We start from the raw sequence: 57,278 nt of genomic DNA, 5'->3' as shown, positions 1-57,278 counted from the left end.
CGGAGACCTGCGTCGGGCGGCTGCGCTACATCGGCGTGATGCTCTACGACGCCGACGCGGTGCTCGAAGCGGCCCAGGTCACCGATCCGCAGGACCTCTACACCTCGCAGCTGGGCGTGTTCCTCAACCCGCACGACCCGCGCGTGATCGCCGAAGCCGAGAAGGCCGGGATCTCCCCGGAATGGATTCAGGCCGCCCAGGATTCGCCGGTCTACAAGCTGATCGTGGACTACCAGCTGGCGCTGCCGCTGCATCCGGAATACCGCACCATGCCGATGGTCTGGTACGTGCCGCCGCTGTCGCCGGTGGTGGACGTGCTCAGCGAGACCGGCCACGACGGCGAGGACGCGGGCAACCTGTTCGGCGCCATCGACGCGCTGCGCATCCCGATCGAGTACCTGGCCGAGCTGTTCACCGCCGGTGAGATCGGCCCGGTGCGCTCGTCGCTGCAACGGCTGGCCGGGATGCGGGCGTTCATGCGGTCGGTCAACCTCGGCGAGGAACCCGAGGCCGGTATCGCGCCGTCGATCGGACTCGAGCCCGAGGAGATCGAGGCCATGTACCGGCTGCTCGCCATCGCCAAGTACGAGCACCGGTACGTGATCCCGATGGGCGCGACATCCAAGGCGCACGAACTGGATTCGCTGGCCACCGGGTGCAGTCTCGACACCGACGGCGGACCGGGCATGACCGCGTTCGACCAGGTCGTCGAGAAGTTCTCGCTCTCCGACACCAATCAGGCCGCGCCGGAGGAGAAGTCGGGCCGGATCAACCTGCTCAACTGGGACGGGCGCAGCACCAGTGGACTCGTGCCGACCACGAACGGCAACGGGGGTACCGGCAACGGCGCCGGTAACGGCAACGGCAGCAACGGCGCTGCCGTCGCCGACTCGCCCGTGAGCGGTGTCGCGCCATGAGTCTGCTCTCCATCCGCAAACGGCCCGAACCGGTGACGGCGATGCCCGAGCACGACCGCAGGGTCGTGTGGCGGCTGGCCGCGCTGCTGCTGGACTACCCGGGCGAGCAGACCTTCGCGATGCTCGACCAATTGTCCGGCGCCGCAGCGCAATTGCCCTACGAGGTGCAGGCGCACTTCGCCGCGCTGCTGGCCTATCTGCGCGACACTCCGGCGATCGAGGTGGCACAGAGCTACGTCGAGACCTTCGACATGCGCCGCCGCGCCAGCCTGCACCTGACGTTCTACGCCTTCGGCGACACCCGCAAACGCGGCATGGCACTGCTGCGGTTCAAGCACGCCTACCGGCAGGCCGGGGTGGAACTCGGCGACGAGGAACTGCCCGACCACCTACCGGTGCTGCTGGAATTCGCCGCCACCATCGACCCGATCGGCGGCGAACGCCTGCTCGGCGAGCACGTACCGGTCATGGAGCTGCTGCGACTGTCGCTGGGCGACAACAACTCTCCCTACAGCGGCGTCCTCGCCGCGGTGCTCACCACCTTGCCGCCGGTGACCACCGCCGACCGCAGGCGCATCGCCGAACTCGCCGCCCAGGGTCCGCCCGAGGAAGAGGTCGGCCTAGAACCCTTCGCCATGGACCCCGCCCTCTTCGAAGCAACAGAAGGCCGCCGATGAACGCAACCATCCCCCTGCCCGAAGGCCTGTGGCTGATCCTGCCCTATATCGCGGCGACGTCCTTTGTGCTGGGCCATGTCTGGCGCTACCGCTTCGACCAGTTCGGCTGGACCACCCGGTCCTCGCAGATCTATGAGTCCAAGCTGCTGCAACTGGGCAGCCCGCTGTTCCACTTCGGCATGCTCGGGGTGTTCGGCGGGCACGTGATGGGTCTGCTGATTCCCGAATCCTGGACCTCGGCGATCGGCATCTCCGAGCACGCTTACCACATCGTCGCGGTCGGCGCGGGGTCGATCGCGGGCCTGATGGTCGTGCTCGGCGTGGCCATCCTGTGCTACCGCCGCATCGCCATTCCCGCCGTGCGCAAGAACACCAGCCGCAACGACGTCATGATGTACACGCTGCTGACCTTGGCCCTGGTCACCGGGCTGCTCAACACCTGGGGTTCCAACCTGCTGTGGGGCACCTACAACTACCGCACCACGGTCTCCCCCTGGTTCCGCAGCCTGTTCTCGATCAATCCCGAACCGGGTCTGATGGTCGGCGTCCCCTGGACCTTCCAACTCCACGGCCTCGTCGTTCTCGCGCTGATCGCGGCGTGGCCCTACACCCGGCTGGTCCACATGTTCAGCGCCCCCATCGGCTACCTCACCCGCCCCTACATCGTCTACCGCCGCAAGGAAGTGGACACCAAGGACAAGACCCGCTTCGCGAAGGCTTGGGACGCCCCGGTCACACCCGACCGCTGGTAGTTCACAGAGCCCGTGTCACCGGCCCGCCCGCTCTCCACGCAGGCGGGCCGTTTGCCGTTTCGGCCCACTCAGCGGGAGATCCCCCATTGCCCGCAGGACTGTAACGTGTTTCACTTTTGCACATGAGCGATGTCCTCGCACCCGCCACTCTCGGTCCGCTCACCCTGCGTAACCGGGTGATCAAGGCCGCCACCTTCGAGGGGCGGACACCCGACGCACTCGTCACCGACGACCTGGTGGAGTTCCACCGGGAGGTCGCCGAAGGCGGGGTGGGGATGACGACGGTCGCCTACTGCGCGGTCGCGCCGGGCGGGCGAACCGACCGGCATCAGATCTGGATGCGCGACGAGGCGGTACCCGGCCTGCGCAGGCTCACCGATGCGGTGCACGCCGAGGGCGCGGCGGTGAGCGCGCAACTGGGGCACGCCGGACCGGTCGCGAACGCCAAATCGAATCAGGCGCCCGCGCTGGCGCCGAGCCGGATGTTCAATCCGCTCGGGATGCGGTTCACGAAGGTGCCGGACGCGCTCGGGATCGCCGAGGTCGTCGCGGCGCACGCGCGGGCGGCGCGATTCGCGCGCGAGTCCGGGTTCGACGCCGTCGAGGTGCATCTCGGACACAACTATCTGGCGAGCTCGTTCCTGAGTCCGATGCTCAATCGGCGCAAGGACGATTACGGTGGGTCGCTGGTCAACCGGGCGCGGGTGGCCAGGGAACTGGTCAAGGCCGTGCGTGACGCCGTCGGCGACACGATGGCCGTGACGGCCAAGCTCACCATGGAAGACGGTGTGCGCGGCGGGTTCTCGATCGAGGAGTCGCTACAGGTGGCGACCTGGTTGCAGGACGACGGCGCGATCGACGCCCTCGAACTCACCGCGGGCAGCTCCCTGCTCAATCCGATGGCGATCTTCCGCGGTGACGCGCCGCGCAAGAACTTCGCGAAGACGCTGCCGGTGCCGACCCGGTGGGGATTCCAGCTCGTCGGTAAAGGCTTCCTGCGCGAATACCCGTACCGCCCGGCCTATCTCGCCGACAAGGCGCGCCGGTTCCGCGAGGAGCTGACGCTGCCGATCATCCTGCTCGGCGGCATCACCGACCGCCCGACCGCACAGCAGGCCATCGACGACGGTTTCGATTTCGTCGCCATGGGCCGCGCTTTGCTGCGCGAACCGGACCTGATCCGCCGCTGGCACACCGATGCGACGACCCGTTCCCTGTGCACGCACTGCAACGAATGCGTGCCGACCATCTACTCGCGCACGGAATGCGTGCTCCGCACCTAGCCCACGACGCGAGCTAGGCGAGGGCTTTGCGCACCGCGTCGAACCAGGCCTGGGTGCCGACGAGGCCCTTCTCGTTGTCCTTGCGGCCACCGACGAAGCCGAACAGGTCGGCGGCGTAGCGGCTCAGGACGGTGCTCTCGTTCTCTTCGAGTTCGGCGAGAACGTCGGCGTCGCCCAGCACATAGGCGACCACAGCCACCTGACCGGCGGGCCATTCGGCGCGGTGGTCGGCCCAGCCGTCGCCGCGCACGGCGCGTGCTTTGGCGAGCAGGTCCTCGCGGAGGGCGTCGCGGTCGGCGTCGGTGGGATGACGCGGTTTACCCCAGGCGATCCGTTTCGCGTCCGACATATCGAGTCCTCTCGCTGATGTGAGGTAGGCCGGCGGCGACGACCGGGTTCGGGTCGACCGCCGCCCGGTCATCAGGTGAGGGTCGCAGATCGGGGCTGGGTCGTCGCGCACCGGGTCAGGGTGCGCGACGACCCAGCGGCGAATACCCGGACGCGCGGCGAGCGCCGGGCGGCGGTCCTACTCCGCGCGCAGGAAGGCTCCCACTCGTTCGGTACCGAGTACGGGATCCGCTTCGCCCTCGCCGAAGACGTAGCGGCCGTTGACGAAGACCGCGGTGACGGTGTCGTCGTTGCGGTTGACCATGCGCGACAGGTTGCCGAAGATCGCGAGGGGACTCTCCGCGTAGGCGTCCAGGGTTTCGTCCAGGTGGGCGGGGTCGATCACGACCGCGTCGGCGCGATCACCCACGCGCAGGTGGCCGGTGTCCAGGCCGTACCAGTCGGCCAGTTCGCCGGTGAGGCGGTGCACCGCGTGCTCGACCGTCATGAACGGCTTGCCGCTGGTCGCGGCGTCGTTGACGCGACGGAGCAGGCGCAGACCGAAGTTGTAGAAGGCCATATTGCGCAGGTGCGCGCCCGCATCGGAGAAACCGAGCTGGACCGACGGGTCGGCGGCCAGGACGTCGGCCACCTCGGGTCGGTGGTTGGAGATGGTGGTGCGCCAGCGCAGCTTGTCGCCGTGCTCGACGACGAGGTCGAGGAACGCGTCGACCGGGTGCAGACCCCCACGGTCGACACCGACCTCACCGAAGGTCTTGCCGATGACGGTCTCGTCGGGGCATTCGACGATGTCGGCGTCGAAGAAGTCGCGGTGCCACGCGCGCGGGCCGTACTTGTTGTCGTAGTCCTTGCGGAAGGTGCGGCGGTACTCCTCGTCCTGCATGAGGTGACGCTGCTCGTCGATGTGGTCGGACAGGTGCAGAGCCGCCGCGCCGGAACCGAACTCCTCGAACACCGGCAGCGAGATGCCGTCGGAGTACACCTCGAACGGCACCGGCAGATGCTGCCAGCGGAAATTGCCGTCGAGCCCGTTGATGATCTTGCCGACGGCCGGGAACATCTTGGACGCGCCCGGCACCGCCTTCACATCGGCCGCCGACAGCAGGCTCACCTTGAGCGCGTTGCGCCACAGACCGATGCTCGACACCGCCATCGACACCAGGCTCTTGGGGTTGGTGATGTCGGGTCCGCCCTGCAACGCGCGACCGCGCTTGCGCAGGATCGTGTTGAGCCGGTGGCGTTCCTTGCTCTTGGCGTAGGTGGACGGCAGCGTCCGCGAACGGCAGGTCTCGCCGTCGAGCTTGTCGAAAAGCAGCTGCTGCGAGGACATTCCGACGAAGCCGACGTCGAGCGCGTCGGTGAGCATGCGCTCGATCTCGGCCAGCTCCGCCTCGGACGGTTTCACGTCCTTGCGGGTGGAGCGGTCCAGCCCCATCACCGCGGCCCGGATATCGGAGTGGCCGATGAAGCCGGCCAGGTTGGGCCCGAGCGGCAACTGTTCGAGCGCGTCGACGTATTCGCCTGCGGTACTCCAGGTCTGGACGTCGTTCATCGCGCCGACCACGTACTGGCGCGGGATGGCCTCGACCCTGCCGAACAGGTCGCCCGCGGTCTCGCCGTCGACGTGCACGGTCGAGAGCGAACACGAACCGAGCAGCACGGTGGTGACGCCGTGCCGCACCGACTCCGACAGCGACGGGTCGAGCAGGACTTCGACGTCGTAGTGGGTGTGGATGTCGATGATGCCGGGGATCACCCATTTGCCGGTCGCGTCGACGACGCGGGAACAGCCGGTCTCGTCGAGCGGGGTCTCCGAGATCTCGGCGATCTTGCCGTCGGTGATGCCGAGGTGACGAACCGCGGACGGGGCGCCGGTGCCGTCGAACCAACGGGCACCCTTGATGATGCTGTCGAACATGGTGTGACCCCTCTTAGATCGCGAGCTCGCGCCTGGTGACTTTACCGGTCGCGTTGCGCGGCAGCGCGTCCGAAGTGATCCGCCACCGGGCGGGCACCTTGAAATAGGCGAGGCGATCGGCGACGAAGGCGCTCAGTTCCGCCGGGTCCACCGCCCCTGGTTCGGCGACGACGATCGCCGCCACTTCCTGGCCGAGATCGGGGTGGGCGACGCCGAAGACCGCGCAGTCGCTGACGGCCGGATGTTCGACGAGCACGTTCTCGATCTCGGTGGGATACACGTTCTCGCCGCCGCGCAGGATCAGGTCGGTGCGCCTGCCCGACACGGTGAGTCTGCCGTTGTCCATCGTGCCGAAATCACCGGAGCGCAACCAGCGTTGGTCGTCGATCGAGGCCGCTGTCGCCGCGTCGTCGTTCCAGTAGCCGAGCATGACGTAGGGACTGCGGATGCAGATCTCGCCCTCCTCACCCTCGCCGAGCGCGTTGCCCTCGGCGTCGCGGATCTCCACTGCCACCCCGATGATCGGCCTGCCGACCGAGGCGTCGTCCGCGGCCAGGTCCAGCGGGGTGGCGACCGTCGCCGCGGTGCCGCTCTCGGTGAGGCCGTAGCTGGTGGTCAGCGAGAACTGCAGGGCCGGGATCTTCTCGCGCAGGCTGGCGAGCAGCGCGGGCGAGGACGGCGCGGAGTTCAGCGAGAGCGCGCTCAGCGAGGACAGATCGTGCTGGGCCACATCGTGTTCCAGCAGGCGCGACGCCATGGTCGGCACCGCGGCCCAGTTGGTGACCTTCTCGCGCTCGACCAGGCTCAGGACGCGGCCGACCTCGAACGCCCCGTGAGGGAACACCGCCGCCGCACCGGTCAGCAGGCGCGGGATGACGAGGTTGTGCAGGCTGGCGATGTGGAACAGCGGCGCGGTGACCAGGTAGCGGCGATCGCTGGGAGCATCCCCGGGCTCCTGGCCCATGAACGCGGCCATCATGGCGTCGGTGAAACGGTGGTAGTCACTGATCGCCACCATGTTTCGCTGCGAATGAACAACACCCTTGGGCCTGCCGCTGGTCCCGCTGGTGTAGAGGATCACGGCCGGATCGTCTTCGTCGACCGGTGTGCTGGGGATCTCGCCGCCGCCGAACTCGGCGATCAGGGCGGGCAGATCCTCGTCCATGGTCAGGACGGGCAGGTCGGTGCCGGTCTCGGCCAGCAGCGCAGCCCTTTTCGCGTCGGCGACGACGACGGTCGGAGTGGTGTGGCCGAGCCCGTAGGCGATCTCCGGCGGCGCCCACCAGGCGTTGTAGCCGACCGGGATCGCGCCGAGACACTGCGCGGCCCAGAACGCGATCACCCAGTCCGGGCCGTTGGCGGCCAGGATGCCCACGCGATCGCCCTTGCCGACGCCGTACCTGGCGGCCAGGGCGGTGGCCAGCGCGCCCGCGGCCGCGGCGTGCTCGGTGAAGGAGATCCGGCGGTCCTCGGTGACGAGGTAGTCGCGCTCGCCCCACTTGCGCGAGTGCTCCAAGAGTTCGCGCAGGTTGGCACGGCGATGGGCGAGGACCGGAATCGGCACGCCGAGAACGGGTTCGACGGTCATCTCGAACGGCGCGCCCGGCGCGGTCAGGCCCGCAGCCACCTTGGCCACGAATTCCTGTGGGTCTACAGCGTTGGTCATGTTCTTCTCCATCAAGGAATGAGGACGGCGCGGCCGCGGATCGCGCCGGAGTCGAGTCGGTCGAAGGCGGTGCGGGCATCGGCCAGGTCGAACCGCTCGACCTGGGCGCGGAGCTTGCCCGCGGCGGCCAAGGCCACAGAATCTATGAGGTCGGACCTGGTGCCGCCGTAGGACTTTCGTACCGTGGCACCCCAGGGCAGACCGGGTCCGCCCGCCGGGCCCGAGTCGATGCCGGTGGCGCCGCCGCCGAGACCCACCAGCCGGACAGCACCGTTGGGGGCTACGGATTCGACGGCGACCTTGACGGTGGGGTCGGCGCCGACGAAGTCGAACACCGCCTCCGCACCGCGTCCGCCGGTGAGCTCCAAGATCGTGGCCGCGGTGTTCTCGTCGGCCTTGAGCACGATGTCGGCGCCGCATTCGGTGGCCAGGGCGAGCTTGTCGGCGTCCACGTCGACGGCGATCACGGTGGTTTCGGTGAGTGCCTTCAACAACTGCACCGCCACGTGACCCAGTCCGCCGATCCCGATGGCGACCGCGGTGGCGCCGGGCCACAGCTGGTCCATGGCGCCGCGAATGGCGTGCATCGGCGTCAGGGCCGCGTCAGCGAGCGGCGCGGCGTGGGCGAAGTCGAGTTCGTCGGCGATCGGCACGAACGAGCGCACCGGGATGCGGACGTACTCGGCCATGCCACCGTCGGGGCCGAGGCCGGGGCACGGCGGCATCGCGGTGCGACCGGCGGCCAGGCAGACATTCTCGTTGCCGCGCAGGCACTCCCGGCATTCACCGCACGACCAGCACAGGTACACGATCCCGCGTTCGCCGACGCTGCGACCTTCCACCCCCGAGCCGACCGCCTCGATGGTGCCCGCGATCTCGTGGCCCAACGTCAAGGGTTTCTCGCTCATCGGGAACGGCAGGCTCAGCACGAACGAATCCGAATGGCAGATCCCGGCCGCTCCGACCCGCAGCAGCAGATCGCCGGGGCCGAGTTCGGGTACGGGCACCGTCCGTAGTTCGAGAGTGCCCGGCGCCGTCAACTGCATCGCGCGCATGGTCATCGGGCGTCTCCTACCGCGTCGAAGGTGGCCTTCAGATAGCTGTCGCACCGATCGGAACCGATCAGTCCGGTCGCCATGCGATTCATGGTGTAGGCGAAGGTGATTCGGCGATCCAGGTCGTTGACGACCATCGAGCCGCCGTACCCGGCCCACCAGCAGACCCGCCCGTCGGGGATGTGCGGGAACGTCTCCGGTCGTGGCAGCCCGTAGCCGATGCCGAAACGCAGCGGAGCCAGCAGCGCCAGGTCGATGCCGTCGGCCTGCTCGCGGAAGATCAGCTCGATCGTCGCGGGCGAGAGGAACTGCCTGCCGCTCAGCTCGCCGCCGTTGGCGATCAGCGACTGGATGCGGGCCACCGAGCGCGCGTTGCCGTGCCCGTTGGTGCCGCCGATCTCGGCCTCTCGCCAGGCCGGCGTGGCGGTTTCGGAAACCTCGAGCCAGGGACTGGTGAGCGTCTTGATCAGCACGCTGTCCTGATCGAGGATCGACAGGTCGAAGTCCGGCAACTCCGGCGGGACCAGGGTGGCGATCCGGTCGGCGTGCTCGGGACCGGTGCCGATGTGGAAATCGGCGCCCAAGGGCCCGGCCAGCTCGTCGGCGAAGAACGTGCCCAGTGAACGACGGGTGATGCGGCGCACGAGTTCGCCGACGAGATGGCCGTAGTTGATGGCGTGATAGCCCGAGGCGGTGCCCGGCTCCCACCAGGGCGCCTGCGTCGCCAGCCGGGCGGCGGCGGCATCGGTGTCGTAGATGTCGGACAGTTCGATCGGCTTGTCCCAGCCCGAGACGCCGGAGGTGTGCGAGAGCAGGTGGCGAACTTCGATGTCGGCCTTGCCGTTCGCCGCGAATTCGGGCCAGTAGTGGGCCACCCGCTGGTCGACATCGAGTTCACCACGGTCGACCAGCAGCAGGGCACACAGCGCCGTCATCGTCTTGGTGACCGAGAAGACGTTCACCAGGGTGTCGGCCGCCCACGCGGTGGTCTGCTCCGGGTCGGCGTAGCCACCCCACAGGTCGAGCACCGGATCACCGTCGACGGTGACGCACAGGGCGGCGCCCAGTTCGGCGCCGGAGGCGAGGTGTTCGTCGAAGGCCGCACGCACACCGGCGAATTCGTCACGGCAGAAGCCCGAAGAAGTGCTCATCGCGCCACCTCGGCGGTCACCCGAGCGGGCACCGGCAACGTATTGCCCGCGGCGGCGGCACGTTTCGCGCCGCGCTCGAGCTCCTTGGTCATCGAGCGCACGTACGGCTCGAATTCGGTCTGGATGGTGTGGCGGGGCGAATCGTAATAGCGTCCGGTGCGTTTGGCCTCCTGCGCGCCGAGCACCTCGTCGATCTGCTCGCGCGGGGGAAGGTGATAGCGGCCGGTCAGGTAAGCCGCCACCAGCTTGCTCTGTTGCTCGGCGAAGTTCACCAGCGTCGGCATCGGCTGGGCCAGACCGAGATAGAACAGGTTGTCCACGCCGGGCTTCATCATCATCTGGTACAGCGGGAACCGATTGGCCGCATCGGGCACCAACTCGGCGTCGGCGAAGAACGGAAAACTGATGTGGTAGCCGGTGGCACACACGATCACGTCGGCCTGCTCGCTGGTGCCGTCGGCGAAATACACGGTGTCGCCGTCCAATCGGGTGATCGCGGGCTTGCACTCCACGTCACCGCAGCCGGCCCGGTGCAGGAATTCCTCACTCGCCGACGGATGCGCCTCGAACGGCTCGTGATCCGGCGTCGGCAGTCCATAGGTCGACATCTCGCCGCGGTTCTTGCGCACGAAGCGCTGTTTGAGCTTGAGCGCGATCCTGTCGGGAATCCACGCGGGCATCGACGCACGGTCGCCCACTTGCCCGTTGACGTACTTGGGCAGCACCCACACGCCGCGACGGGCGGAGACGAACAGCTTCGAGGCGATGAATCGCTGGGACAGTTCCGAGGCGATATCGAGCCCGGAGTTGCCCATGCCCACCACGACGATCCGCTTGCCGCGCATGTCGATCGGGTCGAACGGGTCGTTGTAGGCGTGGCTGTGCATGAGCACGCCGTCGAATTCGCCGGGGTAGTCCGGGAATCGGGGGTTCCAGTGGTGGCCGTTGCACACGATCAGCGCGTCGTAGATTTCGGTGTCGCCCGCCGCTGTCGTGACCCGCCACAGGCCCGCGTCGTCACGCTCGGCCGAGGTGACCAGGCTGTTGAACCGAATACTGTCGCGCAGGCCGAAGTGGTCGACGTAGTCCTTGAAGTACTGCAGCAGCTGCGAGTGATGCGGGAAGTGTGGCCAATCCGCCGGGGCCGGGAAGTCCTCGAACTGCAGGCGGTACTTCGAGGTATCGATGTGCAGGCTCTGATAGCACGCCGACATGCCGTTGGGATTCTTGAAGTACCAGTTGCCACCGACCTCGTCGGACGCCTCGTAGCAGTCGAACGGAATTCCGTTCTCGGCAAGCCGTTTGGCGGCGGTGATACCCGAAGGTCCGGCGCCGATGACGCAGACCTTGGGTAATTCGCGTGTATCCATGCACAACTCCTCCAGCGGCCTCGGTCATCGATGACCATGCCGTGACGTGGACCACAGGATAACGTCTCACTAGACATCATGTCCAGTGAATGGGCTGATCGTCTAAGATGACCTCATGACGACCGAACCCGCCCGCCGTGGCTCGCTCCGCGAGGAACAGAAGCGCCTGACGAAGGCCCGGATCGTCGAGACCGCACGCACCCTGTTCGAGACGCAGGGCTACTCCGATGTCCGCGTCGACGACATCGCCGCCGCCGTCGGCTGCAGCCGGGCGACCTTCTACCTGCACTTCACGAGCAAAGGCGAGGTGCTGCGCGCCATCGCCCAGGAAGGCACCCTCGCCAGCGTCCGGGATTTCTACGCCGACCTGGACCGGGTACTCACCATCGGCTCCCGAGAGTCGTTCGCGGACTGGATGACTCGCGCGATCGACTGGTTCTTCACGAACAAGGACATGCTCCCGGCCTGGGACGAAGCCACCGCGCTCGAACCGGAATTCCGCGCGGTGGCGCGCGAGGGCATCATGACCCTGGCCGACACCATGCCCGCCTATCTCGCCCGCTGGCCCGAGCACCGCCGCGACGAGGCCCGGCTGCGGATCGAACTGCTCGTCGCCCAGCTCGAGCGGTTCTTCACCCGCTGGGCGATGCAGGGCACCATCGACGTCTCGGCCACGCAGGCCGCGGCGGTGCTCACCGATGTCTGGTTTCCGGCCCTCCAGGCGCCGGACTGAGATCAGAGCAGGCCGAGCACGCGAGCCTGGGCGATCGCTTCGGCGCGCGCGTTCACCGCGAGCTTCTGGTAGATGCCGCGCAGGTGCGTTTTGACGGTGTTCACCGAGACGCCGAGGTCGGTGGCGATATTGCCCGCGGTCATGCCAGAGGGAAGTTGGCGCAGCACCACCAGTTCGGTGTCGGTGAGCTGCGGTGCGCCCGCGGTGGCGCCGCGGTGGGCACGGATCCGGTCCACGAGCGCCGCGTACTGGCCGAAGCGCGCGCCGATCCGGGCGAGCAGTTCGGCCGCCTCCGGCACGTCGAGGAACGGGCGCGTCAGTTGTTCGGCCGCCGCCTGCGCGAGAGCCTGTTCGCAGGCATCGTCGACCTTGCGGGGACGATCGAGGCGGTCGGCGGCGACCGCGACCAGCAGCCATGCCGCGACCAGCGAGCGCGAGGAACAGCGCGGGGTGGCGAGCAGGGGTTCCAGCACCGTCAGCACGACGGCCGGGCGATGGGCGTAGAGCGCCAGTCCCGCTTCGGCGACAGCCATCTCGGGAGTCCGGCCGAGCACGCGCGTCGCGTGGTCGACCAACTGCTGCGCGTCGGCCCTGGCCTGCACGCGCAGCAGCAGCCACAGCACGTCGGTGACCAGTTCACCGGTGCCGTACAGCGTCGGCGATTCGTCGAGCAGGCGGTGCAGTTGCTTGGCGAGTGCGACCCCGGCGGCCGACCGATCCGCGGCGTCGGCGAACATCAGCACCCCGGTCATGATCGCCACCTGACGCACCGGCGCGGGCACCACGGTCTCGTCGGCCGCGACCCAGGGCAGACCCGGCAGCGGCCGCTCGAAATCCGCGCCCTGCTGGTATGCGCCGTAGGCCGCGAGCACCCTGGCCGGAGCGGCATCGGCCGAGCCTGCCAGTTCGTAGCGTTCGGCGCAGTCGATCGCCTGGACCGCCAGCGCGCGTAATTCACCGAGCCGGCCCGCCATCCCGGCCGCCCCGGCCGTCGCGGTTCTGGCACGGACCGCGACGCGACCCAGTCCGGCCTGCTCGGAGTGCACGATCGCGTGGCGCACAGACGCCGCGCCGCTGTCGATCTCGCCCCCGTAGATCTCGGCGATGCCGCAGTGCAGCGCGGCATAGCAGTCGAGGTCGGGCTGACCGGTCACCGGCGGCAGCGGCCAGCGCATCGAGGACGAATCACCCACCAGGACAGCCACTCCCGCGCTCACAGCGCGGTCGAGAGCGGCCACCCACTCGGCGGGCACCACCGGCGCGGCCGATTCGGGGCCCACATGGGCGGCTTCGAGATAGACCTCCGCGGCGGCGATATCGCCCGACTCCACCGCGACGGCCGCGCGCAGCAGGCGAACGAAAGTGTCGTGTTCGGGGAGGTTTTCAAGGGCGGCGAGCAGGGCGTGACCCGTGCCGTCCAAGACCATGCGCAACCCCCAGTCGCGCAGGAAGGGCACCAACCCGGGGGTGCCGGGCTCGGCCAGGACATGCCCGAGCGCGGGCCCCGGCATCGCGGCCGCGGTGAACCAGGCCGCCACCCGGCGATGACAGTCGGGCAGGCGCTCCGGCCTGGTGTACGCGGCCTCGGCGAGCAGGTAGGCGCGCAGGAGCGGATGGTAGGTGTGCCAGAGTTCGCCCGCGTGGGCGACGGTGTGCAGCGGGAAGTTCGCGCGCAGCAGTTCGTCGAGGATGCGGGCGGCGTCGTCACCGACCAGATCCTCGGCCATCGGCAGGCAGAATTGCTCGGGAACCGCGGTGGCGAGCAGGAATTCGAGCGTGGGCGCGGGCAGGGCGGCGAGCAGTTCGGCGACCAGGAAGTCGGCGACGGCGTGTGAGGGGCGGGCCAGCGCGGCGAGGGCGGTGTCGCGGTCGGTGCCGCCGGCCGACAGGCAGATCGCCGCGATGCGGACCAGCGCGGCCCAGCCACGGGTCAGGTTCTGGACCACGGCGAGTTCGGCGTCGTCGAGCCGGCACCCGTGCTGGGCGAGCAGTTGAGCGACCCGATCCGGGGACAACGCGAGTTCGGGCACTCCGATCCGGGTGAGCCTGCCCGCCAGGTCGAGGGCGTGCCACCGCAGCGGCGGGTCGAATCGGCTCGCGATCACCGCGGTGACCTGGCCGGGCAGGTGTGTGAGCAGGTATTCGAGGCCGGCGAGTTGCAGCGGGTCGGTGAGCAGGTGGGCGTTGTCGATCACCAGCACGGTCGGCTCGACGCCGGTCAGCGCGGCGACGAGGTCCACGGCGCGGTCCATCGGCGTGTGCAGCATCCCGGTCGGGACGAAATCCGCGATCGGCTCGAGTGTTCGGGCGATGTCGGCAAGCAGATCGAATCCGTGCTGTTCGGCGACGGTCGACCACGCGACGCGTGCCGAGCACCGGCGGCGCACCCAGTCGACCAGCACGACGGTTTTCCCACTGCCCGCGGGCCCGCACAGCAGCACCGTCTGCCCGGCGCCGGCCTGCGCCCGATCCAGGCGCGCGAACGCCTCGTTGCATCGAACCGGGGCGAAGGACAGCTCGGGGAGACCGGCGGGCCGACCCGACACAGCTATCACCGAGCCGCCACCGTGAAAGTCCAGAGAACCCGACGACGAAGCCATCTTCACCCTCCTGAACACGCTGTTCACCGCGCGGCGGCCGACCTCCGCCGAGATCGACGGTAGGCGAATCAGCGGCTGCGCGGTTGCTGGCGAGGGGAAGTGAGGGCGCTCGTTATCAGATCGACGTCGACTCGTCGGCGGATGCTCAGTCGGGCAACTGGGACATACTCAGCAGCGTGAGGCCGAGGGTGTCGATGCGGGCCATCACGCCACGCATGGCCGTACTGTCGGCGACCAGACCGAAGAGGGTGGTGGTTCCGGTGGGCGAATGCGAGCTGGGGCGCAGCTCGGGGAAGGCCGCGAGGACACGCTCGGACAGCTCGCCCTCGATGACGAACTGATAGCGCAGCGGGCCCGACGTCGACATGGTTCCAGCGTCGCGGCCGGTCGCCGAGGGCGCCTCATCCGCTCCGGGTGAATTCGGTCGCCACCTGCGACGTCACCGGCCGAAACATTTTTAAACATGGTTATTTCAGTTTCTGGGACGCGGTGCCGCTCCGGTGGCTAATGTCGCGCTCAACATCAGCGCGAACAGGAGAACATCATGAAGATCTACCAGGCGCGGCGTGCCGGTTTCGGACTCACGGCATTCACCGCGGTGGCCGCGGCCGCCGTGCTGGCAGCACCCCAGGCATCCGCGCTCGTGCAGGGGATCGCGGTGAGCGGCAGCACGCACTACGTGGATACCGCCTACACCGTGACCGCCGATGTCACGGCCACCTCGTTCCTGTTCAAGGTGACCTTCACCGACAACGGCACCCAGATCGGCGAGCCGGTCTCGGTGGCCGACGGCAAGGCCACCATCACCTGGACGCCGAAGACCACCGGCGCGCACGAGATCAAGGCGGTGCAGGAGCTCATCAGCTCGAAGACCGTCACGATCACCGTCGCCCCGAAGCCGACCAACCCCGGCGGCGGCACGAGTACCGGGTCCGCTGATCTGGGTGGGCTGCTGTCGGGCTCGGCCGGCTAGCCCACCCGCGACGACGGCCGCCGCGAACCTCTCCCCGCGGCGGCCGTTCGCGCGTTCAGGCCTGGTCGTAGGCCTGTTGCAGAGCGGCGATGTCGAGCTTGGACATCGAGCGCAGCGCCGTGCCGACGGCGATGACGCGATCGGTCTCGCCACCCATCAACTTGGGCAGCACCGCCGGGACGACCTGCCAGGACACCCCGAAGCGGTCGGTGAGCCACCCGCACGGGCCGGGCGCGCCGCCGCCACTCGTCAACGCCTCCCAGAGCCGATCGATCTCGTCCTGGGTATCCACGATCACCTGCAGCGAGGCGGCATCACTGTGCGGGTGGCCCGGGCCGCCGTTCATCAGCGTGACGGCCTGGCCGTCGAGGTCGAGGGTGACGATGAAGGCCGAACCGTCGCCCTGGCGGGTGACCTCGACGACGCGCGAGTTCGGGACGGTCGCGGCATAGAGTTCGCCCGCCGCTTCGGCGTCGGCATCGAACCAGAGGAATGTGTTGACGGACATGATGTGCTCCTTGGGGTGAGTGGCTTGCTTCACCCACTGGTCGGAGCCGCACACCACCCTTCGACACATCCACCGAACTTATTTTCGCGGCAAGGTCTGCGCGAACCCCACTCCGCGTTCGACCCATTCCCGCAGTGCGGTGTCGTCGTCGACCGTCTCGGGGGCCACGCGCAGCCAGCCGTGCAGTTCGCGCCCGCCCATCACCATCGGCGTGATCGTCGATCCGTCGAGCAGGGCATCGCCTTCGGCCGGGGCGACCCGCACCAGCAGCCCGCCCTTGCCGCTGGCGGCCACGGCCATGTTGCCGCCGATCAGAAAGGCGAGACCGCCGAACATCTTCCGCTCGTCGAGATCGGGCCGTGGGTAGACGATCTCCCGGATCCGCTCGGCGAGCTCCTCGTCGTATGCCATCGACTCAGTGTGCGCCGAGCCACCGACAAGAAGGCTCAGATGCCGAGGGCGGCGGCGAACATCGGCCAGGAATCGTGAACGTCGTCCTGCCAGTACGGCCAGGCATGGGTGCCCCCGGCGCGGAAGCGGACGTCCGCGGGGATGCCGAGCTGGGCCAGGCGTCCCGCGAGTGGGGTCGAGCAGCTGCCGACCACGGCCTCCATGGTGCCGCCGACCAGCAGCCGGTCGAGCAGGACGCCGACGTTGCCCGCGATGCTCGGATCGTTGAAGGCCTCGTGCGGGCCGGGGGCGCCGTTGCCCGAGGACAGGTAGATGGCGGTGCCGCGCAGGCGGTCGGCGTGCAGGGTCGGGTCGTTGGCCGCCCACGCCGGGTCGCCGGGGGCGCCCCACATGTTGGTCGCGTCGGCGCCGAACGTGGCCAGCTGGGACCGGACCAGCGTCTCGGCGAGCGGATTGCTGGTCTGCGTGCACCCGCTGAAGGCACCGACCGCGCGATACAGGCCGGGCGCCGCGATCGCCAGGTTCAAGGCCGAGGTGGCCGACATCGACAGGCCCGCGACGCCGTTGGCGCCGGTCATGCCGAAGCGATCGTTGAGCAGCGGGGGAAGTTCGTCGGTCAGGAAGGTGGACCACTTGTTGCGACCCAGCGCACCGTCGTCGCGCTGCCAGTCGGTGTACATGCTGGCGCGGCCACCGATCGGGACGATCACGTTCACCGGCTTGTCGGCGAAGAAGTCGACCACATCGGTGCGCCGCATCCACGGCCCGCCGCCCTCGCCACCGTCGACCGCGTTCAGCAGATACAGTGCGGGCGCACCGGACCCGGGATGCGACATCCAGAGGGTGATCGGGCGGTTCATCGCCGCGGAGTACACGACCACCTCGAATTGCCGGCCGCCGAGCGGGCGAACATCGAGGATCCCCGATTCCGCCGACGCCGCGGGCGAGACGACGATTCCACAGCCGAGCAGGACGAGCAGACAGCACACAAGCCGACGCATGCGACGTAGTGTGCCGCATGACCCCGCTAATGTCCGGCATTGGGCGGTTCGTGTCCCTATTGTGCGTGTTCATCCGGAAAATGCGCGCGCAGCCCGGTGATCGAGGCGGGTCCCGCGTCAGGGACGTGCATCCGGTCCGCAATCGCGGCACGGAGCTTGCGCGGGAGTCCGGGCGCGTGCCGGGCGAGGTAGGCCGAGAGCCATTGCGGTTCGCCGACGAGGAACGGGAAATCGGTGTTCATCATCGGGCGGATCACCAGCATCGGCAGCGGCGCGTGCAGCGGGCGGTAGTCGCGATTCCACAGGCCCGCCACCGGGCAGCCGGGATAGAACTGGCCGAGCATGGCGCCCGCGCGCACGATGTCGCTCTTTCGCGTGGCGTGGGCGGCGTCGATGCGGGGGGTGTCGTCGAGGTCGGGGAAGACGGTCAGGACGGCCGGGGTGTGGTCGAGGGTGCGGTAGAGGTCGAAGGCGTCGTCGACGGCCTCGGCGATCGAGCCGGTGTCGGCCAGTTCGGCGATCCACAGGGTGTGTTGTGCGGCAGCGGGTTTGACGAACGGGCAGACGGGGCCCGGCCTGCCCTGCGCGGGATCCGGTCGCATCAGGGTGTCGGCGAACCACTCCAGCAACGGCGCCGTTCGAGGATGTTCGGCGGACCAGCGGACGGGGTCGTCGTAAACGCACCACCAAGTAGCGGTGGTGCGCCTGCCGGTCGTCGAGCGCAGGGTGGTCATGGTGTGGCTGTCGCGGTTTCGGCCGCACGCAGGTGGCGGTCGAGGATCGGGCCGATGTGAGCGACGACGTCGGTGTTGGTGAGCTGGGCGTGAGTGGTGTCGACCGGATGTTCGATGAGACGACCCGTGACAAAAGGACGCCACATCTGGGCGTCGAGGAAGGCGGTCATACCCTGGGTGGCGCAGAAGTAGAGGAGGTCGCCGTCGAACCGGTCGGGGCGGTAGCCGTGTGAGAGACGAACACCGTCGGCGTAGGCCTCGTGCAGTCGGGTCAGCTGGGCAGCGGCGAGTCCGGACCCGAGAGTTGCTCCGGCGGCGGCCAATTCGGCGGCGGCTTGCTCCGCCGAGAGGTCGGGAAGGGCGTCTGCGTCGTCGGGTTCGTCGCCGAGCAGGTGGGTGAGGAGGTCGCGCATGCGGGGGCGTGGGGGTGGGTCGGCGTGATCGGGGATGACGACACTGTCGAGCATGGCGAGGGTGGCCACGTCGCGACCTCCGGCGCGCAGCCGGACGGCGGTGGCGTGGGCGAGTTGGCCGCCGAGGGACCAGCCGAGGAGGTGGAGGGGGCCGTCGGGTTGCAGGCGGGTGATCTCGGTGGCGTAGGTCCTCGCGAGGAAGTCGACGGTCAGGGCGTCGGGTCGCGCGGTCACGTGCGCACCTGATGCGGCCTGGCCCGACCGTGTTCCCGACAAGGTCGGTGCCTGCAATCCGTACACAGGACGGTCCGTGATGTGGCGTGCCAGGCCGGTGTAGCACCAGGCGAGCGGGACGGCGGAGTGGACACAGAACAGCGGTGGACGGGTTCCACCGGTGCGCAAGGGCAGCACGGTGGCGAGGGCGTCGGCGCCCGGGTCGGCGTCGGTGCGGTAGGTCTCGATGCGGTGGGCGAGGGCGGCGACGGTCGGTGCGATGTAGAGCCAGCGGACCGTGATCGGGGTGTCCGTCGACTGGGCCAGCTGCGCCGAAACACTCACGCCGGTCAGCGAATTGCCGCCGATCGCGAAGAAGTCGTCGTCGGCGCCGACCGTGTCGAGATGACAGGCGGTGGCGAAAGTGGTGGCGATCAGGTGTTGAAGCGGGGTTTGTGGCGATCGGTAAGGAGTGGAGGACGGCGTGGGAAGTGCCGCGCGGTCGAGTTTGCCGTTGGCTGTCAGTGGGAGGCGGTCGAGGGTGACCAACGCGGCGGGGACCATAGCCGCGGGCAGAACCGTGCGTAAACGAGCGAGGGTTGCGGTGACATCGAATGTGATATCCGAGGAGAACACATGTTCCGGCCCACGGCGGGCCAGGGCCGGGGCACTGTCGAAGGTGGCGTCCGGCGCCGACGGATCGGCCGAGCCGCAGATTGGGACCGAGGCACCGTCGGCTGCGGTGCCCGACGCGGAGAGATCGGCCGAGCCCCGGACCGGGACGGACGCACTGTCGGCTACGGTGCCCGACTCGGAGAGATCGGCCGAGCCACGGACCGGGACGGAGGTACTGTCGGCTGCGGTGTTCGGCGCGAAGGGGTGCTGCGGACCGGCGCGGACGGACGCTCGGGTCGGGACGACGTAGCCGATGAGACGGGCGGCGGGGGTGCCCGCGTCGGCGATGTCGACTGCGGCGTGGGCGATGGCAGGGTCGGTGAGCAGGGCTGCTTCGACTTCGGCCGGTTCGATGCGGCGGCCGCGGACGGCCAGCTGGGAATCGATGCGGCCGAGGAACTCGTAGCCGCCGCCGGGGCGTGGTCCGACGAGATCGCCGGTGCGGTAGACACGTTCGCCGCCACCTCTGGGATCTGCCACGAAACGGGCCGCGGTGGTCGCGGGATCGCCGAGGTAGCCCTGCGCTACGCACGGTCCACCGAGGTACAGCTCGGCCCGCGCACCGGCGGGGACAGCTCGCAGGCGTGGATCCAGGAGCAGCGCGACCACTGTCGGTAGCGGTGCGCCGATCGTCACGGGCTCCCCCGCTACCAGGGGCGCCGATTGGGTGGCCATCACCGTGGCCTCGGTGGGGCCGTAGCCGTTGTGCAAGCGGACTCGGGATGCCCAGGTGGCGACCAGTTCCGGCGGGCAGGCCTCGCCGCCGACGACCACCACCGTCAGACTCGGCACGTCGGCGGGGCGCAGTGTCGCCAGCACGGCGGGCGTGGTGAGCAGATGTGTGACGCGATGCTGGGCGATCAGCCCGGTCAGTTCCGCGCCCGCCACCACCGTGGGCGGTTCGATCACCAGACGCGCGCCCGCGGCGAACGCGGCGAGGAGTTCGAGCAGGTGCGCGTCGAAGGCGGGTGAATGCGCGTGCAGCACTACCGAATCCGGCGTGGTGCGGTAGCGGTCGAGCAGGTGGCCGGTCAAGGGAGCGAGGCCGCGATGCGTCACCGCGACGCCTTTGGGCGCCCCGGTTGTCCCCGAAGTATGGATCAGGTAGGCGAGGTGCGCGCAGGTCAGCCGGTCGCGACGATCCGCGTCGGTGACCGGGTCCGATCGCTGATCGGCCACGTGGGCCAGGGTTTCCGCGTCATCGAGCAGCAGCCAGGTGACCCCGGCGGAATCGCCGGATCGCCCGGGGCGAGCAGCCCGTGTCGTCAACCCCAGCACCGCACCGGATCCGGCGATGATCCGGGCGACCCGCTCACCCGGATCACCCACATCGATCGGTGTCAGGCAGGCACCGGCCGCCGCGATCGCGCGCACTGCCACCACCGACTCGAGCGACCTCGGAATCGCGGTCAGTACCGGACTCCCCGGCGTGGCCCCGTACGCGATGAGTACCCTGGCCCACCGCGCCGCCGACTCGCCGAGCTCCCGATAGGTCATCGACCGGCCACCGTCCACCACCGCGACGGCGCCTGCCTCATCGAATCCGCCGAACAGTTCCGGCAACGTCGAAGTCGTTGCCGCGCAGACGACCCGGTGCGATTGGGTCGGGACCGATTCCGCGACAGGCCGGAGCAGCGGTCGCTGCGCGAGGTCACCCGCGTCCTCGCTGTCGCCTGGTTTCACGGCTGCGTCCTCGGCAGGGGGTCGCGAAGCGCGTGGGGTGGCGAATTCAGTAGTCAGGTCGTGGATCTGCCGGGCGGGTTCGGCGGCCAGGAAGGTGGCGAACCAGTCGAGGAACAGGCGGTGGTACCAGGACAGGGTGGCGGCGTCGTAGCGGGCCGGGTTGGCTTGGAAGTCGATCGTCGCGGTGGTCTCGTCGGGACCGAGTTGATAGCCGTTGACGAGGAGGTCTTCGACGGGGCCGAGGCTCAGCAGGTGGGCCCGGCCGTCAGCCGCACCGAGGATCAGCGGAGCGGTGAAACCGAGGAGATTGATCACGGGGCCGAATCCGCCTCGGGCCAAGTGCGTTTCGCCACGGTCGCGTTGAATGTCCTCATAGCGGTAGCACTGGTGACGCAGGGCGCCGATCACCCGCAGGCGCACCTGATCGATCAGTTCTTCGACTGTCGCCGTATCGAGGTCGCGCAGCCGCAAGGGCACGACATTGGAGACCGACCCGGCCGAGCGTCGCAGGGCAGCGGTGGGCCGAGCGGCCACGGGCAGTGAGAGGACGATCTGATCGGAGCCCGACATTCTGGCGAGGAACGCGGCGAAGGCAGCGGCGGTCAGCTCCGGAAAGCTGGCCGCGTAACGCCGGCGCGCGACGGCCAGCAGATTCGCGGTGCGCTCGTCGAGGCAGGCCGACACCCGGTGCGGACAGGCCGACGCGGGCGCGGCGACACCGGCCATCCCGATCGGATCCGGCAGCTCCGCAGTCTCTTTCGCCCAGAACGCCCGATCCGCCACCGCGCGAGAGGAATGCCGATAGACCCGGTCCGCCTCGACCAGGTCCTCGATCGACAACACCTCGGCCCGGTCGAGATCTCGTTCCCGCGAATAGTTTTCGGCAGCCAGCCGGAGCAGCGCCGCCGCACCGACACCATCGAGCACCAGATGATGACTGCGCAGGTAGAGAAAACACCGCTCGGGTTCCACCCGGTACAGCGTCGCGACAGTGATCGCGTCCGTGCACAGATCCAGCCGAGCCCGGCGATCCGCCTCCATCCGCGACAGCGCTTCGACCACCGCCGCAGCATGATCCACACCGCCACCCGGCGGCCCCTTCGCAGCAGCGGTGAGATCGACCTCGGTGAGTTCGCCGAAGACGGCCGGGTCGAGGAATTGGTGCGGTGTGCCGTCGACGAGGCGTATGCGCACATGCGGTGACTGCAGTCGCACCGCCGCCGAGCGGATCGCGGTGCGCAGGCGCGCGATGTCCAGTGGCCCACGCAGATCCAGATACAGGGCGATCGTGGCGGGCACACCGGGTGCGAGCTGATGAGCTACCCACCAGCGTAATTGCGCGGGAGACAAGGGAATCGGCACAGCTTCTGCCGCCATCACGGCATCTACCGCGCCGATACCATCCTCGCCTTGCCGCACCGGGCCTCCCGGGATTCGGAGCAACCGTTGACTGGTTCCCCGGCAAACCTACGGCATCTACCCCGCGTCGGGCACGGATCGCCGTGCGGCCGCGTCGGCGGCGACCACCTCGGCGAGCACCTCGTCCAGCTTCGACGCGGTGGTGCCGAAGGTGGTCCGCAGCGCCGAATCGTCGACGACGAACTCGCGATGGGACATGTGTTTCGTCTCGAACAGTTCGGTCCAGAACGGGTCCTGCTGGGCGAATTCGGTGATCTCCGCGTCGGTGAGCACCGCGAGTTCGGGTGTCGCGGCGTCGGCCAGCTCGGCGAGCCGGTTCGCGATCTCGCGCACGGTCGTGGTGATCACCGGGGCGTGCCAGGCCCTCCCCCACGACCGGTCGTCACGCGCGACCGCCACCAGCGCGGCCGCGGCATCACCGATCGCGGTGTAGGAGTGCGGGAGGTCGAGTTCCTGCGGGACCTTGGCCGGGGTGTTCGCCAGAACCGCGGCCTGGACGAACAGGGTGAAGACCGAGACAGCGGCCGCGCCGAGGAATTGGCCCGCGCGCACTTCGGTGACGCGCAGCCGGCCTGCCTCGTGCGCGGCGAGCGCATCGGCCCACATCCTGGCCCTGACCGCGCCCTTGCTGCCGGTCGCGGCGAGCGGAGTGTGCTCGGACACCACACCGTCGACCGGACCGTAGCCGTACAGGTTCCCCAGCATGACCAGGTCGGCGCCGACGGTTTCGGTGGCCGACAGGATCGAGCCGAACAGGGGCGGAACCGTTTCCGGCCAGGTGTGATACGCGGGCATCGCCATGTTGAAGACGGTGCTCGCACCGGTCGCGATCTCGATCAGAGCGGTGGTATCGAGCGCGTCGAGGGCGATCAATTCCACGTCGGGATGGGTGGGGCCGAGCCCGGTCCGGCTCACCATCCGTACGCGATCCCCGGCGTCGACCAGCGACAGCGCGGTGGCGGTGGCGGTGCCGCCACGGCCGATCACAACATGAGTGGACATGTGAATTCCCTTTCACGACAACATATTTCGACGCGAGCGACGTGGTGGCGCCCGCGCCTTCCACGATGCCGCTCGCGAGACGGCTAAACTAGTGGCCGCACTGCCAGCTATCCCAAGGATCAGGCCATGAAGACCATTGCCGTGGTTGCTGTCCCACCGGTGAAGTCCTTCGATCTGTCGATGCCCGAAACGCTGATGGGCTCGATCACGGTCGACGGCGAGCCCGGCTATCGCGTGGTTGTGTGCACCGCCGTGCCGGGGGCGCTGCCCTCGATGTCGCCCGGTGGGTTCGACGTCGTGATCCGGCACGGGCTCGAGGTACTCGACACCGCCGACGCGGTGATCGTGCCGAGCACCGGCAGCCGCGCCGACGCGGATCCGGTGACGCTGAAGGCGCTGCGCGCGGCCGTCGACCGCGGCATCCTGGTCACCTCGATCTGCAGCGGCGCGTTCGTGCTCGCCCAAGCCGGACTGCTCGACGGGCGCACCGCGACCACGCACTGGGCACTGGCCGAGGAGCTGGCCCGCGACCATCCGCTCGTCCAGGTGCGCAGCGACGCACTGTTCATCGAGGACGGACCGGTGACCACCGCGGCAGGCGCGGCAGCCGGAATCGACCTGTGCCTGCACCTGATTCGCGCCGACTACGGCGCCACCGTGGCGAACGCCGCCGCGCGGGCCGCGGTGGTGACGCCCGTGCGGCCCGGCGGACAGGCCCAGTTCGTCGACACACCACTACCCGCCGACGACGACCTGTCTCTCTCCGCTACCCGGACGTGGGCGCTACAACGCCTCGACACCCCGGTGTCCCTGCGCGAGCTGGCCGAACACGCGCGAATCAGCGTGCGCACCCTGAGCCGCCGATTCCACGAGGAGACCGGCCTCAGCCCGCAGAAATGGCTGCTGAGTCAGCGCATCCACCGCGCCAGGGAACTACTGGAATCGACTACCTTGCCGATCGAACAGGTCGCGCGGCACAGCGGCATCGGCTCGGCGGAGTCGTTGCGCCAGCACATGGTTCGCCAGGTCGGCGTCTCCCCGAGTACCTACCGCGCGAATTTTCAGTACGGCGCGATAGGCGGATAGCCGGGGTAGGGCTGGTAGCCCTGCGGCGCCGGAGCCGCGAAGAAGGGCGAGGACGTCCGGTTCCACAGCAGGATCACCGCGGCGAGCCCGATCGCCAGGGTGACCGTGCTGAACACCAGCGCGATCCCCGCCGTCGAGGTGATAAACGCCGTCACCGTGCCTGCGGCATAGAGCAGCGCGTTGATCCCGAACAACACCGTCCCCGTGATCCGGCCCCAGTTCTTTCCCGCCCGGCAGACGAACGCCATCCAGACCCACAGCCCCACCGTCACCAGCGAACTCAGGAGGGCCCCGCCGACGCTCGCGTACACCAGAAGATCGAGGTCGTCGCCCCGCAACACCCCACCCGAAGCGTCGAGCGCGGCACTGCGTGTCTCGTCGAGCATGGTGAGCGAGTAGGCCATGCCGAGCAGCGTGACCACCGCCCCCGCCAGCATCACGTAGAACGCGATCTGCACACTCTGCGGAACAACCCGAGGCCCGGCGTCCACCGGCGCACTACCCGGCCCGGGATACGGGGCACCCGGCCCATAGGGCGGCGGCGGCGCGTAGGGCGGTGGCGATCCCACCGCACCGGGCACCGGGCCGTGCGTCGGCGGCTGCGGAACGGCCTGGCTCGGCGGTGGCGGATAGGTGCCGGGAACCAGTGGATTCACGGGCCCACGTGCCGCCGACTCGTCCGGATACGCCGTCAGCCCGTCATCCTGCGATGAATAGCCCTGACCTGCGGACGAATCTGACATCGAGCGGTGCCCCCTTGTTGTGAAGTCGGCCCAACTCTAGTCGCAGCCGGCCGCACCGGCTGCCTGTGCGATCGGCGTCAGCGAACGCCGACCAGTTCCCTGGCCGCGCTCCGGTACCGATCGACGATCAACCGGACAACCCCCGGATGCACACCGATCGGCTCGGCCACCCCATCGGCACCGGCATCGTGCAACCGCTGATGAAACAGCCCGTGCGCCAGCAGATACGACGCGATGAACACCCGTTGCGCACCCGATTCGCGCAGCGCGGCAACGACTTCGGGCACACGCGGCGTCCCGGTCGCCACGTACGCGATCTTCACCGGCGCGTCCAGCTGCTCGGCCAGCATGCCCGCAGCCCGCCGAACATCCTGGCGCGCACGCGAATCCGAAGAACCCGCGGCCGCGAACACCACCGCGTCACCGGGCTTCCACCCGGCCGCGCGCAACCGCACCGCCATGATCCGGGTCAACGCCGGATCCGGTCCCATCGCCTCGGTCACGGCCACCGCGCAGTGCCCGCTCTCGGCAACCTCACGCGGAACGTCCTGGTACACGTGATAGCCGGAAGCGAGGAACGCCGGAACAACGACAGCGGGCCCATCGAGATCCCGCAGCACCTCCGACGGCGACGGACCGAGCACGTCGACGAATGCTGTCCGCAGCGCGGTATTCGGCGCCGAGACACCGAGTTCGGCGGCCACCGCGTCGGCCAGCGCCGCGATCATCTCCACCCCGCGCGCACTGCGAGTGCCGTGCGCGACCAGCACCAGAGCCGGATCACCCGGCTGCCCGGCGCTCACCACACTCCGATCGCTTGAGCCGGCCGGGGCGAGCGGGCGGGCGTTCCGATCCCCGCGGCGTGCGGTGCCTGAACAGCCGCGCGCACGGGCGGCGTATCGGAGCAGTCGGCCGCGTCCAGCGCCAGCCGGTACCCGCGCTTCACCACGGTCTGAATCGCCTTGGGAGTGCCCAAGCCGGCCCGCAATCGCGCGATCGCGGTCTCCACCGCATGGGTGTCGTCACCGCCACCCGGCAACGCGGCCAGCAGGTCTTCGCGCGACACGACCCGACCGGGCTGACGAGCCAGCGATCGCATCAACGCCATCGGGGCGGGCGCCAGCTGGCGCACCTCACCGTCGACGACAACACATCCACCACGCACGCTGATCAGATGACCGGCGGCGTAGATGCGGCTGGCGCGACGCGGAAGTTCTTCTGCCACATGGCGAGCCAGCGCGCCCAGCCGGGCACGCCCGGGCATCGTCGTCGGCACGCCGAGTTCTTCCAGCGGAGCCGCGGTGATCGGCCCGACACAGGCGGCGAGCACCCGGCCGCGGAACGCGTGCAGCACCGACTCGAGGAGTCCGGTTTCCTTGGCGCGCATCAGCAGTGACGCCACGGCGGGCGCACTGGTGAAGGTGACGCAGTCCAGGCTGCCGGAGATGATCGATTCGATCATGTTGTCCATCGGCCCACGATCGGCCGGCGGCTCCCAGCGGTACACCGGGACCGGGACCACGTCGGCGCCCGCGCAGCGCAGCACCTCGCAGAAGTCGGGAACCGGCTCCCATTCGGTGGTCGCGCCGTGCAGCTGCACCGCGATCCGGACGCCTTCGACGCCCTCGGCGAGCAGATGGTCGAGCACCTCGGCCGAGGACTCCGAGGCAGGCGACCACTCCTCACGCAGCTCGGCGGCGCGGATCGCGCCCTTGGCCTTGGGGCCGCGGGCCAGCATCCGGGTGGACGCGAGGGTGTCGCGCAGGACCTCGGCCAGGCCCCAGCCCTCCGCCGCTTCCATCCAGCCGCGGAAACCGATGCCGGTGGTGGCGACGGTGATCTGCGGCGGATCGGCGATCAGCAGTTCGGTGACCCGTTCGAGCTCGGTGTCATCGGCCAGCGGGATGATGCGAATGGCGGGGGCGGACACCACGCTCGCGCCCTTGCGGGTGAGCAGGGTGCTGAATTCCTCGGCGCGGCGGGCCGCGGTGACGCCGATGGTGAAGCCGGCAAGGCACGGGCCACTGTCGGTGGGAGAGGTCATGGGGTCTGCACCGGCTCGTTGGAGACCGCGACGACGCCGCCGTCGAGTTGGACGGCGTACACCGGCAGGGACTGGGACTCGTCGTCGAGACAACGGCCGTCGATCAGCGAGAAGGCCTGCTTGAGCAGCGGCGACGCGACGACGGGAACACCGCCGCGATCACCGATGATGCCGCGAGACATCACCGCGGCCCGGCCGAACGGATCGATGTTGCCGACGGCGGCGAGCGTGCCGTCGGTGAGTAGGAACAGAGCCGCCTGACGGCCGCCCTTCAACAGGACAGCCACGCCGCGCCCCGGGATCAGGAAATCGAGCCGGCAAGCCTGGGTCCAGGTCACGGTCTCAGTGGTGATGGTGGGTGTGTCGATAACGGTCATCGGTTCCTCCTCCGAACGCCTTACCTATTGGTACAGGCGCCCTGTTTCCGCAGCGTTAAGGGCTTATTTCCCGGCCGGTGCTGTGTCCGAAGCAACACCGACGGGCATGCCGGGAAGACCGAGGAGCACTGGTACCTTGCGTTCGCCGCTGTCGTCGAACGAAATCGTCGGATCGGCTTCGTCAGGGGCATTGACGAAGGAGACGAATCGCGAAAGCTTGTTCTCGTCCTCGAGCACGGCCGCCCACTCGTCCTTGTAGCCCTCGACGTGCTTGGCCATGGCGGCCTCGAGGTCACCGGCGATGCCGAGGCTGTCGTCACAGACGACGGCCTTGAGGTAGTCGAAGCCGCCTTCGAGGGCCTCCTGCCACGGCGCGGTGCGCTGCAGGCGGTCGGCGGTGCGGATGTAGAACATCAGGTAGCGGTCGATGTAGCTGATCAGGGTCTCGTCGTCGAGGTCACCGGCCAGCAGCACCGCGTGCTTGGGGGTCAGACCGCCATTGCCGCCGACATAGAGGTTCCAGCCGTGCTCGGTGGCGATCACGCCGACGTCCTTGCCACGGGCCTCGGCGCACTCACGCGCGCAACCCGACACGGCCAGCTTGATCTTGTGCGGCGAGCGAAGGCCGCGGTAGCGCTTCTCCAGCAGCACGGCCATGCCGACCGAGTCCTGCTGGCCGTAGCGGCACCAGGTGGAACCGACGCAGCTCTTCACGGTGCGCAGCGACTTGCCGTAGGCGTGGCCGGACTCCATGCCGACGTCGACCAGGCGCTTCCAGATCAGCGGCAGCTGCTCCACGCGAGCGCCGAACAGGTCGATGCGCTGACCACCGGTGACCTTGACGTAGAGGCCGAACTCCTTGGCCACCTCGCCGATCACGATCAGCTGGTCGGCGGTGACCTCGCCACCGGGCATCCGCGGGACGACCGAGTAGGTGCCGTTCTTCTGCAGGTTGGCCAGGAAGTGGTCGTTGGTGTCCTGCAGCGCGGCCTGCTCGCCCTCGAGGATGTGCTCGCTCGAGGTCGAGGCCAGGATCGAGGCGACGGTCGGCTTGCAGATATCGCAGCCCGAGCCCTTGCCGTGCTTGGCGATCAGCTCGGAGAAGGTGCGGATGCCGGTGACGGCGACCACGTCGTAGAGCTCGGCCCGCGACTGGGTGAAGTGCTCACACAGCGACTTCGACAGCGCCACGCCGGACTGCTCGAGCAGCTTCTTGATCATCGGCACACAGCCACCGCAGGAGGTACCCGCGTTGGTGCAGCTCTTGACGGCCGGGATGTCGCAGGCGCCCTCGGCGATCGCGCCGCAGATGGCGCCCTTGCTGACGTTGTTGCAGGAGCAGATCTGGGCGTCGTCGGGCAGTGCGTCGGCACCGAGTTCGGCGCCGGCCGGGGAGATCAGCGCGGCGGCGTCGGCGGGCAGCGGGCGCCCGACCAGCGGGCGCAGGGCCGCGTACTGGCTGGCGTCACCGACCAGGATGCCGCCGAGCAGGGTCTGCGCGTCGTCGGAGACGACCAGCTTGGCGTAGGTGCCCTTGGCCGCGTCGTGCAGCACGACCTCGAGGGCGCCCTCGGTGGTGCCGTGCGCGTCACCGAAGGACGCCACGTCGACGCCCATCAGCTTCAACTTGGTGGACATGTCGGCGCCGGGGAACTCGCCCGCCCCGCCCAGCAGGCGGTCGGCGACGATCTCGGCGGTGGTGTAACCGGGGGCGACGAGGCCGTAGCAGACGCCCTCGATCGCGGCGCACTCACCGATCGCGTAGACGCTCGGGTCGGAGGTCTGCAGGGTGAGGTCGGTGAGGATGCCGCCGCGGGCGCCGATCTCGAGGCCGGAGGCCTTGGCGAGGGCGTCCTGCGGGCGGACACCGGCGGAGAACACCACCAGCGAGGCCTTGATCTCGGCATCGTCGGACAGGTGCACGGTGACGTTGTCCGCGCCCTCCTCCTCGATCGAGACGATCTTGGCGGTGCCGACACCCGTGTGCACGTTGAGCCCGATATCGGTGACGAGCTTCTCCAGGATCGCGCCACCACCGGCGTCGACCTGGGCGGGCATCAGGCGACCGTTGTATTCGATGACGTGCGGGGTCATGCCGAGCAGGCGCAGCGCGTTCGCCGCCTCCAGGCCGAGCAGACCGCCGCCGACGACCACACCGTGCGCGCCGGGACCGGCCGCTTCGGCGGCGGCGCGGATGCCGTCGAGGTCGTCGATGGTGCGGTAGACGAAGCACTCGGGCAGGTCGTGGCCCGGGACCGGCGGCACGAACGGGTAGGAACCGGTGGCCATGACCAGGGCGTCGTAGGCGATGACGTCGCCGCTGGTGCTGGTGACGGTCTTGGCTTCGAGGTCGATAGCCTCGCCGCGCTGGCCCAGTCGCAGGTCGACCAGGTCGTCGCCGTCGTACATGTTGCCGGGCAGGGCCAGGTCATCGGCGTTCCAGTTGCCGACGTAGTAGGACAGGCCGACGCGGTCGTACGCGGGCAGCTTCTCCTCCGACAGGATGATGACCTGCCACTGGCCTGCCTCGTCGCGCGAGCGAAGGGCTTCGACGAAACGGTGTCCGACCATGCCGTGGCCGACCACGACCGCTGTTTTACGAGTGCTGTTCATAAGAGTGACCTCCTTGGTAGTGGTCGGTTGTCAGCGAGCCGACGAATTGGCCGACGAAGCGTTGGTTTCGGCCTCGAGGACCATGTGCTCGGCCTCGACCACCACTGCGGAGTCGGAGGTGAGACGGGGACGGCGCAGGAAGACCGTCCAGGTAACGGCGGCGCAGACCACGTAGAAGGCGAGGAACACCCAGAACGCGGTGGTGGCCGAAGCGGTGCTGGCGTAGGAGCTGCGCAGCACCATGTTGATGCCGACGCCGCCGAGGGCGCCGATGGCGCCGACGAAGCCGATCAGGGCGCCGGAGGTGTTCTGCGACCAGGCCGCCTGCTCGACCCGCGAGACCGGCAGGCTCTTGGACTTGGCCTCGAACACCGACGGGATGATCTTGGTGACGGCTCCGTTGCCGAAACCGGACAGGACGAACAGGGCGATGAAGCCCGCGACCAGCAGGGTCATGGTGGCACCGGTGGCAACGCCCTTGTTGCCGTCGGCCATCGTCGAGGCGGTGATCACGAGCAGCGCCGCGAGCATCATGGCGCTGAAGGTGGCGATGGTGACCTTGCTGCCACCGATCCGGTCGGCCATCTTGCCGCCGTAGGGGCGGGCCAGCGAACCGAGCAGCGGGCCGATGAAGGCGATCGATGCGGCGTGGATGGCGGCCTGAGCGGCGGTGTCGCCACCGGCCTTGAAGCTGATCTGCAGGATCTGGGCGAAGGCGAAGCTGTAACCGATGAACGAACCGAACGTGCCGATGTAGAGGAAGGCGATCGCCCAGGACTGCGGCACCCGCAGGGCCTTGACCATGTAGGACAGGTCGGCCTTCTGGTTGGTCAGGTTGTCCATGTAGAACGCGGCGCCCACGGCGGTGACACCGACCAGGACGAGGTAGACGGCACAGATCACCGTGGCGTAGTCGCCGCCGAGGGTGACCAGCACCAGCAGGCCGAGCAACTGGATCACCGGGACGCCGATGTTGCCGCCACCGGCGTTCATGCCCAGCGCCCAGCCCTTGAGGCGCTGCGGGTAGAAGGCGTTGATGTTGGTCATCGACGACGCGAAGTTGCCGCCACCGAAGCCGGCGAACGCGGCCACGATCAGGAACGTGGTGTACGACGTGCCGGGCTGGTTGACGAAGTACGCGGTCAGCGCCAGCGGGACGAGCAGCATGAACGCGGAGAAGATTGTCCAGTTGCGGCCGCCGAAGCGGGCGGTGGCGACGGTGTAGGGGATGCGAAGGAACGCGCCGACCAGGGTGGGCATGGCGACGAGGAAGAACTTGCCCGCCGCGTCGATGCCGTACTTGTCGGTGGGCATGAACAGCACCATCACCGACCAGATCGACCACACCGAGAATCCGATGTGCTCGGCGATCACAGACCAGATCAGGTTGCGCTTGGCGACATCCTTGCCACCGGCTTCCCAGGCCGCGACGTCCTCGGCATCCCAGTCGTCGATGTCGTGGTTCCGCTTCAGCGTGCTCAAGATTGGGCCTCCCAAAAGTGCGATGGCCCAACGGTAGGAAATGGGTATTGCCGAAATGCTGCGGGAAATGTCGCTTGAATCAACGGTTTCTCACCTTCCCCCGATCAGGGAGGTGAGATCAGCCCTTTTGTTTCCGGCATGTGTCGCAACGATTTCCGCGCGTAAGGAAGCAGCAAGAAATCATCGGAAACGCCCGTGAGGGTGTGATCTACACAGCATTACTCCGAACGCACCGGTTCGCAACTCGAACGGTGAGATCAATTCCAGCTGTCTTCGAGCATGCGCGGCTTGCAGGCTTGCCAGGCGCCCGCGAGGAGCACACCGAGGGCGACGAACAGCATGGCGAACGGGACGAGCCAGCCGCCGGTCCAGGTGTGCAGCATGCCGAACAGCAGCGGGCCGGTGCAGGCGATCGCGTACCCGACGCCCTGGGTGAAGCCGGACAGGGCCGCCGAGCCATGGGGGGTGCGGGTGCGCAGGTTGATCAGCGTCAGCGCCATCGGGAAGGTGGACGGGCCGAGACCCAGCAGCACAACCCACAGCAGGGGGGCCTGCATCGGCGCCACCAGCAGGCCGATGAAAGCGGTCGCGAACAGCACCATGCAGCCGACGACGACGGGGAACGGATTGCGCATCCGCGAGACCACGGTGGGCGCGCCCAGCGCCGGGATCAGCCCGATCAGCGCGAACAAGCCGACCATGCTGCCGCCGAAACCGGCGCTCGCGCCCGCGTCGGACAGGATCTTGGGCAGCCAGGCGAACATGGCGTAGGTGGTCAGCGAGGTCATGCCGAACATGCCCGCCATCCCCCACGCCACCGGCGAACGCCAGACTCTGCCGGTCTCGGGCGCCTCGGCGGGCAGCGCGGTGGTGTCGACCGTGTCGCGACCACGCCGATCACGCAGCACGACGAACCACGGGATCGCGGCTGCGAAACCGACCAGCGCCCACACCCCCATCGAGATCCGCCAGCCGTGCGCCTGCGCCACCGGCACGGCGATGAACGCCGGAATGACGGTGCTGAGCTGCACCATCACGATGTAGAGCGAGCTGATCGCGGCCAGATGATCGCCGAAATACCGCTTCACCAGCGGCGGAATCACCACATTGCCGATGCCCATACCGAGCAGCGCCACCCCGGAGAACGCCAGCAGTCCACCGGTCCCGGTGGCGAACACCCGCACCAGCGACCCGGCGCCGGCCAGCAGCATCGCCACGAACACGGTCCGCTCGAGCCCGAACCGGCGCACGAACAGCGGCGCGATGAGCCCGGCGAGACCGAACATCGCGGTCGGCAACATGCCGAACACCCCGACGATCCCCGTGCCGTACCCGACCTCGGCGCCGATCGTCTCGGCGAGCGGACTGAATGCGGTGACAGCGGCACGCAAGGTGAGCGCCGACATGATGATGGCCGCCAGAACGAGCAGCCGACCTTCGATCAGCGACCGCTCGGTGATCTCGGGAGACGGGTCGACGCGACCACGCCGGTCGTCCTCGAGGGTCGACCCGGCGCCGGAAGCTGGCTGGAAATCACGGAGCGGCGGCACCCGGAAATCATAGGATGACCCGATGACTACTGCCAAGCGACTGTGAGCGATCTCCCGCGAGAACACGGGAACTCGCCGGAACGGGCTGACGCACCGCCGGCCGCGCGCTGGTCGAGTCCGGCCTGAAGTCCCGGCGAGGCGGAACAGCCCAGTACCCTTGCTGACGTGCAACCCGTCCGGCGTACCAGCCTCATCGCCCAGGTCACCGAACAGCTTCGGGCCGAGATCCGTTCCGGCCGTTGGCCAGTGGGCCAACGGATCCCCACCGAACCAGAGCTCACCGAGCTCACCGGGACCGGCCGCAATACCGTCCGCGAAGCCGTCCAGGCGCTCGTGCACGCGGGCATGCTCGAACGCCGCCAGGGCTCGGGCACCTATGTGATCGCCACCTCCGAGGTCGGCGGCACGCTGGGCAAGTACTTCGCCGACGCGCACGAACGCGACATCCTCGAACTGCGCCAAGCTCTCGACACCACGGCGGCGGGCCTGGCCGCGCGCCGTCGCGACGACGCCGATATCGCCACTCTCCAGCGCTTGCTCGCCGAACGCAGCAACCGGAATTGGGCCGAGGCCGACCCGGTGGCCATCGCCGCCGACGTCGAATTGCACCGCGCGATCGTCGTCGCCAGCCACAACGCGGTATATCTGGAGTTCTACGATTCGCTGCTGCCGATCATCGAGCAGGTGATCCACGCGCGGACCGCGAAATCCGACGACGCGTACGACACCGAGCACGCCGAACTGGTCCAAGCCGTCATCGACGGTGACGCCGAGCGGGCCGTGCAGGCGGCCAACTGCTTCCTCGGCTCGCTCATCGCCGAATATCCGGACCGCTGAGCAGCGCAGAGAGACGCTTCCTAAATCCAGGTAACCGGGCTGTCACCACCAGCGAATTCGCACGGTGAGCCCTAGTTGCCTGGAACGTCACCTGAGGCCATTGTCACGCAACAACCGGCTCCTACCTTTATCTCGACACCGCAGGGAGCATCGTCGAACACCAGGCGAGCTGCTCCTATCGAGCCCGATCGAGAGGAAGCCGATGACCGCGATAGCCGCCACCGGCCATGAGACGGAAGCCCCGTCCTTCGAATACCAGAAGAAGGGCCGCTGGATCTCCCATTGGGATCCCGACAACAAGGGGTTCTGGGAATCCGGCGGCGCGAAGACCGCCAAGAAGAATCTGTACTTCTCCGTATTCGCCGAAAATCTCGGCTTCAGCATGTGGGTCATCTGGGGCTCCATCGTCACCGCGATGGGCCCGGCCGGCTTCGAGTTCCTGCAGGGTCTGGGCAAGGGCAACGCGGTCGCCGTGAGCAACGCGCTGCTGCTCACCTCGATCCCGACCTTGGTCGGCGCGGCCCTGCGAGTTCCGTACACCTTCGCGGTTCCGCGGTTCGGTGGGCGCGCGTTCACCGCGTTCAGCGCCGCGTTGCTGTTCCTGCCCGCGCTCGGCATCATCTACTTCGTCAACCAGCCGAGCACACCCATGTGGGTGTTCCTGGTGCTGGCCTCCCTCGCCGGTGTCGGTGGCGGCAACTTCTCCTCGTCGATGTCGAACATCTCGTTCTTCTTCCCCGAGGGCAAGAAGGGCGCCGCGCTCGGCCTCAACGCCGCGGGCGGCAACCTCGGTGTCGCGCAGACCCAGCTGATCGTGCCGCTGCTGATCACCTTCGGCACCCACATCATGGCCAAGGACGCGGGCGGCTATCGCTTCGGCATCACCCTCGCCGTGCTGTTCTGGCTGCCGTTCATCGCGGTCGCGACCCTCGGCGCGCTGTACTTCATGGACTCGCTGGCCGAGGCCAAGTCCGACGGCAAGTCCTACAAGCTGGCGCTGACCAACCGGCACACGTGGATCATGTCGTTCCTCTACATCGGCACGTTCGGCTCGTTCATCGGCTTCTCGTTCGCCTTCCCGACACTGATCAAGGCCACCTTCCCCGACCTCGCCAAGATCGGCTGGATCACCACCCTGGGTAACCTGGCCTTCCTCGGCGCCCTGGTCGGTTCGTTCAGCCGCCCGTTCGGTGGTTGGGTCTCCGACAAGATCGGCGGCGGCGCCAAGATCACGGTGTTCGTCTTCGGCGGAATGTCGATCGCGGTGGCCTGCATCGTGGCCGCCGTCGATATGAAGAGCTTCCCGCTCTACCTGACCGCGTTCCTGGCCCTGTTCATCCTGGCCGGTATCGGCAACGGCTCCACCTACCGGATGATCCCGTCGATCTTCAACGCCACCGCCAAGAAGTACGCCTCCGAGCACGGCATGGACCTGACCGAGGCGGCCACCTCCGCCAAGCGGCAGGCCGGCGCCGCGATCGGTGTCATCGGCGCGGTCGGCGCCGCGGGTGGATTCGTCGTCCAGCAGGCCCTTCGCCTGTCCAACGTCCACCTGAAGACCATGGCCCCCGCCTTCTGGGCGTACGCCGCCGTCTTCCTCGTGATGGCCGCCGTCACCTGGTGGTGCTACCTGCGCACCTCCTTCGCCACCGACAAGGTTCCCTCCCTGGCCTACGCCAGCGTCTGATCCATCCCCACCCACCCGAAAGCCACGTTCGGTCCCCTCCCGAACGTGGCTTTCGGCTGTCACGTCGTTTCCGTTGTCACCCACGTCGAAACGTATTACGGCACAACCGATGACAAGGACGCGTCCCAGCGTCCACACTGAGGGGGCAGTTGCACGGAGGGGACATCGGTGAGAATTCGACCGCGGCAACAACTTCTGGATCTCTGGCGCGCCCACCTGCGCACCTCGTTCCGCGATGGCGGATGGGTCTGGGGCGGACGCGACGGACGCAATTCGATCAGCGACGCCGAGCAGCTGATGTGCCTGCTGTATCCGTCGACCGAACTGGCGAGTTTCGCACTCGACCCGGACAGCATCGAGTCCGCTGACGATATCGCCGCGGTCATGGCGACGCTCGGCGACAACCTCCGGGTCGGCGGCGCCCTGGTGACGAAGATCGAGGAATTCTTCGACTCCTATACCGATGCCGACGGGAATCCGATATTCGCGGGCGGCAGCTACTTTCGCGACTCGGGTTTCGGAGAGCCCTCGGCGGCGCAGCGTGAGCTCGAGGTGGTCGACTCCTATTCGATGTCGCTGAGTCTGTGCATCGCGTCGCTGCGCTTTCTGCGCGGTCTCGACCGGTACCTGGTGCACGAGGTGCGCCGCGAGGGCACGCACCTGAAGGAGCGCATCCACGCGCTGACCCCCCGGGTAAGCGTCCGGCTCACCTCCGCGATGGGGGGTCTGATCCGAAGTTTCGTTATCCACACCCCGCCCTTCTCCTCCTCCGCCGGGCAGGAGATCCTGAAGCTGGTCAATCAGACAGGCGCCCCGGTCAAGGATGTCATCGCCGACTTCTCCGGTGCGCTCGAGCAGATCCGCGTGCAGGCCGAGAACGACGTGCGCAGCGGCCACACCCCCGGCCTCGATCTGCGCGACGACAACCTGGCTTTCGAATGCGGCTGGGCGTGGGGTATCGACACCAATGCGGGCCCCGCTGTCGAGGTCACCGGCCGGGTTGCCACCCAGCCCGGTTACGCGGTCACCGAGCCTTACCTCTACTTCACCCTGGTCGCGCTCGACGGCATCAAGGACCTGTACTCCCAGCGGACCCAGGAACCGGCGCTACTCGAGCCGCATCAGCTCCAACTGGCCGAGGCGCTGAAGCGCCGCGCGGAGCTGACCCAGCGCTACTGGTCCACGATCTCTCGCTTCGGAACCGGGCGCTGGCCGCTGGAAGACCTGCCCTGGCGCACTTCCGACGGGAAACAGTCGGACTACTACAGCCTGGCTGTAACGGCGTTTCTCATCCAGGACTTGCTGGAGCGGGAGTCCACCACCGATCTGGCACGCACTGTCGGGGTGTTACGCCAGTTGGCGCAGCGGGCCCGGATCATCAACCGGCAGGTCCCCGACGATCCTGCGGCTCGTCTGCACTATCCCGGAATTACCCTGACGCTCAAGGGATCCGAGGTCGTCGAGCCGGGCACGGTGCTGGGTTATCACGTCAGCGACTTCACTACGCTCTTACTCAAGCGCAGCCTCCAGGCCGCCCGGCTGGCACGTGACGTGGACACCCGCGAGGAGCTGCTCGACCTGGCCGCCTCGGCCCTGCAGCACATGCAGGACCGAGCCATCACCGGCGGCCGTTCCGCGGGCCTGTGGGACAACCTCGGCCCGGTCGGCGATGCCGCCGATGCCGCGCCCTCGTGGTTCCTGACCGAACGCATGATGGAGTGCCTGGTAGTCGCACACAACACCTACACTCGACCCCCGCTGGCCACCCAGGCAATGGTGAACGCCGCGATCGGCAAGCTCAGTGAGGCCGAGCATCTGCTCAGCCAGGAGTTTCTTCAGGTCAGCGATGCCGTGTACTCGTCGCGATTCCAGGAGCTGGCCGCGATCCAGCAGTCGCTGGACCGGGCCGATGAGATCCTGACCAAACGACCGCACACTGCCGAGGCGCTGGCGGCCGACGCGCTGCTTCGGCTCAACGCGCTCGCCTACGCTCGGGAGGACGCCACCCGATGAGCGCCGATGACGCCGCGCCGATGCTGGTCTTCGCGACCTCTGACAAAGGAGGCACGGGACGGTCGGTTACCAGCTGCAACATCGCCTACAGATTGGCTCTGCACGGCCTCGATGTCGCCTATGTCGACTTCGATTTCGGCTCTCCGACGGCGGGCGCGCTGTTCGAGATCGGACACGCCGAGCGCGGCATCACCGATGACCGCGGGATGCATTCGTATCTGCGCGGGAACACCGGCGAGCCTCGGCGGCTGATCGTCGGCCGGGAAACCGACCGACCCCAACTACGTCGCGACGCACCCGGAGCTGGGCAGCTGGTCTTGTTCCCCGGCGACCTCGGCGGCGCCGAATTCGGCTGCGACAACGCCATGGTGGCGCGCGGAACCGCCTTGTTCGCCCAGCTGCTCAGCGAATTCGCCGTGGTGATAGTCGATCTCAGCGCCGGACGCTCGGTTGCGCTCGAGATCGCATTGCGGGCCACTGCCTCGACCATGCTGGCGCACCGCGCACATCGTTGGCTGGTCTTCCACCGGTGGACGCGCCAGCACGTGCTGGCGGCCGGCGGCCTGGTACACGGACAGCACGGGCTGATCAAGACCGGTGCGATCTGGGATCGTCAGCGCGACAAGCTGCTCACAGTCGAGAAGTCCGAACAAGCCCGCCTCGCATCGATGCGTTGTGTGCGCACGGCAGTCGCCGCATCGGACTGGACCCACACAGTGGACCGGCCGGCCCAGGCTGCCTGGCTGAAAGAACAGGCGAACGCTTTGCGAGAACTGGCCACCGCCAATGGTATCGGCGCGGCCATGGTGCTCGGGCAGACACCGATCGAGCCGATGCTGCAGTGGCGCGAACAGCTCATCCTCGATGCCGACGTCAACGCCGGCCTCGCCGATCCGGCAACCGTCGCGGCGTACACGGATCTGGCTCGGCGGCTTACCGTTCCGACGACCTGGGACATCGAATAATGAACCTGCCAACGTATCGGGAAGCGTCGGAGGAATCCGCCGTCGCGCCACTACCCATGGCCCACCTGTCGATCGAGATCTGTCACTTCCGGCACGAGGAAATCCTCTACGACACCGACCTGGTCCGCGCCCAATTCCGGCGTGCGGTCCCGCTGGTCGCCGCGTTCATCGAGTCGGCTCGGATCGAGTACGGGCCGGACACCCGGGTGAGTACCTGCTACCTCACCGACGATTACTTCCAGCCACGCTTCGAACCGGCCGAGGTGCTCGGCAAGCTGCTGGGCGCCGCGGCCGACGCCGGGCTGACCATCGACTATCTGGCCAGGGAATCCGGTTGCCACCGAGCGCCGGTTTTCGCGGGCGGGGTCGCGGTCGGCGCACCGATCCCGGTCGCGGAGATGGTGGCGGCGCGGCTCGTCGCGCAGCCAGAGGACGAGGAGGTCGCCAACGGCAGCCGACCACCGACCACCGAATCCGGCTGGCTGTGCAACGGGCGTCGGGAACAGGACGACTCGTCGCGCCTCGCCATGCATCCGCTGCCATATCGGCCCCCACAGGAGTACGGCCGCGGCGAGCATTCGATCTTCCTCGACGTGGAGTTGTGGCACGACCGGGACGAGGCCGCACGACGCTGGTCGTGCCCGTTCCTGGCTGCGGTATGGCAGCTGTTGCGCCTGGGCATGCTGCGCTATCACGGTGCGCCCGTGGTGGATCCGCAGCTGTGGCCCGCCGATCGCGCATGGCCGGACAGCTGGGAGGACCTGCCTCCCGTGGTGCGGCTCGATCCGGACGCGGCGCCGTTCACGGCGTACCGGACGCTGTCGATGCTGCCCAAGCGCTATCTGCTGATCGAGTCGGCGGTGCGGGTCATCCTCGATCATCTCGCGCCGGATGACGACGTCGCCGCCCAGGTCGCCGCCCAGGGTAGTGCCGAGCAGGTGGTGGTACCGCCCAAAGTCGTCGAACGCGTGGGACACCTGCTGCTCGATGGGACCTGACCGTGCCGCCTACGCCGCCGCGCCGCGCCGCGCCGGGACCGCCGACCCCGCTCGTGGTGCTGGGCGAGATCCGTACCTGCCTGCTGCCGCATTCGATGACCTTGGACGGCCAGGCCACCGACGAACTGCTGGCGACGGTGGCCGGGGCGTCCGTCCTGCGCCGCGAACGTCCTGGCCCGCTTGCCTTCTCACCGCGCCGCGCGACCGGCGTCGACTGCCATCTCGGGTGGGGCGCGTCAGCGACCGCGACCGCGCGCGTGGTGGGGACGGTGGCCTCGACTGTGGTCCTGGTGGGCGGCCGATTGGTCCAGCTGTCGTCGCACACCACCGTAGTGCGGGCCCAGCAGAAAAAGCGCAGGCCGTGGTCTCATTACATCAGCCGGATCGGCGTGACAGAGGTGATCGGTGAGGTGCCCGACCACGCGGTCGCCGACAGGCAGTTGGTCGCAGGCTATTTCGCCCCATCTGGCCCGAACACGCTGGATCTCGCCTCGATCTGTGCCAGGCATCTCGATGACCTGAGGTCCTCGCCGCTGCTGGATCAACGGCCGCAGCTGAGGGCGCCGACCACGCGACTGCGGTGGACTGCCGTCGTCGGGGGCAACGCCGGCCCGGCGGTATCGCTCCGTCTCGAGGACGAGCTGTGCAGGGCGTTACGGGTCACGGTGCGAACGGCTACGGATCTGCCCGATGCCCTGCGGTTCTGCCAGGATGTCGCCGTCCACGACTGGCTCCTGACGGTCATCGACGCCAGAGTGCGGGCGGCCGAAGGGTTGGACGACGGGCAGCAGGTCACCGTGCTCGCCCCCGTGCTCGAACATCTGGCGCACCTGTGGATGCCGGGCGCACAGGTCCCGGCGGCGATGCGGGCGCCGTGGCGGGACTTACAGGCAGCGGCCAATTTCTCCAAACAGTGGACCGCCCGCGTGGAACAGGTGCAACGCCGGATCGACGTGGCCACGTACTACGCCGCACGCGGCGGAAACCTGTCCGGCGACTGGTGACTACAGCCGGAACCACCGGCGGACCAGCAGCGCGAAGAACACCGACATCGAGACCGCGCCCAGCCACGCTTCGGCGGCGAACAGGATTCGCGCCTGCGGAGCCATGCCCATCGCGTTCGCCGGATCGAGTGGATTGAGGAAGGTGAGGACACCCAGGTAGACGACCTCGCTCCACGGCTTGTTCCCTGCCCACAACAGGGCGAGCGCGGTGCACACGATGATCTGCAGGACAACCCAGCCGAGCAGCCGGAACGGCTGGTACCCGTAACCGCACAGCAGATCCGAGACGATACTGACGCCACGCCGCCAGCCCGGCGCGGCGGTGTAACGGCGGGCTCGTGCCAGCGCCAGCGCGCAGCGATCCTCGGCTCCGGCATTCTTGGCGCGGCGGTGCAGCTCCACGGCGCCGCTCCAGGCGCGCACCGCGTGCGCAGGTAGACCGGCCCGGGTGAGCGCGGTGGCGAGCGTCTCGTATTGGGCGGCGAGCAAGGTGTTCTGGGCCGGGCTCAGCCGCAGTGGCCCGCGGAATTCGACTTCGGCGGCGATCAGCCCGGCGATCAGCGGCGTTCGCCAGGCCTCGTCGCCGGGTGCCGCGTTCGGGGCCCGCTCGTACAGCACGCCGAAACGCAGCTTGTTGCTCTGCCGCCCGCGGATGAGCAGTTCAGGGCGGTCGAGCAGGGCTTCGATGTGTGTGTCCAAGTCATCCAAAGTGCCGGTTCCGATGACGACCCCGACCGGCTCGAGTCTCTGGGTGTAGCGCAGTGCGCGATCGCCGATATCGGCGATGACCGATTCGTGCGATGACTGCGCCCTGCCCCCCGGCATCCGAATACCCCCGCATCGAGCCCAGCCGAATCACGCTCCAGTGTAACCGTTTTCACCGGCTCCTACCGGACGGTCGCCGGGTAGGCGGTGCAGCTTGTACACCAGCACATCGCGCGGTTCGTCTTCGCCGAAATATCGCTCGTCGTGCTCGCGTAGCACGAAACCGAACTCTCTGAACAGGTTGTAAGCCGAGACGTTCTTCGGGTCGACGGTCAACCAGATCTCGTCGACATCACCTTTGTGCCGACAAACCCGGATACTGCGCCGCAGCAGCCCACGACCGTAGCCGTGGCCGCGGCGGTCGGGAGACACCGCCAAACTGATCAGCCACGCTCTCGAGCCTTCGCCCATGATGGTCATCGCGTATCCGACAACCTTGTCCTCGTCGCCGCAGGGCTCGACGGCGACGACGCAGCGCGAACTGTTCAAGTCCATGAACTGGCGCAGGACGAAGAAGGGGTAGCGGTCGCGGAAGGCCGCGCCATCGATCACCTGAATATCGGGCAGATCGGCCTGCGTGGGCTCCCGATACCGCACGGCTTCCTCGATGGTGGTCATCTGCTCCCTTGCGTTCGCGCACAAGAACCTATGAAGTCAAGCCTAGACGCCGCACCTGATCACGAACATCGAAATCAGAGGCAGTGTACTCAGCTTTTACACGACAGCATCCGCGGCATCGGGGGTGCGTGTCGGGTCGCAGTGCCTTACACGAACACCGTCACATCCCTTCTTCGCCGACGCAACCTCTACACCGGTACCCACGTCGCTCGGTCCACCAGTCGTCGCGCCAAGTCATCGAAAGCCGCCACCGTCGCCCAATTCGCGATACCGGCGCCGACATCGGCATCGAGAACAATCTGCTCCCGCCACTGCAGCACCCGGTCGACGGGGACCTCCCCCAGCAACACGCTGTCACCGAGTCGATACTCAGCAGCGAGAGAACGCAGGACGTCGTGCTGTTCGAGCAACCAGGCCGCCTGTGGACCGCCGCCGGCGGCGTGCTCCTCGGTGACGCAGGGAACAACAGTGCGCACGAAGCGGATTCTGGTCAGGAGGTCGTCCAGGCCATAACCGAGCTCGACTGCCCTCGCCAGCAGGCCCTTGGGTCCGTGCACCAACCGCTTCGCGGACATCAGGTGCTGGCGGGTCCAGCGGTGGTAGACGAGCCAGCACACTTCGTTGTCCGGCATATCCAGTGGCCGGGTCGCTTCCAGCGCTATCTGCATCGCCACCGATCGGCCCGCACCGAGGTCGACGATCACCACCTTGAAGGTGCTGTCCAGGTCGAGCAGTAACTCACGGCAGCGCCGCACCACCTGACGATCGTCGGCCGACACGGCTTCGCCGCAACCCTCGCCACCCGGCAGGAGGACCAGCGCGGCACCGCGAGAGCGCCTGCTGTGCAACGCTTTTCGATGGGTACTCGCCCGCACGTCCACGCGCAGACGGATGCTGTCGTGGCCGAGCAGATACGAGTGCAGCCCGTTGCCCGTTGCTGCGCCACTGTCGACCGAGCCGATCTCGAACACTGCGCCCGCGCTGGGCGAGCCGAGATCGAAATCGACGTAGGCCGTGCTGATGCCGTGCAGGCTGAGCCGGTAGGCCAGATTGCAGCTGGTCACCGACTGGCCGACACCGCCCTTGCCGGAGGCAGCGAAGACGATCATCGTCAAGCACTCCGCATCGCGTCGAGGCGGGCCCAGGCGAGCTGATCGAGTTCGATCAGTGCCGCCGAGACGAGCGTGAACGCGGTTCCCGGCTGCGAATCAATGACGCTCCTCGCCCGGTCCAGCTTCTGCTCGACAGCGTCGAGCGCGAACCGGTTGGCCGAGGTGTCGTACACGCTGACGTCGAGCATCGCTTGATTCAGCAGGTGCTCGGCCTCGTGGAGCAACTCGGCTGCCCGGACCACCATCGCGGGCGATCGCAAAGAAACCGCACGATAAGTGCGGTCCGCGGCGACCAAGCACTTGACGATGCGCTCGGTCATGTACCACGACGGGAGCGGTCCGCGCTGTGCCGACGCACCGAATGCCGCGCCGGGATCGTCCCACAGACCGGCCGCGGCGCCATCCGAGATCATCCGATGATCGAGGTGATCCATCACCTGCTTCGCCAGTTCCATCAGCTGGTCACGGGCGGTGATGTTGCCCGACAAGCGAGCCGCCCGCAGCAGCCGCTCGAGTAGTACCGGCGCGAAATCCGAGGCGATCCATTCCAGTCGAGACCCACCGCCGTCGACGAGTTCGCTGCCGCGCAGTGTCATCCGCACACCCGGATAGTGCAGGGCGACCGACGGGTCTGCCCGCGTCGGCCTTCGCGTGATTCGCCCGCGTCGCGCCAGCTCGTCGAAAATGCCGACCGCCCTGGTCAGATCGTCATCAGCGGCGCTACGTTCGACCAGATCCTGGATCAGCACCGCCGAGACGAGCAGACTGAAATAGTCCGATTCCTCGCCGTCGGATGTACGCCACGGAATATCTTCCAGCGGCCAGGTTCCGGTGCCGAAACGGGCGACAGTCGACCAGTAGCGCTGGGTGATTTCCCAGCGCAGTCGCAACGCCTCGGCCAGACGTTGCTGGGTTTCGTCGAGCAGGCCGAGTTCCCTGGTGCGTGGTGACACGACGTCGCTGATCGCATCGAGTGCGGTGATGGTGAAGTGAAGATAGGGCCGACGGTCGGCGAATCCCTGACCGGAACCGATCGTGGTCGGCACGAAATCGACCGGGCTGGATTCCTGGACGATGCCCCAGCTCCAGCCACACTCGAAGAGCAGATCCTCGTTGTCGAGTTCGGACACCAGCGCCGGACCGAGCATCACATCACGGCGCAGACGGGCTCGCACGCGTTCGAGGCTCCGACAGATGTCATGCATCACAGAACTCTGCGGCTGCCCCGACTGATTCAGCATCCCGAGCATCGCTCTGCCCGATGGTGAGTGCGGTGCGAGCGTGTCGACCGCGAAACTGCGCACGAGGCCGACCATCGCGGCAGTCAGCCGAGTGCTCACATCGCGGCTCAGGTCGGCGATCCGCGTGTTGATCGCTGTGCGCCGCTCAGCCTGCGCCCACCGGTCGAATCCGCGCGCGAAACCGAGCGCCGCGATACACACGGCGACCGACCGGGAATACCCGTCGACCACCTCGAGAGCGCGCTGCGCGGCGGTCGGATCACCATCCTCGGGCGATCTGAGATAGCTGCCCGCAGCGAAGCGCGGCACGTCGCCGGCATCCGTGTTCCGGGCCAAGTACTCCTCGATGAGACCGAGAACCGTGGTGCCGATTCCTACCGGTCCCCCGAAGGGCGCCAACACCTTCCGCACATCCTCGGACATCGATTCCGGCTGATCCAGCGCGAAGGTCTCGATCTGCGCCGCTGGATACAACAGGCACAGCAGCTGTTCGGAATCGCTGATCGAATCGGCGCCGATGATGCCGTCCCAGCGCCACTTCTCGTCCCGATAACAGGTCGAAACCATGGCGCCCCAGATGTCCAGGATCTGTTGTCTTGGCTGGATTCTCATCGCAACAATCCTCACCGCTCGTGACTGCCGCAGTGAGTCCGCGAGCCGACGTAGGACGCACGGCAGCGATGTTCGATGAAAATAGCACGACTGACACCAGAAAACGTTGAGTGTCAACAGTTTTGAGTCCGATGACGACCGATAGGTCAAAGCAGGTGCGGTTCCGCGTTACAGTGCCAAACGGACCATGTCCGCGGTCCGAGCGAGTCCGGGGAAAGCTTCGGGGGTGGAACGCGGGTGCAGGGCGTGGACGGCCAGGCGGAAGATCAACGCCCGTAACAGCATCTGGGGCCATTCGGGCAAGGTGGCCCAGCGGTCGAGTAAACCGTCATCGCCCCCACCCCACGCCAGTGCGTCGACCACGACGACCCCCGCGGCCCAGGTGGCGGGGCGCCAGTAGGGGGTGATGTCGGTGAGGCCGGGGGTGTGGGCGCCGGTGAACAGAACCGTGCCGAAGAGGTCGCCGTGGACGAGTTGGTCGGGGCTGCGGACGGGTTTGCGCAGCGTGGCGAGCTGGCCGATCAGTTCGAGGGAACGCTGGCCGTCGGGGGTGGCGGCGATGGGGACGCCGCCCGCGCGCAGGGTGCGCAGCGGGACCGATTCCCAGGCGGCCCGGTCGGCGGCGACGAACACGTCCACGTCGACCCACGGGGCGACGGGCGGCTGGACCAGGAAGCGGGGGCGTTCCAATTCCGCTGTCGCCTTGTGCAACCGCAGGGAGACCGAGACGACCTCGTCGTGGCGGGGCTCGGGGGCACCGTCCACGAAGGTGTCGGCACGCCAACCGGAGACAACATAGCGTCCGTCGGTGGCGCGGACGGGGCGGGCCACCCGCAGCCCGTCGACCGCCAGGTGTTCGCGTACTTTCGCCGACCACGCGGCCCTGGCGTGATCGGCGACGGGGCTGAGCACCACGTCGCCCATGCGCCAGCCACCGTCCCAGTCTCCGAGGGAAACCGGCGTCACTTCGCGAAGCCCGAATGTGGCTCGCACATGCTCGGGAGGTTCGACTGAGGTCACGGCCGTACCGTAACCCCGCGATCACCGCAGGCGACCCAAGGCACGCTGTGATAGTCCACTTTGCGACCTCACCGCAATATGCGATGAGGTCGCAAACCGGCAGCTATCAGGTCAGTAGACCGGAAGCGACGGATCCACCTGCTTGGCCCAGGCCACCACGCCGCCCTGCAGATGCGTCGCGTCGGCGAAACCGGCGCGCTTCAACGCGGCCAGCGCCTCCGCCGACCGGATGCCGGTCTTGCAGTGCAGCACGATCGGCTTGTTCTGCGGCAGTTCGGACAGGGCCTCGCCGGACAGGATGCGGTCCTTGGGGATCAGGGTCGCGCCCGCGATGTGGACGATGTCCCACTCCACCGGCTCGCGCACGTCGATCAGCTCGACCTTGTCGGCCTCGAGGAGATCCTTGAGCTCGGCGGCGGTGATGGTCGACCCGGCCGCGGCCGCGGTGCCTTCCTCCGACACCACACCGCAGAACGCGTCGTAGTCGATCAGTTCGGTGATCGGCTCACGCTGCGGATCGCGGCGCAGCTTGATGGTGCGGTAGTTCATGTCCAGTGCGTCGTAGACCATCAGGCGGCCGAGCAGCGTCTCACCGATGCCGGTGATCAGCTTGATCGCCTCGGTCACCATCACCGATCCGATCGACGCGCACAGCACGCCCAGCACGCCACCCTCGGCGCAGGAGGGGACCATTCCCGGCGGCGGGGCCTCCGGGTACAGGTCGCGGTAGTTGATGCCGCGCCCGTCGGGGGCGTCTTCCCAGAACACCGAGACCTGGCCCTCGAAGCGGTAGATCGAGCCCCACACGTAGGGCTTGCCCGCGAGGACGGCGGCGTCGTTGACGAGGTAGCGGGTGGCGAAGTTGTCGGTGCCGTCGACGATCAGGTCGTACTCGGCGAACAGCTCCACGGCGTTCTCGGGCTCCAGGCGGATCTTGTGCAGCCGCACGTCGATCCCGGAGTTGATCTCCAGGATGGAATCGCGGGCGCTGTCGGCCTTGGGACGGCCGATATCGGATTCGCCGTGGATGATCTGGCGCTGCAGGTTGGAGGCGTCGACCTCGTCGAACTCGACGATGCCGAGCGTGCCGACACCGGCCGCGGCCAGATAGAGCAGGGCAGGCGAGCCGAGGCCGCCCGCGCCGATCACGAGGACCTTGGCGTTCTTCAACCGCTTCTGACCGTCGACACCGAGATCGGGGATGATCAGGTGCCTGCTGTAGCGAGCGATTTCGTCCTTGGTCAGTTCCGCGGCCGGTTCAACCAGCGGCGGCAACGTCCCTGTGAGAGACACGTGAGAACTCCTGTATCTGAAGGCGGCTGGGCCTGGTGGCCGTTCTGCTGTCTACAACAAGACCCGCCGCGCTGTTCTTCCCGTCCATGGTCCCGCATGGGCGAGGCCACTAGCCGCGCGGGTACGGCCAGGGGTTGAAGCGGCAGGTCTTGCCGTCGGCGGGGACCACGCCGTGGGGGTCGAGCAGGGCGATGTCGTTGTTCTTGGTGCCGAAGGTCTGCTGCATCATGATCGGCGCGAGGCCGCCGTCGGTCTCGCACGGCTGATGGCCGTGATAGCCGATGGCGTGGCCGACCTCGTGGTTGATCTGGTACTGCCGGTAGGAACCGATGTCGCCGTCGAAGGCCAGCGCGCCGCGGACCCAGCGGACCTCCGAGAGCACGACCCGGTCGAGGTCGGCGTTGTAGCACGACGAGTCGATCGGGATCTCGAAGCCGCACGCGGCGCGGGTGCTTTCGCGAGAGGTGAGCGAGAGCCGGAAGTCGGCCGGGCCCGCGTCGATGCGCTGGAAGCCGAATTTGGGGTCGTTGGTCCAGCTCTTCGGGTTGGCCAGGGTGGTCTCCACCATCTTCGCCACGGCGGCGTCGCCACCGAACGGTGCGGTGTCGATGCCGTCCTCGACTTCGACGGTGTAGCGGAACACGCGCTCGGTGCCGGCGCCGACCTGGGCGCTGGTGCCCGGCACCACATGCCAGGTGCCCGCCGCGCGCTCGACGTAGTCGCCGCCCTCCGGCAGCGCGCCCAGCGGCAGATCGGCGGGGAACTTGCCGTCGCCGGGGGGTGCGCCGATGATGCCGGACTGCGCCACCTTGGGACTCAGCGCGCCGAAGCCGGGATCGCTCGGCGGCGGGATCGGTCCGGTGCGCACCGCGTCGACGACGACCAGCACGGTGATGGCGAGCAGCACCGGCAGCGCGTAGGCCCGCCACCCGTAGGCCGACACGAATCGACCGAGCGCGCTCTGCTTCTTCGCCTCCCGCTGCGGGCTGCGCGGGCGGCCGTTGTCGTGGTCGGTGGGATCCCAGCGGGCACGCAGCGGCTGGCGGGATCGGTCGGCGGGCTGATAGAGCCCGAGCGGGTCGTAGACCTGCAACTCCCGCCCCTCCTGCGCCGACGTGACAGCACCGGACTCGGAGGGTTGCGTGGAGCGAGCGACATCGCGCCCGCCGTCGGCATGGTCATCCGTCCGGTCGGTCACCCCATCAGATTCTCACAGTGCGCAAATCCGCCGTACGGGCGGCCGGAGGAGATCGCGCGGTTACGGCCCGGCGAACTCCGTGGACTGGTACTACATTTCCAGGGCGAGACGCAGGGCGAACACCGTGCGAGTATCGTTCGTGGGATACCCGACCGCACACCCGGCGGCCCGGGGAATCGACTATAGAGAGCCGAGATGACTGACCTCGTGGACCGCATGCCCTCGCGCCGATCGGTGCCGGAGACGGTCCCGGCCAAACGCGGCACCCGCCTGCCTCGCGACGAGCGCCGCCAGCAGCTGCTGCTCGCCGCCAGTGAGGTCTTCGTCCAGCGCGGCTACCACGCGGCGGGCATGGACGAGATCTCCCAGGTAGCCGGGGTCAGCAAGCCGGTGCTGTACCAGCACTTCGCCAGCAAGCTGGAGCTGTACCTGGCGGTGCTGCAGAACTACGTCGACATCCTGGTGTCGAGCGTGCGCCAGGCGCTGCGCTCCACCACCGACAACAAGCAGCGCGTGCGGGCCGCGGTCGCCGCGTACTTCGATTTCGTCGACAACGAGATGCAGGGCTTCCGCCTCGTCTTCGAATCCGACCTCACCAGCGAACCGCAGGTGCAGCGCCGGGTCGAGCAGGCCACCGAGGCCTGTGTCGACGCGGTGTTCGATCTGGTCGCCCACGACTCGGGTCTCGACCCGTACCGCGCGCGCATCCTTGCCGTCGGCCTCGTCGGCGCCAGCCAGTTCTCGGCGCGCTACTGGCTCGAAGCCGACCGCCCGGTCCCCAAGGACGAAGCCGTCGACACCACGGTGTCGCTGGCCTGGGGTGGCCTCAAGCACGTGCCGCTGACCGCCGCCCAGCGGGCCTACTCCCAGGACCTCTGAGTCCGCAACGACGAAAAATGCCCCGCCATCGGAAATGGCGGGGCATTTTCGTGTTCGCAGCTCAGATCGTGGCGAAGCCGACTCGGCCGACGGCCGGGGAACCGATTTCCACGTAGGCGACCTTCGCGGCCTGGATCAGGAACTTGCGGCCCTTCTCGTCGGTGAGTGACACGACACCGGCGGAGCCGCTCAGCGCATCGGACACCAGCGCCTCGATCTCATCAGGGCTCTGCGCACTGTTGATCACGAGCTCGCGCGGGCTATCCGAAATACCGATCTTGACCTCCACGGCCAACCTCCGAACGTAAGAGTCCTGTGTTGTCAGGTCCCAGGCTAGTGCAGCCCGAACACCACCGCTCCCACACCTGGTGCGCTGTCAGCGAACGGGATCAGGCGGGCTCGATCAGTTCGATCTCGAGTTCGATCTTCACGGTGTCCGACAGCATGCCCGGCATAGCGACGCCGACGCCGAAGTCGGTGCGCTTGATGGCGCCGGTGGCGGAGAAACCCGCGTGCCGGGTGCCGTCGGGGAAGTCGGCGATGCCGCCCCATTCGACGTCGAGGGTCAGCGGCTGAGTGATCGCGCCCAGGGTGGCCTCGCCGGTGACGGTGAAGGTTTCGGCGACCCGGACCGGCTGGGTGGCACGGAAGCTCAGGGTCGGGCGGTTGGCGACGTCGAGGAAGTCGGCCTGGCGGATGTGAGCGTCGCGGTCGGCGTTGCTGGTGTCGAAGGAATCGAGTTCGATGGTGGCGCCGAGGGTGGCCGCGCCCGTCTCGTCCACGACGAACTCGGTCTGGAAGCGGGTGAATCCGCCGCGCACCTTGGCGATCCCGAGGTGGCGAATGGTGAACGCGACCGAGGAGTGGGCGGTGTCGAGGGCCCAGGACCCGGTCTTCAGCTGCTGGGTCTGTGTCGAGGAAGTCATGCCTCCACCCTGACCGGACTGCGGTCCGTTAACCAGACCGCGGTTATCCTGGTCCTGGCAGGGCGTGGCTGACAACGCCATGACCGGGCACCATCGAGACATGGTAGGCGCAGATATGGCAGATCATCCCGGCGCTCGTTCGGCATTCGCGGAACTTCTCGTCGCCCGTCGAGCCGAGCTGAATCCGGCCGACGTGGGCCTGCCCGGCGGCGGCAGGCGTCGCACCCCTGGTCTTCGCCGTGAAGAGGTCGCGGTACTGGCCGGTGTCAGTGCCGACTATCTGGCCCGGCTCGAGCAGGGCCGCGACACCAATCCGTCGATGGCGGTCGTCGACGCACTCGCCACCGCCCTGCGGTTCAACGACACCGAGCGTGGCCATTTCGCCTGGCTGGCCCTGACCACCAGCAGCGACGCCCGGTGCCCGAGTACCGCTTTCGATCCCGCCCTCGATCAGGTGCCCCCCGCCCTGCGCGGCGTGCTCGACTCGCTCGACCCCACCCCGGCGTTCGCTCTCGGCCCCCGTGCCACCGTGCTCGCCTGGAACAACGCGTGGTCGGACCTGGCCGCCCCGCTCGGCCTGCTCGACAATCCCGACCTGGTCAACCTGGCCCTGTGGACGTTCCGCCATCCGCTCGCCCGCACCACGGTCACCGACTGGGCCCAGTTCGCCGACCAACTCGCCGACCAGCTCGCCAGAACGCGCCTGCGTCGCCCCGATGACGAACGCGTCGCCGAACTCATCGCCGACCTGTGCGAGGAACCCGAGTTCGCCCGCCGCTGGCAACCCCACCGTCTCGCGGAGGATCTGCCCACCCTGCTCGGCTTCGAACATCCCACCCGAGGCACCATCACCTACACGGTGCAGACGCTGGCGGCCGACAACGATCAACAGGTCGTGATCTGGTTACCCCGCGAAACCGTCTCCCGCACACCGGAATTGCGCCTCGTCCAGCACCACGCGATCGGCGGCTGATCACCCCCGATCAAGCCGGGTACCCGAGGGCCGAACAGCTACAGGCCGAGTTCTGCCATGCGGGCCGCGTGCCGCTGCTGCATGCGGTCGAACAGGGTCGCGATGCCGTTGAGATCGCCGGTGGCGGCGAGGACCAGTTCGGCCAGCTCGTCGCGCTGGGCCATCACGAACTGCGCCTGCGTGATCGCCTCGCCGAGCAGCCTGCGCCCCCACAGCGTGAGGCGGTCGCGCTCGGAGCGGCTGGCCGCCACCGCGCTGCGGACCTCGTCGACCACGAACTGCGAGTGACCGGTCTCAGCGAGGACATCGCGCACCACATCGGAGACCTCGGTGGGCAGCGCGCCCGCGATCTCGGTGTAGAAGTCGGCGGCCAGGCCGTCGGCGACGTAGAACTTCACCATCGACTCGAGCCAGGTCGACGGGTCGGTGGAGGCGTGGTACGAGTCCAGCGCGCCCTGGTACTGCGCCATCGCGGCCTCGGCGTCGGCGCCGCGCTCGGTGAGCGCCGCTTCCAGGGTCTCGAAGTGCGCGAGCTCGGCGGCGGCCATCTTGGCGACGCCGATCCGGCCGCGCAGCGACGGCGCCTGCTTCGCCTCTTCGGCGAGCCGGTAGAACGCGGACAGCTCGCCGTAGGCGAGGACCGCGAACAGCTCCGTCACCCCCGCGTGGTCCGCGGCGAGCGGCTCGGTCGAGAAGAATTCCGGCGCGGCAGAGGTCTGGGCTCCCATGACCGTCAACAATACAGCGTGTCCGAATGCTCTGACCGCCTCCAGACACCGCCCTTCTCGGGCGTCCTCAGCTCATGCCACTAACGTGGTTCGGGCTTCGGTTTCCGCGTCAACCAGACCGGTTTCACCAACACTCACAGAGTGTCGGTCAGATCCGGTCTGTCGGCGGACTTTGGTGACCCGGCCTCCTGCTCGGGGGTCCGGGGATCGTGAGAAGTCTTGGTGAATCATCGGCCATTGCGCGAGGTTGACCGCCGCGTTGTGATCACGATCGCCGCGAAACCCGCACTCGCAGAAGAACACCCGATCCGCCAACGTCAGCGTCGAGTTGATCGCCGTGCAGGCCGAGCATCGTTTACTCGATGGGAACCAACGGTCGGCGACCGTGATCACGCCATCCCGCCATGCTTGCTTGTAGGTCAGCATCCGGGCGAAATCCGCCCATCCAGCATCACTGATCGCCCGCGCCAGCCGACGGTTTCGCACCATCCCCGCCACATGCAGGTCTTCGATTACGAGCCGGTCGTGGGTCTTGACCAGCGTGTTGGCGACCTGATGGGCGAAGTGACGACGAATATTGGCAACCCCGTGATGGTGACGGGCCAGTCTGGTGGTGGCTTGCCGGTGATTATGTGAACCTTTCTGTTTGCGTGATACCGACTTCGCCAGGTGGCGTTGCCTGTCCAGGGCGGCGGCCAAGGGTTTGGGCGCGATGATGCGGGTGACTTCGGCCCCGCCAGCGGTCGCGGCAACAGCGAACACACTCAACCCACGATCTATCCCGACCCAACCATCGTGATCGCCCAGTTCTCGCGGCTGATGACGGTGAGCCGGGTGCAGATCGGAAGCTTCGCAGGTCAGGCTGATCCACCACCGCGCCGCCCGATACGAAACGGTGGCATACAGGATTCTCGCGCGGTCTTTCGTAAGCAGACGCCGCAACCGGCGAGTGTCTGCACGCACCCGGATCGCACCGATCCCGGACAATGTCACCGACCGGGGACTGTCGTTGTCACCGACTCGGATCTTCGTTCGCCCGGTCTTGGAGTGCCTGTTCCGGATCCGGAACGACGGGATGGTCTTGTCCTTCTTCTTGAAACGAGGAAACCCGACCCGCGCACCCGCACGTTTCCCGGCCCTGGAGTCCGAGAACGCTTTCAGGGCATGTCCGCAGTCGACAGCTGCTTCTTCGAACACCTGCTGACAGACCTCAGTCCGCCACGCCAGCCCGGTCACCACCACCTCGGCTGTTCCGCCCGCGTCGACCGCGATCACTCGTCCGGCGGCTTCGGTCCTCTTCCAGGTGTTGAACGCGTTGATCAGATCGAACCCAGTCCACGGCACCCGATGATCCGGTGAGCTCTTACGGAGGCGGAGGGCCGTTGTGACAACATCGAGGCTGCGGTTGAACGCAAACCGAGCAGCTCCTGCATGACGAGCGAGCACCGCGGTTTGCTCGACCGTGGGGTCGAGTTGATACCGGAAGCTCGTATGGCGGCTCATCATCGGCGAGTGTGACACAGAACACCGACATCGAATTGCTCGAGGCCAACCCGACCTAGCTCAGATTCCCCTTGAACTTGGTCCGATCAGTGCTCAGTCGCGTTCGGCCAGGAATTTGTCCAGGTGCGCCCACGTGGTTTCGCGGGCCTCCGGTCCCGTGAGAATGCCGAGGTGACTGCCCGGAACGACCTCGTAGGTGACCGATGACGAGCCCGACAGCGTGCGCAAACCGGCCTCGACAGCGGCCTTGGGGGTGATCACGTCGGACTTGCCGCCGATCAGCAGCACGGGCACGCGCACGTCGGCGAGTTCGATGGTCCGGTCGCGCAGTTCGAGCCTGCCGTTGCCGATGTCGTTGGCCAGCATCATCCGGCCCCACAGCTGGTTGTAGAAACGTCCGGGGTAGCCGGGCATGGCGGCCTGGAAACGGTCGATGGATTCCATCTTGGCCAGGGTCCCGGTATTCGCGATATTGCTGGCGATGAACCTCGGACGCGCCAGTTCACGGTCGTAGGCGGCGAGCCGGTAGGCCAGTTTGGTCAGCGGTGCCGGAATGCCGCCCGCGGCACGGACAACCGTGGTGGAGCCCCAGCCGCCGGTGAGGCCGGCGACCGCGCGCAGCTGCGGAATTCCGAGCATCTTGTCGTAGTCGAGCGGCGGGCCGACACCGGTGACCGAGCGGATCGGCAGTTCCGGGTTCGCGGCTGCGGTGAGCAGCGAGAACATGCCGCCGACGGACCAGCCGATCAGGTCGACCGGGGCGCCGCCGCGATCGGCGCTCACGCGCAGGATCGCCTCGGGCAGGATGTCGAGGACCCAGTCCTCGAAGCCCATCCGGCGATCGGCGAAAGAGATGTCGCCGTAGTCGATCAGGTAGGGCGCACGGCCGGTCTCCACCAGGTACCGGGCCAGGCTCTGGTCGCGACGCAGGTCGAAGCAGGTGGCGGGCGCGGCCAGCGGCGGCACCAACAACACCGCGGAATCGCTTGCCGCAGACTGGAATTCGGTATCGTAGCGACGCAGCAGACGATGCGGCTCGTCCCACAGCACGGTCGAGGGCGCCGGGTCGACGGGCTCGATGCCTGCGCCGAAGCTCAGCGCCCACGCGTTGCGCGCAGCAGTGGTGACGGTGTCGGTGATACTCACGACTAGAAATGTCTCACACACAGTACCGCCGGTACCAGTGAGCTCGATTACACCGGTGGACACGCGCGAAATCCGGCACCGATGAATTGCGCTGCGACACACCACCGGTGCTGAGGTAATCCCGTGGCGAGCCCGTTTTCGCGCGGCATTCAACCACGTTGAAATTCGGATTCCGCAGAATATCACGCTACAATCTCCGTGGACAACGCTAGTTTCGACGCCCGGACATACTCCGCGGCGTGGCACTCCACCGGCGCACAGCGCGGGCGGACAGCGGCGTTGCCCAGACAGCAATGTCGAAGAAAATGTGCGCGCAACGAATCCGCATCACCGCAGCGCCGCGCCGATGACACCGTCTCGACGACCACGCATAACGCCTGGTCGGCGATGGTTATCCGGCGCCGGCCCGGTGAATATCACAGGCGGGTATGTGGTCGTCGCGGGCCGACCGGCCCGCCCCACCTCGTGCGTGCGAGATGCAATGACGAGGAAGGCACGAACACTGAGCAAGATCACTGTCGAACAGGAACCCGGTTTGGCCGACACACTCCTGACGGCCGAACTGGACAACACCCACATCCCGCCGAGTTTCGCCGAATTGGGCGTGCGCGAAGAAATCGTGCGCGCACTCGGTGAGATCGGGATCGAACGCACCTTCGCGATTCAGGAACTGACCCTGCCGCTGGCACTGGCCGGCGAGGATCTCATCGGCCAGGCCCGCACCGGCATGGGCAAGACCTTCGGTTTCGGCGTGCCGCTGCTGCACCGCATCGCCACCGCCGACACCGGCACCACCCCGCTCGACGGCACCCCGCGCGCGCTGGTGATCGTGCCGACGCGCGAGCTGTGCATCCAGGTCACCAAGGACCTGGAGAACGCGAGCAAGTACCTGACCAACCACCAGGGTTCGCTGAAGGTCGCCGCCATCTACGGTGGCCGCCCGTACGACACCCAGATCGCCGCACTGCGCGACGGCGTCGACGTGGTCGTCGGCACCCCCGGTCGCCTGCTGGATCTGGCGAACCAGAACCATCTGATCCTGGGCAAGATCGGCGTGCTCGTCCTCGACGAGGCCGACGAGATGCTCGACCTGGGCTTCCTGCCCGATATCGAGCGCATCCTGTCGATGGTGCCGGACAAGCGTCAGACGATGCTGTTCTCGGCCACCATGCCCGGCCCGATCATCACCCTCGCCCGCACCTTCCTGACGAGGCCGACCCACATCCGCGCCGAGCTCGCCAACGACTCCGCCGTGCACGATCGCACCGCGCAGTTCGTCTACCGGGCCCACGCGATGGACAAGGCCGAACTGGTCGCGCGCGTGCTGCAGGCGGAGTCCCGCGGCGCGACGATGATCTTCACCCGCACCAAGCGCACCGCGCAGAAGGTGGCCGACGATCTCGCCGAGCGTGGTTTCAATGTCGGCGCCGTGCACGGCGACCTCGGTCAGATCGCCCGCGAGAAGGCGCTGACCAAGTTCCGCAAGGGCGCCATCGACGTGCTCGTCGCCACCGATGTCGCCGCGCGCGGTATCGACATCGACGACGTCACCCACGTCATCAACTACCAGTGCCCCGAGGACGAGAAGACCTACGTGCACCGGATCGGCCGCACCGGCCGCGCCGGCCGCACCGGTGTCGCGATCACCCTCATCGACTGGGACGAACTGCACCGCTGGGAGTCGATCAACAAGGCGCTCGGCCTGAACATGGCCGACCCCGCCGAGACCTACTCGCGCTCCCCCCACCTCTACAGCGACCTCGGCATCCCCGAGGGCATCACCGGTGTGATCCGCAAGCCCGCGGCCCCCACCCGTGACGACGACGCCGTAGTCGAGGAGCGCACCGAGCGCCCCAAGTCCTCCCGCAGCCGCCGCCGCACCCGCGGTGGCAAAGCCGACACCGAGGGCACCGAGTCGACCACGACCACCGAGTCGGCCGACAACGCCGACGAAGCGGCCGACGGCGACAAGCCCGCCCGCCGCAGGCGCCGCCGCCGCAAGCCCGCCGAGGCAGGCGAAGCAGCGACCACCGAGTCGAGCGAGCCCGCCACCGACGCCCCCGAATCGGCCCCGGCCGACAACGACGGCGACGACACGGCCAAGCCGGCCCGCCGCAGGCGCCGTCGCAAGCCCGCGGAACCCACCGCGTCCGACGCGGCCGCCACCGTAGACGCCTGACCCGACCCCGGGGAGGGCGATTCACCCCGCCCTCCCACGGCCACAGCCACGTCGCACATGGCACCCCGAATCCGCCATAACAGCACTCCCAGCCCCGCCCCCGCGACCCATAGGGAGCGGCGGCCACGCAGTGGCCGGTCCGCGGCCGGGCCGCCGGTCAGGCGCCGGGGCGTAGGCGACGAAG

Annotated in this window: 49 protein-coding genes (1 of these 49 running past the window's edge); 16 read left to right on the top strand and 33 right to left on the bottom strand. The window is 68.0% G+C overall.

Annotated elements, in window-relative coordinates; all coding sequences use genetic code 11:
* From narH to ACFVVI_RS24620, 4 genes are all read left to right on the top strand, one after another.
* A protein-coding gene (gene narH, locus ACFVVI_RS24635; protein ID WP_378991622.1) for a nitrate reductase subunit beta crosses the window boundary here: on the top strand, window positions 1-917 show its 3' portion. The gene continues 763 nt to the left of window position 1, outside the view; the window shows 917 of its 1,680 coding nt (coding positions 764-1,680); its start codon lies beyond the left edge, outside the window; it ends in the stop codon at window positions 915-917.
* Window positions 914-1,594: a nitrate reductase molybdenum cofactor assembly chaperone gene (gene narJ / locus ACFVVI_RS24630; RefSeq protein ID WP_387447068.1), complete on the top strand. Its 681-nt coding sequence runs from the start codon at window positions 914-916 to the stop codon at window positions 1,592-1,594. Before narH ends, narJ begins: the two co-directional genes overlap by 4 nt.
* Window positions 1,591-2,346, top strand: coding sequence for a respiratory nitrate reductase subunit gamma (gene narI, locus ACFVVI_RS24625; RefSeq protein WP_378991304.1), 756 nt, complete (start codon window positions 1,591-1,593; stop codon window positions 2,344-2,346). The genes narJ and narI overlap by 4 nt, the downstream gene beginning before the upstream one ends.
* A gap of 122 nt (window positions 2,347-2,468) precedes the next feature.
* Window positions 2,469-3,629 (top strand): NADH:flavin oxidoreductase, encoded by a 1,161-nt coding sequence (locus ACFVVI_RS24620; RefSeq protein ID WP_378632789.1) that lies wholly within the window; start codon window positions 2,469-2,471, stop codon window positions 3,627-3,629.
* A gap of 13 nt (window positions 3,630-3,642) precedes the next feature.
* Here the strand turns inward: ACFVVI_RS24620 and ACFVVI_RS24615 are convergent, their stop codons facing one another.
* The 6 genes from ACFVVI_RS24615 to ACFVVI_RS24590 form a co-directional block, all read right to left on the bottom strand.
* A complete protein-coding gene (locus ACFVVI_RS24615) occupies window positions 3,643-3,978 on the bottom strand; it encodes a hypothetical protein (protein WP_387447066.1) in 336 nt (111 codons plus the stop codon).
* A gap of 177 nt (window positions 3,979-4,155) precedes the next feature.
* Complete coding sequence (locus tag ACFVVI_RS24610; RefSeq protein WP_387447065.1) at window positions 4,156-5,895, bottom strand: amidohydrolase family protein; 1,740 nt, start codon at window positions 5,893-5,895, stop codon at window positions 4,156-4,158.
* A 13-nt stretch (window positions 5,896-5,908) separates the two neighbouring features.
* Window positions 5,909-7,561, bottom strand: coding sequence for a class I adenylate-forming enzyme family protein (locus tag ACFVVI_RS24605; protein ID WP_379314370.1), 1,653 nt, complete (start codon window positions 7,559-7,561; stop codon window positions 5,909-5,911).
* A gap of 11 nt (window positions 7,562-7,572) precedes the next feature.
* Window positions 7,573-8,616 carry an NAD(P)-dependent alcohol dehydrogenase gene (locus ACFVVI_RS24600; RefSeq protein WP_378991621.1) on the bottom strand — a complete coding sequence of 348 codons (1,044 nt, stop codon included), beginning with the start codon at window positions 8,614-8,616 and terminating at the stop codon, window positions 7,573-7,575.
* A gap of 2 nt (window positions 8,617-8,618) precedes the next feature.
* Complete coding sequence (locus ACFVVI_RS24595; RefSeq protein WP_387447063.1) at window positions 8,619-9,767, bottom strand: serine hydrolase domain-containing protein; 1,149 nt, start codon at window positions 9,765-9,767, stop codon at window positions 8,619-8,621.
* The gene (locus ACFVVI_RS24590; RefSeq protein WP_387447062.1) at window positions 9,764-11,137 is read right to left on the bottom strand and encodes a flavin-containing monooxygenase; all 1,374 of its coding nucleotides are present in this window, start codon (window positions 11,135-11,137) and stop codon (window positions 9,764-9,766) included. The genes ACFVVI_RS24595 and ACFVVI_RS24590 overlap by 4 nt, the downstream gene beginning before the upstream one ends.
* Window positions 11,138-11,252: 115 nt before the next feature.
* Here ACFVVI_RS24590 and ACFVVI_RS24585 point away from each other — a divergent pair, with 115 nt between their 5' ends.
* Window positions 11,253-11,870 (top strand): TetR/AcrR family transcriptional regulator, encoded by a 618-nt coding sequence (locus ACFVVI_RS24585; RefSeq protein WP_378704287.1) that lies wholly within the window; start codon window positions 11,253-11,255, stop codon window positions 11,868-11,870.
* A 2-nt stretch (window positions 11,871-11,872) separates the two neighbouring features.
* Here ACFVVI_RS24585 and ACFVVI_RS24580 read toward each other — a convergent pair whose 3' ends face one another.
* Complete coding sequence (locus tag ACFVVI_RS24580; RefSeq protein ID WP_387447060.1) at window positions 11,873-14,470, bottom strand: LuxR C-terminal-related transcriptional regulator; 2,598 nt, start codon at window positions 14,468-14,470, stop codon at window positions 11,873-11,875.
* A 145-nt stretch (window positions 14,471-14,615) separates the two neighbouring features.
* Window positions 14,616-14,837, bottom strand: coding sequence for a hypothetical protein (locus ACFVVI_RS24575; protein WP_378632772.1), 222 nt, complete (start codon window positions 14,835-14,837; stop codon window positions 14,616-14,618).
* A 177-nt stretch (window positions 14,838-15,014) separates the two neighbouring features.
* On the opposite strand from ACFVVI_RS24575, the gene ACFVVI_RS24570 reads away from it, so the two are divergent.
* Window positions 15,015-15,443 carry a hypothetical protein gene (locus ACFVVI_RS24570; RefSeq protein ID WP_378632770.1) on the top strand — a complete coding sequence of 143 codons (429 nt, stop codon included), beginning with the start codon at window positions 15,015-15,017 and terminating at the stop codon, window positions 15,441-15,443.
* Between the two features lie 55 nt (window positions 15,444-15,498).
* Here the strand turns inward: ACFVVI_RS24570 and ACFVVI_RS24565 are convergent, their stop codons facing one another.
* The 6 genes from ACFVVI_RS24565 to ACFVVI_RS24540 form a co-directional block, all read right to left on the bottom strand.
* Window positions 15,499-15,951 carry a VOC family protein gene (locus ACFVVI_RS24565; protein ID WP_378632767.1) on the bottom strand — a complete coding sequence of 151 codons (453 nt, stop codon included), beginning with the start codon at window positions 15,949-15,951 and terminating at the stop codon, window positions 15,499-15,501.
* 78 nt (window positions 15,952-16,029) lie between these two features.
* Window positions 16,030-16,362 (bottom strand): TfoX/Sxy family protein, encoded by a 333-nt coding sequence (locus tag ACFVVI_RS24560; protein WP_378632765.1) that lies wholly within the window; start codon window positions 16,360-16,362, stop codon window positions 16,030-16,032.
* Between the two features lie 35 nt (window positions 16,363-16,397).
* On the bottom strand, window positions 16,398-17,363 hold the full coding sequence (locus tag ACFVVI_RS24555; RefSeq protein WP_379312366.1) for an alpha/beta hydrolase: 966 nt from the start codon (window positions 17,361-17,363) through the stop codon (window positions 16,398-16,400).
* Window positions 17,364-17,419: 56 nt separating this feature from the next.
* Window positions 17,420-18,097, bottom strand: coding sequence for a DUF6875 domain-containing protein (locus ACFVVI_RS24550; protein ID WP_387447058.1), 678 nt, complete (start codon window positions 18,095-18,097; stop codon window positions 17,420-17,422).
* On the bottom strand, window positions 18,094-22,458 hold the full coding sequence (locus tag ACFVVI_RS24545; protein ID WP_387447056.1) for an amino acid adenylation domain-containing protein: 4,365 nt from the start codon (window positions 22,456-22,458) through the stop codon (window positions 18,094-18,096). Before ACFVVI_RS24545 ends, ACFVVI_RS24550 begins: the two co-directional genes overlap by 4 nt.
* 99 nt (window positions 22,459-22,557) lie before the next feature.
* Window positions 22,558-23,502: an NAD-dependent epimerase gene (locus ACFVVI_RS24540; protein ID WP_387447054.1), complete on the bottom strand. Its 945-nt coding sequence runs from the start codon at window positions 23,500-23,502 to the stop codon at window positions 22,558-22,560.
* 126 nt (window positions 23,503-23,628) lie between these two features.
* Here ACFVVI_RS24540 and ACFVVI_RS24535 point away from each other — a divergent pair, with 126 nt between their 5' ends.
* Complete coding sequence (locus ACFVVI_RS24535) at window positions 23,629-24,588, top strand: GlxA family transcriptional regulator (protein WP_387447053.1); 960 nt, start codon at window positions 23,629-23,631, stop codon at window positions 24,586-24,588.
* On the opposite strand, the gene ACFVVI_RS24530 is transcribed toward ACFVVI_RS24535, so the two are convergent.
* The 7 genes from ACFVVI_RS24530 to ACFVVI_RS24500 all read right to left on the bottom strand — a co-directional run bounded on the left by ACFVVI_RS24530 (window position 24,564) and on the right by ACFVVI_RS24500 (window position 33,253).
* Complete coding sequence (locus ACFVVI_RS24530) at window positions 24,564-25,331, bottom strand: hypothetical protein (protein ID WP_387447051.1); 768 nt, start codon at window positions 25,329-25,331, stop codon at window positions 24,564-24,566. The two genes, ACFVVI_RS24535 and ACFVVI_RS24530, sit on opposite strands and share 25 nt — an antisense overlap.
* A 77-nt stretch (window positions 25,332-25,408) precedes the next feature.
* Complete coding sequence (locus ACFVVI_RS24525; RefSeq protein WP_387447050.1) at window positions 25,409-26,137, bottom strand: sirohydrochlorin chelatase; 729 nt, start codon at window positions 26,135-26,137, stop codon at window positions 25,409-25,411.
* Window positions 26,131-27,375 (bottom strand): uroporphyrinogen-III synthase, encoded by a 1,245-nt coding sequence (locus tag ACFVVI_RS24520; protein WP_378991282.1) that lies wholly within the window; start codon window positions 27,373-27,375, stop codon window positions 26,131-26,133. The genes ACFVVI_RS24525 and ACFVVI_RS24520 overlap by 7 nt, the downstream gene beginning before the upstream one ends.
* Entirely contained in the window at window positions 27,372-27,752 is a 381-nt protein-coding gene (nirD, locus tag ACFVVI_RS24515) for a nitrite reductase small subunit NirD (RefSeq protein ID WP_101466100.1), read from the bottom strand. The genes ACFVVI_RS24520 and nirD overlap by 4 nt, the downstream gene beginning before the upstream one ends.
* A gap of 63 nt (window positions 27,753-27,815) precedes the next feature.
* Window positions 27,816-30,365, bottom strand: a complete 2,550-nt coding sequence (gene nirB / locus ACFVVI_RS24510; RefSeq protein ID WP_387447049.1) for a nitrite reductase large subunit NirB — start codon at window positions 30,363-30,365, stop codon at window positions 27,816-27,818.
* A 30-nt stretch (window positions 30,366-30,395) separates the two neighbouring features.
* Window positions 30,396-31,850, bottom strand: coding sequence for a nitrate/nitrite transporter (locus tag ACFVVI_RS24505; RefSeq protein WP_378991619.1), 1,455 nt, complete (start codon window positions 31,848-31,850; stop codon window positions 30,396-30,398).
* A 254-nt stretch (window positions 31,851-32,104) separates the two neighbouring features.
* Window positions 32,105-33,253: an MFS transporter gene (locus tag ACFVVI_RS24500; RefSeq protein WP_378991618.1), complete on the bottom strand. Its 1,149-nt coding sequence runs from the start codon at window positions 33,251-33,253 to the stop codon at window positions 32,105-32,107.
* Between the two features lie 309 nt (window positions 33,254-33,562).
* Here ACFVVI_RS24500 and ACFVVI_RS24495 point away from each other — a divergent pair, with 309 nt between their 5' ends.
* From ACFVVI_RS24495 to ACFVVI_RS24470, 6 genes are all read left to right on the top strand, one after another.
* The gene (locus ACFVVI_RS24495) at window positions 33,563-34,234 is read left to right on the top strand and encodes a FadR/GntR family transcriptional regulator (protein WP_101466098.1); all 672 of its coding nucleotides are present in this window, start codon (window positions 33,563-33,565) and stop codon (window positions 34,232-34,234) included.
* A gap of 202 nt (window positions 34,235-34,436) precedes the next feature.
* The gene (locus tag ACFVVI_RS24490) at window positions 34,437-35,921 is read left to right on the top strand and encodes an MFS transporter (RefSeq protein WP_378991278.1); all 1,485 of its coding nucleotides are present in this window, start codon (window positions 34,437-34,439) and stop codon (window positions 35,919-35,921) included.
* A gap of 168 nt (window positions 35,922-36,089) precedes the next feature.
* Window positions 36,090-37,934, top strand: a complete 1,845-nt coding sequence (locus tag ACFVVI_RS24485) for an SCO2524 family protein (protein WP_387447047.1) — start codon at window positions 36,090-36,092, stop codon at window positions 37,932-37,934.
* The gene (locus tag ACFVVI_RS24480; protein WP_387447046.1) at window positions 37,931-38,899 is read left to right on the top strand and encodes an SCO2523 family variant P-loop protein; all 969 of its coding nucleotides are present in this window, start codon (window positions 37,931-37,933) and stop codon (window positions 38,897-38,899) included. The genes ACFVVI_RS24485 and ACFVVI_RS24480 overlap by 4 nt, the downstream gene beginning before the upstream one ends.
* Window positions 38,899-39,897, top strand: a complete 999-nt coding sequence (locus ACFVVI_RS24475; protein ID WP_387447044.1) for an SCO2522 family protein — start codon at window positions 38,899-38,901, stop codon at window positions 39,895-39,897. Before ACFVVI_RS24480 ends, ACFVVI_RS24475 begins: the two co-directional genes overlap by 1 nt.
* A gap of 2 nt (window positions 39,898-39,899) precedes the next feature.
* A complete protein-coding gene (locus tag ACFVVI_RS24470; protein WP_387447043.1) occupies window positions 39,900-40,901 on the top strand; it encodes an SCO2521 family protein in 1,002 nt (333 codons plus the stop codon).
* Here the strand turns inward: ACFVVI_RS24470 and ACFVVI_RS24465 are convergent, their stop codons facing one another.
* The 7 genes from ACFVVI_RS24465 to ACFVVI_RS24435 all read right to left on the bottom strand — a co-directional run bounded on the left by ACFVVI_RS24465 (window position 40,902) and on the right by ACFVVI_RS24435 (window position 48,760).
* Window positions 40,902-41,726, bottom strand: coding sequence for a hypothetical protein (locus tag ACFVVI_RS24465; protein ID WP_387447042.1), 825 nt, complete (start codon window positions 41,724-41,726; stop codon window positions 40,902-40,904).
* 30 nt (window positions 41,727-41,756) lie between these two features.
* A complete protein-coding gene (locus ACFVVI_RS24460; RefSeq protein WP_387447041.1) occupies window positions 41,757-42,284 on the bottom strand; it encodes a GNAT family N-acetyltransferase in 528 nt (175 codons plus the stop codon).
* Between the two features lie 188 nt (window positions 42,285-42,472).
* Window positions 42,473-43,393: an SCO2523 family variant P-loop protein gene (locus tag ACFVVI_RS24455; protein ID WP_387447040.1), complete on the bottom strand. Its 921-nt coding sequence runs from the start codon at window positions 43,391-43,393 to the stop codon at window positions 42,473-42,475.
* Window positions 43,394-43,395: 2 nt separating this feature from the next.
* Window positions 43,396-45,249 carry an SCO2524 family protein gene (locus tag ACFVVI_RS24450; RefSeq protein ID WP_387447039.1) on the bottom strand — a complete coding sequence of 618 codons (1,854 nt, stop codon included), beginning with the start codon at window positions 45,247-45,249 and terminating at the stop codon, window positions 43,396-43,398.
* 168 nt (window positions 45,250-45,417) lie between these two features.
* On the bottom strand, window positions 45,418-46,269 hold the full coding sequence (locus tag ACFVVI_RS24445; protein ID WP_101466090.1) for a TIGR02569 family protein: 852 nt from the start codon (window positions 46,267-46,269) through the stop codon (window positions 45,418-45,420).
* Window positions 46,270-46,380: 111 nt separating this feature from the next.
* Complete coding sequence (gene moeZ / locus ACFVVI_RS24440) at window positions 46,381-47,562, bottom strand: adenylyltransferase/sulfurtransferase MoeZ (RefSeq protein ID WP_387447038.1); 1,182 nt, start codon at window positions 47,560-47,562, stop codon at window positions 46,381-46,383.
* Between the two features lie 109 nt (window positions 47,563-47,671).
* Window positions 47,672-48,760, bottom strand: a complete 1,089-nt coding sequence (locus ACFVVI_RS24435) for a DUF3152 domain-containing protein (RefSeq protein WP_378991265.1) — start codon at window positions 48,758-48,760, stop codon at window positions 47,672-47,674.
* A 195-nt stretch (window positions 48,761-48,955) separates the two neighbouring features.
* On the opposite strand from ACFVVI_RS24435, the gene ACFVVI_RS24430 reads away from it, so the two are divergent.
* Window positions 48,956-49,639, top strand: a complete 684-nt coding sequence (locus tag ACFVVI_RS24430) for a TetR/AcrR family transcriptional regulator (RefSeq protein WP_056812916.1) — start codon at window positions 48,956-48,958, stop codon at window positions 49,637-49,639.
* 61 nt (window positions 49,640-49,700) lie between these two features.
* Here ACFVVI_RS24430 and ACFVVI_RS24425 read toward each other — a convergent pair whose 3' ends face one another.
* Window positions 49,701-49,928 (bottom strand): DUF3107 domain-containing protein, encoded by a 228-nt coding sequence (locus ACFVVI_RS24425; protein ID WP_067450585.1) that lies wholly within the window; start codon window positions 49,926-49,928, stop codon window positions 49,701-49,703.
* Between the two features lie 100 nt (window positions 49,929-50,028).
* Window positions 50,029-50,565, bottom strand: a complete 537-nt coding sequence (locus ACFVVI_RS24420; protein WP_387447036.1) for a YceI family protein — start codon at window positions 50,563-50,565, stop codon at window positions 50,029-50,031.
* Window positions 50,566-50,665: 100 nt separating this feature from the next.
* Between ACFVVI_RS24420 and ACFVVI_RS24415 the strand changes: the two genes are divergently transcribed.
* Window positions 50,666-51,538, top strand: coding sequence for a helix-turn-helix transcriptional regulator (locus ACFVVI_RS24415; protein WP_378991262.1), 873 nt, complete (start codon window positions 50,666-50,668; stop codon window positions 51,536-51,538).
* Window positions 51,539-51,576: 38 nt separating this feature from the next.
* Here ACFVVI_RS24415 and ACFVVI_RS24410 read toward each other — a convergent pair whose 3' ends face one another.
* The 3 genes from ACFVVI_RS24410 to ACFVVI_RS24400 form a co-directional block, all read right to left on the bottom strand.
* On the bottom strand, window positions 51,577-52,266 hold the full coding sequence (locus ACFVVI_RS24410; RefSeq protein ID WP_378632701.1) for a ferritin-like fold-containing protein: 690 nt from the start codon (window positions 52,264-52,266) through the stop codon (window positions 51,577-51,579).
* A 72-nt stretch (window positions 52,267-52,338) separates the two neighbouring features.
* A complete protein-coding gene (locus ACFVVI_RS24405; protein WP_387447034.1) occupies window positions 52,339-53,769 on the bottom strand; it encodes an RNA-guided endonuclease TnpB family protein in 1,431 nt (476 codons plus the stop codon).
* A gap of 93 nt (window positions 53,770-53,862) precedes the next feature.
* The gene (locus ACFVVI_RS24400; protein WP_378991256.1) at window positions 53,863-54,915 is read right to left on the bottom strand and encodes an alpha/beta fold hydrolase; all 1,053 of its coding nucleotides are present in this window, start codon (window positions 54,913-54,915) and stop codon (window positions 53,863-53,865) included.
* Between the two features lie 481 nt (window positions 54,916-55,396).
* Here ACFVVI_RS24400 and ACFVVI_RS24395 point away from each other — a divergent pair, with 481 nt between their 5' ends.
* A complete protein-coding gene (locus ACFVVI_RS24395; protein ID WP_378991254.1) occupies window positions 55,397-57,094 on the top strand; it encodes a DEAD/DEAH box helicase in 1,698 nt (565 codons plus the stop codon).
* Window positions 57,095-57,278 lie beyond the last annotated feature (184 nt).

The organism is Nocardia sp. NPDC058114, from assembly GCF_042884695.1.
GTDB lineage: Bacteria > Actinomycetota > Actinomycetes > Mycobacteriales > Mycobacteriaceae > Nocardia.
The sequence above is the reverse complement of the archived record's forward strand: the minus strand, read 5'-3'. Positions and strand labels throughout refer to the sequence as shown.

What these genes read in the sequence shown, in the direction of transcription:
- ACFVVI_RS24595 (WP_387447063.1), bottom strand. Translation starts at nt 9,767, where the DNA reads ATGAGCACTTCTTCGGGCTTCTGCCGTGACGAATTCGCCGGTGTGCGT.
- narI (WP_378991304.1), top strand. Translation starts at nt 1,591, where the DNA reads ATGAACGCAACCATCCCCCTGCCCGAAGGCCTGTGGCTGATCCTGCCC.
- ACFVVI_RS24570 (WP_378632770.1), top strand. Translation starts at nt 15,015, where the DNA reads ATGAAGATCTACCAGGCGCGGCGTGCCGGTTTCGGACTCACGGCATTC.
- ACFVVI_RS24430 (WP_056812916.1), top strand. Translation starts at nt 48,956, where the DNA reads ATGACTGACCTCGTGGACCGCATGCCCTCGCGCCGATCGGTGCCGGAG.
- ACFVVI_RS24555 (WP_379312366.1), bottom strand. Translation starts at nt 17,363, where the DNA reads ATGCGTCGGCTTGTGTGCTGTCTGCTCGTCCTGCTCGGCTGTGGAATC.
- ACFVVI_RS24580 (WP_387447060.1), bottom strand. Translation starts at nt 14,470, where the DNA reads ATGGCTTCGTCGTCGGGTTCTCTGGACTTTCACGGTGGCGGCTCGGTG.
- ACFVVI_RS24610 (WP_387447065.1), bottom strand. Translation starts at nt 5,895, where the DNA reads ATGTTCGACAGCATCATCAAGGGTGCCCGTTGGTTCGACGGCACCGGC.
- ACFVVI_RS24600 (WP_378991621.1), bottom strand. Translation starts at nt 8,616, where the DNA reads ATGCGCGCGATGCAGTTGACGGCGCCGGGCACTCTCGAACTACGGACG.
- ACFVVI_RS24415 (WP_378991262.1), top strand. Translation starts at nt 50,666, where the DNA reads ATGGTAGGCGCAGATATGGCAGATCATCCCGGCGCTCGTTCGGCATTC.
- ACFVVI_RS24565 (WP_378632767.1), bottom strand. Translation starts at nt 15,951, where the DNA reads ATGTCCGTCAACACATTCCTCTGGTTCGATGCCGACGCCGAAGCGGCG.
- ACFVVI_RS24410 (WP_378632701.1), bottom strand. Translation starts at nt 52,266, where the DNA reads ATGGGAGCCCAGACCTCTGCCGCGCCGGAATTCTTCTCGACCGAGCCG.
- ACFVVI_RS24455 (WP_387447040.1), bottom strand. Translation starts at nt 43,393, where the DNA reads ATGATCGTCTTCGCTGCCTCCGGCAAGGGCGGTGTCGGCCAGTCGGTG.
- ACFVVI_RS24395 (WP_378991254.1), top strand. Translation starts at nt 55,397, where the DNA reads ATGACGAGGAAGGCACGAACACTGAGCAAGATCACTGTCGAACAGGAA.
- ACFVVI_RS24465 (WP_387447042.1), bottom strand. Translation starts at nt 41,726, where the DNA reads ATGCCGGGGGGCAGGGCGCAGTCATCGCACGAATCGGTCATCGCCGAT.
- ACFVVI_RS24535 (WP_387447053.1), top strand. Translation starts at nt 23,629, where the DNA reads ATGAAGACCATTGCCGTGGTTGCTGTCCCACCGGTGAAGTCCTTCGAT.
- ACFVVI_RS24530 (WP_387447051.1), bottom strand. Translation starts at nt 25,331, where the DNA reads ATGTCAGATTCGTCCGCAGGTCAGGGCTATTCATCGCAGGATGACGGG.
- ACFVVI_RS24540 (WP_387447054.1), bottom strand. Translation starts at nt 23,502, where the DNA reads ATGTCCACTCATGTTGTGATCGGCCGTGGCGGCACCGCCACCGCCACC.
- ACFVVI_RS24590 (WP_387447062.1), bottom strand. Translation starts at nt 11,137, where the DNA reads ATGGATACACGCGAATTACCCAAGGTCTGCGTCATCGGCGCCGGACCT.
- ACFVVI_RS24550 (WP_387447058.1), bottom strand. Translation starts at nt 18,097, where the DNA reads ATGACCACCCTGCGCTCGACGACCGGCAGGCGCACCACCGCTACTTGG.
- ACFVVI_RS24480 (WP_387447046.1), top strand. Translation starts at nt 37,931, where the DNA reads ATGAGCGCCGATGACGCCGCGCCGATGCTGGTCTTCGCGACCTCTGAC.
- ACFVVI_RS24490 (WP_378991278.1), top strand. Translation starts at nt 34,437, where the DNA reads ATGACCGCGATAGCCGCCACCGGCCATGAGACGGAAGCCCCGTCCTTC.
- ACFVVI_RS24585 (WP_378704287.1), top strand. Translation starts at nt 11,253, where the DNA reads ATGACGACCGAACCCGCCCGCCGTGGCTCGCTCCGCGAGGAACAGAAG.
- ACFVVI_RS24615 (WP_387447066.1), bottom strand. Translation starts at nt 3,978, where the DNA reads ATGTCGGACGCGAAACGGATCGCCTGGGGTAAACCGCGTCATCCCACC.
- ACFVVI_RS24420 (WP_387447036.1), bottom strand. Translation starts at nt 50,565, where the DNA reads ATGACTTCCTCGACACAGACCCAGCAGCTGAAGACCGGGTCCTGGGCC.
- narJ (WP_387447068.1), top strand. Translation starts at nt 914, where the DNA reads ATGAGTCTGCTCTCCATCCGCAAACGGCCCGAACCGGTGACGGCGATG.
- nirD (WP_101466100.1), bottom strand. Translation starts at nt 27,752, where the DNA reads ATGACCGTTATCGACACACCCACCATCACCACTGAGACCGTGACCTGG.
- ACFVVI_RS24405 (WP_387447034.1), bottom strand. Translation starts at nt 53,769, where the DNA reads ATGAGCCGCCATACGAGCTTCCGGTATCAACTCGACCCCACGGTCGAG.
- ACFVVI_RS24575 (WP_378632772.1), bottom strand. Translation starts at nt 14,837, where the DNA reads ATGTCGACGTCGGGCCCGCTGCGCTATCAGTTCGTCATCGAGGGCGAG.
- nirB (WP_387447049.1), bottom strand. Translation starts at nt 30,365, where the DNA reads ATGAACAGCACTCGTAAAACAGCGGTCGTGGTCGGCCACGGCATGGTC.
- ACFVVI_RS24475 (WP_387447044.1), top strand. Translation starts at nt 38,899, where the DNA reads ATGAACCTGCCAACGTATCGGGAAGCGTCGGAGGAATCCGCCGTCGCG.
- ACFVVI_RS24605 (WP_379314370.1), bottom strand. Translation starts at nt 7,561, where the DNA reads ATGACCAACGCTGTAGACCCACAGGAATTCGTGGCCAAGGTGGCTGCG.
- ACFVVI_RS24620 (WP_378632789.1), top strand. Translation starts at nt 2,469, where the DNA reads ATGAGCGATGTCCTCGCACCCGCCACTCTCGGTCCGCTCACCCTGCGT.
- ACFVVI_RS24545 (WP_387447056.1), bottom strand. Translation starts at nt 22,458, where the DNA reads ATGGCGGCAGAAGCTGTGCCGATTCCCTTGTCTCCCGCGCAATTACGC.
- ACFVVI_RS24460 (WP_387447041.1), bottom strand. Translation starts at nt 42,284, where the DNA reads ATGACCACCATCGAGGAAGCCGTGCGGTATCGGGAGCCCACGCAGGCC.
- ACFVVI_RS24450 (WP_387447039.1), bottom strand. Translation starts at nt 45,249, where the DNA reads ATGAGAATCCAGCCAAGACAACAGATCCTGGACATCTGGGGCGCCATG.
- ACFVVI_RS24560 (WP_378632765.1), bottom strand. Translation starts at nt 16,362, where the DNA reads ATGGCATACGACGAGGAGCTCGCCGAGCGGATCCGGGAGATCGTCTAC.
- ACFVVI_RS24520 (WP_378991282.1), bottom strand. Translation starts at nt 27,375, where the DNA reads ATGACCTCTCCCACCGACAGTGGCCCGTGCCTTGCCGGCTTCACCATC.
- ACFVVI_RS24500 (WP_378991618.1), bottom strand. Translation starts at nt 33,253, where the DNA reads ATGTCGGCGCTCACCTTGCGTGCCGCTGTCACCGCATTCAGTCCGCTC.